General features: G+C 62.7%; 51 protein-coding genes. 27 read left to right on the top strand and 24 right to left on the bottom strand.

What is annotated here, in order from left to right; all coding sequences use genetic code 11:
* Positions 1-268 precede the first annotated feature (268 nt).
* Together AB0O52_RS20680 and AB0O52_RS20675 are read right to left on the bottom strand one after the other, a co-directional pair.
* The gene (locus tag AB0O52_RS20680) at positions 269-1,081 is read right to left on the bottom strand and encodes an IS3 family transposase (protein ID WP_364541713.1); all 813 of its coding nucleotides are present in this window, start codon (positions 1,079-1,081) and stop codon (positions 269-271) included.
* Positions 1,082-1,119: 38 nt separating this feature from the next.
* Positions 1,120-1,395: a helix-turn-helix domain-containing protein gene (locus tag AB0O52_RS20675; RefSeq protein WP_364541710.1), complete on the bottom strand. Its 276-nt coding sequence runs from the start codon at positions 1,393-1,395 to the stop codon at positions 1,120-1,122.
* A 725-nt stretch (positions 1,396-2,120) separates the two neighbouring features.
* Here AB0O52_RS20675 and AB0O52_RS20670 point away from each other — a divergent pair.
* Positions 2,121-3,464 carry a ParB N-terminal domain-containing protein gene (locus AB0O52_RS20670; RefSeq protein WP_364541707.1) on the top strand — a complete coding sequence of 448 codons (1,344 nt, stop codon included), beginning with the start codon at positions 2,121-2,123 and terminating at the stop codon, positions 3,462-3,464.
* A 466-nt stretch (positions 3,465-3,930) separates the two neighbouring features.
* On the opposite strand, the gene AB0O52_RS20665 is transcribed toward AB0O52_RS20670, so the two are convergent.
* The 3 genes from AB0O52_RS20665 to AB0O52_RS20655 all read right to left on the bottom strand — a co-directional run bounded on the left by AB0O52_RS20665 (position 3,931) and on the right by AB0O52_RS20655 (position 8,742).
* Positions 3,931-5,073 (bottom strand): GGDEF domain-containing protein, encoded by a 1,143-nt coding sequence (locus tag AB0O52_RS20665; RefSeq protein WP_364541704.1) that lies wholly within the window; start codon positions 5,071-5,073, stop codon positions 3,931-3,933.
* Between the two features lie 146 nt (positions 5,074-5,219).
* A complete protein-coding gene (locus AB0O52_RS20660) occupies positions 5,220-7,214 on the bottom strand; it encodes a glycosyltransferase (RefSeq protein ID WP_364541701.1) in 1,995 nt (664 codons plus the stop codon).
* 529 nt (positions 7,215-7,743) lie between these two features.
* The gene (locus AB0O52_RS20655; RefSeq protein WP_364541725.1) at positions 7,744-8,742 is read right to left on the bottom strand and encodes an ATP-dependent DNA ligase; all 999 of its coding nucleotides are present in this window, start codon (positions 8,740-8,742) and stop codon (positions 7,744-7,746) included.
* A 357-nt stretch (positions 8,743-9,099) separates the two neighbouring features.
* Between AB0O52_RS20655 and AB0O52_RS20650 the strand changes: the two genes are divergently transcribed.
* The 6 genes from AB0O52_RS20650 to AB0O52_RS20625 all read left to right on the top strand — a co-directional run bounded on the left by AB0O52_RS20650 (position 9,100) and on the right by AB0O52_RS20625 (position 12,715).
* Positions 9,100-9,366, top strand: a complete 267-nt coding sequence (locus AB0O52_RS20650; protein WP_364541699.1) for a glutaredoxin family protein — start codon at positions 9,100-9,102, stop codon at positions 9,364-9,366.
* Between the two features lie 221 nt (positions 9,367-9,587).
* Positions 9,588-10,121, top strand: a complete 534-nt coding sequence (locus AB0O52_RS20645; protein WP_364541722.1) for a single-stranded DNA-binding protein — start codon at positions 9,588-9,590, stop codon at positions 10,119-10,121.
* Between the two features lie 78 nt (positions 10,122-10,199).
* Positions 10,200-10,805: a DNA-binding protein gene (locus AB0O52_RS20640; RefSeq protein ID WP_364541696.1), complete on the top strand. Its 606-nt coding sequence runs from the start codon at positions 10,200-10,202 to the stop codon at positions 10,803-10,805.
* Positions 10,802-11,059 carry a hypothetical protein gene (locus AB0O52_RS20635; RefSeq protein WP_364541693.1) on the top strand — a complete coding sequence of 86 codons (258 nt, stop codon included), beginning with the start codon at positions 10,802-10,804 and terminating at the stop codon, positions 11,057-11,059. Before AB0O52_RS20640 ends, AB0O52_RS20635 begins: the two co-directional genes overlap by 4 nt.
* 130 nt (positions 11,060-11,189) lie before the next feature.
* On the top strand, positions 11,190-11,678 hold the full coding sequence (locus AB0O52_RS20630; RefSeq protein WP_364541690.1) for a hypothetical protein: 489 nt from the start codon (positions 11,190-11,192) through the stop codon (positions 11,676-11,678).
* 14 nt (positions 11,679-11,692) lie between these two features.
* A complete protein-coding gene (locus AB0O52_RS20625; RefSeq protein WP_364541688.1) occupies positions 11,693-12,715 on the top strand; it encodes a zeta toxin family protein in 1,023 nt (340 codons plus the stop codon).
* Between the two features lie 958 nt (positions 12,716-13,673).
* On the opposite strand, the gene AB0O52_RS20620 is transcribed toward AB0O52_RS20625, so the two are convergent.
* The 4 genes from AB0O52_RS20620 to AB0O52_RS20605 all read right to left on the bottom strand — a co-directional run bounded on the left by AB0O52_RS20620 (position 13,674) and on the right by AB0O52_RS20605 (position 16,403).
* Positions 13,674-14,294: a hypothetical protein gene (locus AB0O52_RS20620; protein ID WP_364541685.1), complete on the bottom strand. Its 621-nt coding sequence runs from the start codon at positions 14,292-14,294 to the stop codon at positions 13,674-13,676.
* A 213-nt stretch (positions 14,295-14,507) separates the two neighbouring features.
* Positions 14,508-15,398 (bottom strand): hypothetical protein, encoded by an 891-nt coding sequence (locus tag AB0O52_RS20615; protein ID WP_364541682.1) that lies wholly within the window; start codon positions 15,396-15,398, stop codon positions 14,508-14,510.
* Positions 15,399-15,436: 38 nt separating this feature from the next.
* A complete protein-coding gene (locus tag AB0O52_RS20610) occupies positions 15,437-15,964 on the bottom strand; it encodes an AAA family ATPase (protein WP_364541679.1) in 528 nt (175 codons plus the stop codon).
* 70 nt (positions 15,965-16,034) lie between these two features.
* Positions 16,035-16,403: a hypothetical protein gene (locus AB0O52_RS20605; RefSeq protein ID WP_364541676.1), complete on the bottom strand. Its 369-nt coding sequence runs from the start codon at positions 16,401-16,403 to the stop codon at positions 16,035-16,037.
* Positions 16,404-18,307: 1,904 nt separating this feature from the next.
* Here AB0O52_RS20605 and AB0O52_RS20600 point away from each other — a divergent pair.
* A complete protein-coding gene (locus AB0O52_RS20600; protein WP_364541673.1) occupies positions 18,308-18,931 on the top strand; it encodes a recombinase family protein in 624 nt (207 codons plus the stop codon).
* A gap of 141 nt (positions 18,932-19,072) precedes the next feature.
* Here AB0O52_RS20600 and AB0O52_RS20595 read toward each other — a convergent pair whose 3' ends face one another.
* On the bottom strand, positions 19,073-21,838 hold the full coding sequence (locus AB0O52_RS20595; protein ID WP_364541670.1) for an AAA family ATPase: 2,766 nt from the start codon (positions 21,836-21,838) through the stop codon (positions 19,073-19,075).
* 380 nt (positions 21,839-22,218) lie between these two features.
* Positions 22,219-22,509, bottom strand: a complete 291-nt coding sequence (locus AB0O52_RS20590; protein WP_364541667.1) for a hypothetical protein — start codon at positions 22,507-22,509, stop codon at positions 22,219-22,221.
* Between the two features lie 247 nt (positions 22,510-22,756).
* Here AB0O52_RS20590 and mobC point away from each other — a divergent pair, with 247 nt between their 5' ends.
* From mobC to AB0O52_RS20545, 9 genes are all read left to right on the top strand, one after another.
* On the top strand, positions 22,757-23,149 hold the full coding sequence (mobC, locus tag AB0O52_RS20585; RefSeq protein WP_364541664.1) for a plasmid mobilization relaxosome protein MobC: 393 nt from the start codon (positions 22,757-22,759) through the stop codon (positions 23,147-23,149).
* A complete protein-coding gene (locus tag AB0O52_RS20580) occupies positions 23,149-24,708 on the top strand; it encodes a relaxase/mobilization nuclease domain-containing protein (protein WP_364541661.1) in 1,560 nt (519 codons plus the stop codon). Before mobC ends, AB0O52_RS20580 begins: the two co-directional genes overlap by 1 nt.
* 17 nt (positions 24,709-24,725) lie before the next feature.
* Positions 24,726-25,514, top strand: a complete 789-nt coding sequence (locus AB0O52_RS20575; RefSeq protein ID WP_364541659.1) for a hypothetical protein — start codon at positions 24,726-24,728, stop codon at positions 25,512-25,514.
* A gap of 167 nt (positions 25,515-25,681) precedes the next feature.
* A complete protein-coding gene (locus AB0O52_RS20570; RefSeq protein ID WP_364541657.1) occupies positions 25,682-28,756 on the top strand; it encodes a BPTD_3080 family restriction endonuclease in 3,075 nt (1,024 codons plus the stop codon).
* Positions 28,746-31,451 (top strand): site-specific DNA-methyltransferase, encoded by a 2,706-nt coding sequence (locus AB0O52_RS20565; protein WP_364541655.1) that lies wholly within the window; start codon positions 28,746-28,748, stop codon positions 31,449-31,451. Before AB0O52_RS20570 ends, AB0O52_RS20565 begins: the two co-directional genes overlap by 11 nt.
* Positions 31,452-31,497: 46 nt before the next feature.
* The gene (locus AB0O52_RS20560; protein ID WP_364541652.1) at positions 31,498-32,439 is read left to right on the top strand and encodes a hypothetical protein; all 942 of its coding nucleotides are present in this window, start codon (positions 31,498-31,500) and stop codon (positions 32,437-32,439) included.
* Positions 32,436-35,243 (top strand): ATP-dependent DNA helicase, encoded by a 2,808-nt coding sequence (locus AB0O52_RS20555; protein ID WP_364541649.1) that lies wholly within the window; start codon positions 32,436-32,438, stop codon positions 35,241-35,243. Before AB0O52_RS20560 ends, AB0O52_RS20555 begins: the two co-directional genes overlap by 4 nt.
* A 770-nt stretch (positions 35,244-36,013) precedes the next feature.
* Positions 36,014-36,289: a hypothetical protein gene (locus AB0O52_RS20550; protein WP_364541647.1), complete on the top strand. Its 276-nt coding sequence runs from the start codon at positions 36,014-36,016 to the stop codon at positions 36,287-36,289.
* 330 nt (positions 36,290-36,619) lie between these two features.
* Positions 36,620-36,925 (top strand): hypothetical protein, encoded by a 306-nt coding sequence (locus AB0O52_RS20545; RefSeq protein ID WP_364541644.1) that lies wholly within the window; start codon positions 36,620-36,622, stop codon positions 36,923-36,925.
* 97 nt (positions 36,926-37,022) lie between these two features.
* Here the strand turns inward: AB0O52_RS20545 and AB0O52_RS20540 are convergent, their stop codons facing one another.
* The 8 genes from AB0O52_RS20540 to AB0O52_RS20505 all read right to left on the bottom strand — a co-directional run bounded on the left by AB0O52_RS20540 (position 37,023) and on the right by AB0O52_RS20505 (position 45,342).
* Positions 37,023-37,448: a DUF4913 domain-containing protein gene (locus tag AB0O52_RS20540; RefSeq protein ID WP_364541642.1), complete on the bottom strand. Its 426-nt coding sequence runs from the start codon at positions 37,446-37,448 to the stop codon at positions 37,023-37,025.
* Positions 37,441-39,210 carry a TraM recognition domain-containing protein gene (locus AB0O52_RS20535; RefSeq protein ID WP_364541639.1) on the bottom strand — a complete coding sequence of 590 codons (1,770 nt, stop codon included), beginning with the start codon at positions 39,208-39,210 and terminating at the stop codon, positions 37,441-37,443. Before AB0O52_RS20535 ends, AB0O52_RS20540 begins: the two co-directional genes overlap by 8 nt.
* Entirely contained in the window at positions 39,210-40,817 is a 1,608-nt protein-coding gene (locus AB0O52_RS20530) for an ATP/GTP-binding protein (protein ID WP_364541636.1), read from the bottom strand. Before AB0O52_RS20530 ends, AB0O52_RS20535 begins: the two co-directional genes overlap by 1 nt.
* On the bottom strand, positions 40,817-42,328 hold the full coding sequence (locus AB0O52_RS20525) for an SCO6880 family protein (RefSeq protein WP_364541634.1): 1,512 nt from the start codon (positions 42,326-42,328) through the stop codon (positions 40,817-40,819). The genes AB0O52_RS20530 and AB0O52_RS20525 overlap by 1 nt, the downstream gene beginning before the upstream one ends.
* 1 nt (position 42,329) lies before the next feature.
* On the bottom strand, positions 42,330-43,577 hold the full coding sequence (locus AB0O52_RS20520) for a hypothetical protein (protein ID WP_364541631.1): 1,248 nt from the start codon (positions 43,575-43,577) through the stop codon (positions 42,330-42,332).
* Between the two features lie 103 nt (positions 43,578-43,680).
* Complete coding sequence (locus tag AB0O52_RS20515) at positions 43,681-44,409, bottom strand: hypothetical protein (RefSeq protein WP_364541629.1); 729 nt, start codon at positions 44,407-44,409, stop codon at positions 43,681-43,683.
* 13 nt (positions 44,410-44,422) lie between these two features.
* On the bottom strand, positions 44,423-44,710 hold the full coding sequence (locus AB0O52_RS20510; protein WP_364541627.1) for a hypothetical protein: 288 nt from the start codon (positions 44,708-44,710) through the stop codon (positions 44,423-44,425).
* Between the two features lie 14 nt (positions 44,711-44,724).
* Positions 44,725-45,342: a DUF6668 family protein gene (locus AB0O52_RS20505; RefSeq protein ID WP_364541624.1), complete on the bottom strand. Its 618-nt coding sequence runs from the start codon at positions 45,340-45,342 to the stop codon at positions 44,725-44,727.
* Positions 45,343-45,438: 96 nt separating this feature from the next.
* Between AB0O52_RS20505 and AB0O52_RS20500 the strand changes: the two genes are divergently transcribed.
* From AB0O52_RS20500 to AB0O52_RS20475, 6 genes are all read left to right on the top strand, one after another.
* Positions 45,439-45,744 carry a helix-turn-helix domain-containing protein gene (locus AB0O52_RS20500; protein ID WP_364541621.1) on the top strand — a complete coding sequence of 102 codons (306 nt, stop codon included), beginning with the start codon at positions 45,439-45,441 and terminating at the stop codon, positions 45,742-45,744.
* A 27-nt stretch (positions 45,745-45,771) separates the two neighbouring features.
* Positions 45,772-46,839 (top strand): CHAP domain-containing protein, encoded by a 1,068-nt coding sequence (locus AB0O52_RS20495; RefSeq protein WP_364541618.1) that lies wholly within the window; start codon positions 45,772-45,774, stop codon positions 46,837-46,839.
* An 11-nt stretch (positions 46,840-46,850) separates the two neighbouring features.
* A complete protein-coding gene (locus AB0O52_RS20490; RefSeq protein ID WP_364541615.1) occupies positions 46,851-47,378 on the top strand; it encodes a hypothetical protein in 528 nt (175 codons plus the stop codon).
* A gap of 6 nt (positions 47,379-47,384) precedes the next feature.
* Positions 47,385-48,788 (top strand): chromosome partitioning protein ParA, encoded by a 1,404-nt coding sequence (locus AB0O52_RS20485; RefSeq protein ID WP_364541612.1) that lies wholly within the window; start codon positions 47,385-47,387, stop codon positions 48,786-48,788.
* Between the two features lie 528 nt (positions 48,789-49,316).
* On the top strand, positions 49,317-50,402 hold the full coding sequence (locus tag AB0O52_RS20480; protein WP_364541610.1) for a hypothetical protein: 1,086 nt from the start codon (positions 49,317-49,319) through the stop codon (positions 50,400-50,402).
* Between the two features lie 71 nt (positions 50,403-50,473).
* On the top strand, positions 50,474-50,737 hold the full coding sequence (locus tag AB0O52_RS20475) for a hypothetical protein (RefSeq protein WP_364541607.1): 264 nt from the start codon (positions 50,474-50,476) through the stop codon (positions 50,735-50,737).
* Here the strand turns inward: AB0O52_RS20475 and AB0O52_RS20470 are convergent.
* Both AB0O52_RS20470 and AB0O52_RS20465 read right to left on the bottom strand, forming a co-directional pair.
* Positions 50,734-50,883 (bottom strand): hypothetical protein, encoded by a 150-nt coding sequence (locus AB0O52_RS20470; RefSeq protein WP_364541604.1) that lies wholly within the window; start codon positions 50,881-50,883, stop codon positions 50,734-50,736. The genes AB0O52_RS20475 and AB0O52_RS20470 overlap by 4 nt on opposite strands.
* A 344-nt stretch (positions 50,884-51,227) precedes the next feature.
* Positions 51,228-52,223 (bottom strand): hypothetical protein, encoded by a 996-nt coding sequence (locus tag AB0O52_RS20465; RefSeq protein ID WP_364541602.1) that lies wholly within the window; start codon positions 52,221-52,223, stop codon positions 51,228-51,230.
* A 261-nt stretch (positions 52,224-52,484) separates the two neighbouring features.
* Here AB0O52_RS20465 and AB0O52_RS20460 point away from each other — a divergent pair, with 261 nt between their 5' ends.
* Both AB0O52_RS20460 and AB0O52_RS20455 read left to right on the top strand, forming a co-directional pair.
* A complete protein-coding gene (locus tag AB0O52_RS20460; protein WP_364541600.1) occupies positions 52,485-52,916 on the top strand; it encodes a S24 family peptidase in 432 nt (143 codons plus the stop codon).
* Positions 52,909-54,207, top strand: a complete 1,299-nt coding sequence (locus tag AB0O52_RS20455; RefSeq protein ID WP_364541597.1) for a Y-family DNA polymerase — start codon at positions 52,909-52,911, stop codon at positions 54,205-54,207. The genes AB0O52_RS20460 and AB0O52_RS20455 overlap by 8 nt, the downstream gene beginning before the upstream one ends.
* A 3-nt stretch (positions 54,208-54,210) precedes the next feature.
* On the opposite strand, the gene AB0O52_RS20450 is transcribed toward AB0O52_RS20455, so the two are convergent.
* Complete coding sequence (locus AB0O52_RS20450) at positions 54,211-54,915, bottom strand: SOS response-associated peptidase family protein (RefSeq protein ID WP_364541595.1); 705 nt, start codon at positions 54,913-54,915, stop codon at positions 54,211-54,213.
* A gap of 352 nt (positions 54,916-55,267) precedes the next feature.
* Here AB0O52_RS20450 and AB0O52_RS20445 point away from each other — a divergent pair, with 352 nt between their 5' ends.
* On the top strand, positions 55,268-56,182 hold the full coding sequence (locus tag AB0O52_RS20445; protein WP_364541592.1) for a ParA family protein: 915 nt from the start codon (positions 55,268-55,270) through the stop codon (positions 56,180-56,182).
* Positions 56,179-56,547: a hypothetical protein gene (locus tag AB0O52_RS20440; protein ID WP_364541590.1), complete on the top strand. Its 369-nt coding sequence runs from the start codon at positions 56,179-56,181 to the stop codon at positions 56,545-56,547. The genes AB0O52_RS20445 and AB0O52_RS20440 overlap by 4 nt, the downstream gene beginning before the upstream one ends.
* Before the next feature lie 98 nt (positions 56,548-56,645).
* On the opposite strand, the gene AB0O52_RS20435 is transcribed toward AB0O52_RS20440, so the two are convergent.
* Both AB0O52_RS20435 and AB0O52_RS20430 read right to left on the bottom strand, forming a co-directional pair.
* Positions 56,646-56,930, bottom strand: coding sequence for a hypothetical protein (locus tag AB0O52_RS20435; RefSeq protein ID WP_364541587.1), 285 nt, complete (start codon positions 56,928-56,930; stop codon positions 56,646-56,648).
* 109 nt (positions 56,931-57,039) lie between these two features.
* Positions 57,040-57,234 (bottom strand): hypothetical protein, encoded by a 195-nt coding sequence (locus tag AB0O52_RS20430; protein ID WP_364541584.1) that lies wholly within the window; start codon positions 57,232-57,234, stop codon positions 57,040-57,042.
* Positions 57,235-57,671: the final 437 nt, after the last annotated feature.

The raw sequence follows: 57,671 nt of genomic DNA, 5'->3' as shown, positions 1-57,671 counted from the left end.
CTGATCGACAGCAGAGATCCAAAGAGCACCAGCATCAGGCCGGGCAATACAGCTGCTTGGTCTCTGAATATGACGACCAACCCGCAGATCAGGGCAACCAAGCCCAAGACCAGTTGGGCAATGACGTAGTTTCTACTCATTGAGTCATTCCTATTGCTCGCTGTCTCCCGAGGCTAAACCGGGACGCCCGGACTGGACAAGAACCTTGATTGAACCCAGGGGAATACACCTTTGCTCCCGGAGTCGTATGCCAATTCGTTCGAGGCTCCTATGCCGCAAGAGCCTGAGTACGGTACTGCACCGGGCTCAAACCCTTTAGCCTTGTGGAAATTCTTTCGGTGTTGTACCAGCGGATGTACTCGTGCAGCGCCGACGCCAGTGCGTCGGTGTTGAGGAACCGGACACGGTGGAAGAGCTCTTCCTTGAGGTGTCCGAAGTAGTTCTCCATGACGGCGTTGTCGTAGCAGTTTGCTTTGCGTGACATCGATTGGACCGCGCCGGCGTCCGCCAAGAGTGTACGCCAGGAGTTGTGCTGATACCGGAATCCCTGGTCGGAGTGCACGAGCGGTTTCTGCCCTTCCTCCAGCGTGGCTAAAGCGCCGCGCAGGGAAGCATTCGCCAGCTCCAGATTGGGCGACGTTCCAATTGCGTAGGAGATGATCTGCCGGTCAAAAAGATCCATGATCGGTGAGAGGTAGAGCTTCCGGTCACCGACGCTGAACTCGGTCACGTCCGTGACCCACTTCTGATTTGGTGCATCCGCTTCGAACTGGCGTTTCAGCAGGTTCGGGGCCACGATGCCCTGCTCGCCCTGGTAGGGGTTGTACCGCTTCCTGCTTCGGACCTTGCAGACCAGCCGCAGGGAACGCATCAGCTTCAGCACGGTCTTCTTGGCGACCGTCCACCCTTGCTTGAGCAGTTCGATATGGATCCGGCGATGCCCGTACCGGCCGTGGTTCTTCTTGAAAATCTCTGTAATAGCGGCCTTCAGGGACGCCCGAGGATCGGGGCCCTGGAGGCGGGACTGGTGGTAGAAGAACGTGGACCGGGCTAACCCGGCCACGTCCAGGAGAACTTCCAACCGGTGTTCAGCCTTGAGAGCGATGACAGCGCGGACCTTTAGCGCTGTTCCTCGTCCCTCAAGGCGTTTACTTTTCCCAGGAACGCCACCTCTGCGCGAAGGCGTTCGTTCTCACGGCGCAGTCGCTCCACCTCGGACTCAGGTTTCCTTGCTGTCCCGGGATTCGTCTTTGGACGGCCTTTCGGCTTGGGGCGCAGCCCGTCCTCGCCTTCGGTCCGGTACTGACGCGCCCACTTCTCAAGCAACAGTGGAGAAGACAGCCCAAGCTCTTTCGCCAGGCCTACTTTGGGCTCACCCGCGCGGTATCGCTGCACAGCATCAAGTTTGAACTCAAACGAGAACACCGGTCGTGTTGGCTTCGCCACCAGCGTCGTACCTCCGCGTGTCCGCCATCGACCATACAAACGTTTGATGGCACCTCTACCTACTCCGAGTCGGGTCGCTACCGCCCAAGCACCCCAACCCGTTTCAAACAACGCTACCGCGGCCTCGCGCTGCTCCTCGGACAACGAACTTCTTCCACGCATACAACTGCTCCCCTAAAGTCAGAACTGATTTCTCAGTCCAGCTTTAGGGGAGCAGTTCACCTCAGCGCCGGCTCTTTCGCCTTAACCGCCGCCCGCCCGAGACCGCGGGAACCTGAGGAAAGAACATGCTCGCAGGGCTCGCACCCCTTCGGGGCGTCCGCTTCGCGGCCGGCTGTTGGGTCCAGGGCGTGTCGTCGCAGAGCTCCGAACCCCCTGCCCCCTGTTTGTCTACGACGTTTTCTGGTTGCTGTCCTTCGGATTCTAGGCGTCCGCTCCACCCTGTCTAGCCCCTCCTTCGTCGGGGCCTGCGGCGCAGGAATTTCCCTGCGGCGCTCCTTCGTCGCTGATTTCCTCCGGGATATTCCCGCGCCTTGCCCTGGGGGTAGACAGGGCTCCGTCGGCCGCCGAGCAAGCAAGCTTGCCAGCAACCAAAAAACAACGGGGGAGAGGGGACGCTGGCCGGTCACCTAAGCCGCCCCACCCGCCACATCCTCGGAAAAGGACACACAACCATGAACACCACACCCGTGCTGGAAATGCTGGACCCCGCCACTCTCACCGTGGACACCAATGTCCGCAAGGAAGCAGGCCTGACCAAGGAATTTGTGGCCAGCCTCAAAGAACACGGCGTGCTCGTCCCCGTCGTCGCCCATCGGACCGAGGACGGAAACGTGCACGTGCTGATGGGACAGCGCCGCACGCTCGGAGCGATCGAAGCAGGACGGAACCGGATCCCCGTGCACATCGTGGACAACCCCGAAGAAGCGGACCGGCTGGCAACACAGGTCGTGGAAAACGACCATCGGAGCGCACTCACGGACGCCGACCGCGCCGAAGCGTTCCACCAGATGTCGCTGCTCGGCGTCAGCGCCAGCGTCATCGCCCGCAAAATGGGAGCCAAGAAGGCCGTCGTGGACACCGCACTGAAAGTGAAGTCCAACCCGACCGCAGCCCAGGCACTCGAACAAGGGCTGACGCTGGAACAGTCAGCCGTGATCGAGGAATTCGCGGACGCACCGGAGGCCGTGGCCACGCTGGAACGGCTCGCCATGGAGAACCCCGGCGGCTTTGCCCACCAAGCCCAGCGCCTCCGCGACGGGCGCCGCAACGCCGCCCTGATCGCCGAAGCGAGAGCCGAGGCTCAAGCCAAGGGCCTGACCGTTCTGGAGGAAGACCCGGGTTACTACGACTACAAGGGAGCCGCCGCCGCAATTTCCAAACTGACCACCGCCGAAGGCGTGCCGCTCACGGAGCCGGACGCGGACGCCGTTTACCTCGGCACCGGCTACAGCGGCCTGTACACGAGGTTCGCGGTGGCGGACTGGAAGGCCCGGGGTTTGCGCAAGGAAGGCAAGGCCCCTGCCGGAGGCATGACCGAGGAGGAGAAGGCCGCGCGCCGGGAGGTTATCGAGAACAACAAGGCCATGGACTCGGCCCAGGTGGTACGCCGGGACTTCGTCAAAGCCCTGCTGTCCCGCAAGGCACTTCCCAAGAACGCCCACAGGTTCATCGCCCACACCATCGCCCACTCCAACTACATCCTGGGCAAGGCCTTGAACAAGACCGCCCTGACAGCGGAACTGCTGGGCACCGGCGATGGCTACGGCGAGTTCAAGGCCTACGTGGACAAGCCCTCCACCAAACCCGAAACGGTCACCCTCGCCACCATGATCACCGCCTACGAAGGGAACATCGACCGCACCAGCTGGCGGAACCGCCACAGCGATACTCGTTACTACCTCACCGAACTCATGGCATGGGGATACGAACCCAGCGACGTGGAGAAAATCATCCTCACCGACCCCGACACCCCCATCGGGGAAACCACCGAGGCCGACGAACCCGACGCGGCCTAACCCCCTTTGCCGGGCGGAACCCCCGCCCGGCAAAGCCCCGCCCACTCACCACGAACATGCGCAGGGAACCTGAAAATGCCGGGGCGGTCCGCCGCGCCGGGGGAACCAGGGCAGCCACTCACCAGCGGCGGACCGCCATCAACGCCACACACCTCGGCCATGCCGGGAGCCGCGCCACCAGGAACACCGTCGGTCCCGGAACGTTGCGGCAGGCATCGGCATGACAATGGATTCAGCCTGGCTGAACCCATGGATTTCCTTTTTCCGAGGGAAAACAGAATGAGCCGGCGCACCCGCGCCGGCTCATTCGCCTTCTACGACCCGGACAGTTGACCGGGGAACTGCACAGCTGCAGGATCCAGCTCGGGACGGACTCCTGGTGGAGTCCGTTATTCCTAGCCGTAGATATTCTTCTTAGAACTCCCGTGCGGCCGGGTGATCCGCGGCAAATGAGTCCTGCTCCAAGCTATGTGTAGGAGGCCCCGATGATTGAACGGTTCCGACCGAGGCTTTTGGCCATATACAAGGCGATGTCCGCGGCGGCGATGAGTTGCTCCAGATCCGCTGCATCTTCCTCGATGGGGATAATGCCGTAACTGACCGTGGGCATCGTGAAACCAGCCCCCGCGCCTGCGGCTTCAAAGCGGTCACTGATGTCCGCGGCGATCGCCTGTGCCTTCAGGGCACTGACCCCGGGCAGGAGCAGAACGAATTCCTCGCCTCCCATCCGTCCGGCGAGGTCCCCGGAGCGGACTGCTGCCCTGCACGCTCCGGCGAAGGCTTTCAAGGCTGTGTCCCCTGCCGCGTGCCCGTGGTTGTCGTTGATGGATTTGAAGTGGTCAAGGTCCGCCAGGACCAGGGCGCCGTGGTTGCCGTCCACTCGGAGCCTGTCGCCGGCCGCGTCAAGGAATCCGGCACGGTTGAGGAGCCCGGTGAGCCCGTCCTGGGCGGCGGCGGTCCTGAGGATTTTGGTCTGGTTTTCGCTGCTGAGCGCGAACATGCTGAACGATGCGACGGACAGGAAGGCCATGCCCATCAAGGTTGTCGGCGCCGAGCCGACATAGGTGTTGTACCAGGATCCTCGGGGTCCGTCGATGATGAATGCAAGGAGCCGGCAGAGGTAGAAGGAGGAGACGGCCGCGGCGGCGATCGCGGTGGACTTTCGGAGCCTTGAGACCTCCGAACCTCCTAATGCCAGTTCCCTGGCAGCGAGGCCGAGCATCAGGGACATCATGACCAGGAACACCAGGTCGCCGGCGAAGGGGTTGGTGGCCGGGCTGTCCATGGCGGCGGCCAGTGCCGAGAATGCCGGCCCTCCCGCCAGCATCCAGCCAGTAGCCGGGACTGCTCTCAGGGAGCGGGCGCTGGCCCAGATCGCGGCCGCCCCGCCCACCAGCAAAGCATTCCCCAGAGGGTTGGCCAGCCACCGGTAGGGGGTCTCCTCGAGCAGGAACGTTGCAGACCCGGCCAGGAACAGGGCCAACGAGACGCACCACCAGGCGCTGTAGGGGGACCGGGTGCTTCGGAAGTCCGCGAAGTAGAACAAGACGGCGAGGGTCAGCGCCACCACCGCGAACGCCACCCGGAGACTTTCAGTGTCAAGATTCATTGCCACGTACCCGGTCCGCCTAAATCTGGGTTCAGATGAGTGATCATCGCACACGCTTCGGTCGGATCCGGTGACAGCAACGCCCGCACCCGGGATGCAGAGTTCTCTTGGAATCCGTTTGATCCTCTGGCCGGGTCATGGATGGCTCAGCGGATCCGGAGGGACGCAACGGCGGGGACTCCCGCGGGGAAGTGCGGCAAGGCGCCGGCGGGGGTGTGGAAGAGCCAGAGCGAGAGGGCCCGGTAGGCCTCCCAGTCCTGTTCCGCTGCTTTCAGGGAGGCTGTCTGGGAGCCGTCCGGTCCGTCGGTCACCCGGATGATCTGTAGTGCCACCGGTTCCTGCCCGGGCAGTTCGAGCCGGACCGTGCCCGAGCCCGGCAGCACCCCCCGGGGGAACCGGACGGCGGCTCCGCCTACGGAGATGTCCAGCAGTTCCCCGGTGGAGCCGGCGATGCTGGCCGTGGCGCTGACGGCGATGCGGTGGGCGTTGCGCCGGGAGGTGGCGTATTCCGCGGCGCGGATCCGCCGTGTCCCCAGCAGAAGCACGACCGCGGCGAGCACCAGCCAGGAACCCGCGGCCACCGTTGATCCCGGGGTCGATGCCCAGGGCACCCAGCCCATGACCCCGGCGGCGGCGTAGAGAACGACCGCCGCCACGCCGATCATCATTGCGTTCAGGACACCGGGGGTCCTGCCCCTGCGCCGGAGTTCGGCGGCACCTTTTGGGGTGACTTCGAATTCCAGGACATTGCGGGAGAGCAGCCACCACAGGCACGCCAGCCCGACCGGGACGCGGAAGATCCGCAAGGCGAAGGCGGTCGGCCAGTGGATTTCCCGGCGCATCAGACGTCGGGAGCCCCACAGGCGGAGCGTAAACATCACAACGAACACGGCGGTGAAGACCACTGGTCCGGCGGTGGAGGTCTGAGCACCGGAACACATCACCACGACGGGAATGAGGAATGCGATGAGGGTGCCGATGCCTTCGAGCCACCACAGCGTGCCGTTGAGGTATTCGTGGTAGTTCCGCCAGGACATCCAGCTCTTGGCTGCCCACAGCCGTTCGTGGACCAGGATCTGCATGGCCCCCATGCCCCAGCGCCGGCGCTGGAGCAGGTACTGGTCAGGTGTCGCCGGTGCCAGGCCGACAGCCAGGGTCTGGTGGTGGTAGACGGTTCTCCAGCCGATGCGGATCAGTTTCAAGGTGGTGTGCATGTCCTCGGTGATCGTTTCCGTGGCCACACCCCCTACCTCCAGCAGTGCCTTGACCCGCAGCAGCGACGTTGAGCCGCACCAGAACGGCCCGGCGCCGGGGACATTGCGGGAGGGCATGAGGACATTGAAGAACATCCCCTGCTCGCCGGTGATGCCGTCGTCATCGAACGCCCCGCTGTTGTAGAAGGACTGGGGGCCCTGGACCAGTGCCACCTTCTCGTCGTTGAACCAGCCCAGGGTGGCGGTGAGGAAGGTCGGCAGGGGAACGTGGTCGCAGTCCAGCACGGCGATGATGTCGATGCCCTCGGCCCCGGCCGCTTTCTCCTCGGCCATCAACTGCAGGGCGTGGTTCATGTTGCCGGCCTTGGCGTGGTCATGGACCTCGCGTCTGACGTAGCGGGCGCCGAAGGCTTCGCACATCCGGGCGACCCATTCGCGGTCCCCGTCGTCCAGCACCCAGGTCTCGTGGGCCGGTTCCAGGGCGCAGGCCGCCGCGATCGTCGGGGACAGGACCTCGACGGGTTCGTTGTAGGTGGGGATCAGGACAGCCACCCTCATCCCATGAGGGGGCTCGGTGACCGGGGCCGGCGGGTGGCTGTCGATGTTCCACAACGCCAGAACCTTCAGGACCAGTCCCGGCAGCGGAAGTGCCTCGAAGGTGACCAGGATCCAGGCCATGACCAGGTTCGGCCCGCCTGCCGGCAGGGTGAACATCATCCGCCAGAGCAGATACAGGATCAGAACAGCCACGGACATGACCCCGCCCAGGTGGGCCATCCGGCGGGAAAACGGTTCTTCGGGCCCCGGTGAACCAAGCCGGGCCGCCCAGCCGGCAATACCGGCCCTGGCCAGGACTTTGGCATCGGTCAATGCTGCCCGGCGTCCGCGTGCTGCTCCAACCGGCGGGCGCTGTAGATCGACTGGCATGTGATCCCCCTCAGCTAGACCCGATGCCCGATTCGAGGGAAGCATACCAGCGCCCACGGCCAGCCGAGTGGTCAACCTAAGAAGCGTCATTTTCCCGGATCGCTTTCATCTGATGGACGCGGCCCCGACAAGTGGCCATGTCTCCAACAGGTCCCCGGAACCATCTTGACCCGTTCGCGGCTGCCGACGGGCCGGATTCCACCTAAGTGGGAAAGTACTTTGCAGGTCCTTGGCAAATCCCGCGCAAATCCTGCGTTTTACTTACCTGCGCCAGCCACAACTCACTCCGGAGGGTGCCGGGGGCGGTGGCGCGCCGAGTTCGGACATTTATCGGAAGCAGTTCATCGTGGAACAATTACGCTGCGATCTCTGGCTTCGCCTTGAGTTTCGTGGTGATCGCTCGACTCTGGCTCGCCCACACTCGTTGTTGCATGCAATACAACATTGAGACAGGGCGCAAGCCTTCCCTTGTGGTGTCTGACATCAATCTCTTATCGTCATTTCCGAGTCCCTTGAATTTCAGGGGATATCAAAGGGCGATGAAAACCTCATCCGGATTCAACTCGGGACGGACCCTCACCAGGCGCACCGGGTGCCGGAACGCACGCCCGGACCAGGCGACGTCGGCCGAAACCTCCACGACCAACGGCTCCACGAGAGTCAGGCGCACCGTGCCGCTTTCCTTGTTGAACCTGTCCACCATCCTCTCGCTGATTTCGTCCGGCCACGGATGGTCTCCCCGCGGCGGGTGCAGATACCGCGCCAGATCCTGGCCCGCCCGGGCCGACAAGGGAGTGGAGCGGCCGACAATCCGCAGCCTGCCGCGCATCGGTAGGCCCACGACCACCGTCTCCGGTCGGGCCATCGGTCCGATGACCGCAGCACACACCACATCAACGACGTTCCGGGCCTTGACCTTCAACCAGATCCTCCGGGGCTCATAGGCTTGTTGCCCGCCCTTGACCACGAGCCCTTCCACCCCCGTGGCCGTCATCTCCTTGAACCAGGTCTCCGCCACCGCGCGGTCCCTGGTCACCGGTGACAGATTCAACGGGGCCACCCAATGCCTGGCCAGCTCCTCCAGCAGCGCGCGCCGGTCCGTGAACGGCAGCCCGCGGGTATCGTGCCCGGCCACGGCCAGGACATCAAAGGCCACGAATGAGGCTGGCCGCTCGCGTACGAGCGCAGGCAGCGCCGCCCTGGCCGTCACCAGGCGCAGCTGAAGCGCATCGAAATCCAGCCGGCCCTCGGACCACATGACCAGCTCGCCATCGACAACGCAACCAGGTGGGATCTGCTCACCCGCGGCCGCCAAGACGTCCGGGAAGTACCTGCTCAAGTCCTTGTTTTGCCGCGAGAACAACGACACGCCATCCGCGCCGACCAGACAAACCGCGCGGAAGCCGTCCCATTTCATCTCATACACCGAGCCGCCGGGCAGCGCATTCTCGTGCGGGATCGACTCCACGGCTTTCGCCAGGGCGAGAGCCACAGGAGGACGCAGCGCAGCCGGCACACCCTCAAACATTGTGGGCACAGCGTAGTCCCAGCCCGGCACCGCCGGTAGCGGCGTTCCGCCGCAGGAAAAGCATGGCCGTGGACGAGGTGAATCGAAGGACAACTGTGTGGGGGCAGAACGTCACCGACGGTGCGGGCCGGCATTTACCGAAGGCTCTATTCCGAGGACCAGGCATGTTGCGGCTATTCGCCGGGAGCTGACGGGCCCACCAGCGCTGGGCTCACCAATTATCTTCTACAAAAACAGTCAAAAAGCCCGTGAAATAAGGACAAAAGGCCTTGTTTTTCATATGAAAAAAGATAGACTTGACGTAGAAAGTCAGCCAGACGAACGCAACTAGAACCGATACGAAACCCAGGACTGAAAATGACTTCAACCCCAGCCGAGTACACCGTCTACACCAAGCCGGCCTGCAGCCAGTGCGATGAGACGAAGGCCTACTTCGACCGCAAAGGCATCACCTACCAAGCGGTGGACATTACCGAAGTGCCTGCAGCGCTGGAATACATCACCCAGGAACTCGGCTACTCCCAGGCGCCCGTCATTGTGAACAACGCCGATGACGAAGACCACTGGGCCGGCCTGCGCCGGGACAAGCTGGTCCAGGCAGCCATGCACCACAAGGCGGCCTGATGAACACCCCGCAGGAGCGGTTCGCCCTCACGCCCCGCCGGTTCGACCCGGACCGGGACTGGTTCGGGCTCGAAGCCAACCCTTCCAGGACCATCAACGTCCCCCTCATCGACCCCTACCTGGTGGAACCGGACCCCGCGGCGCCCTGGTACGACACCGAGCAAGACAGCCCTGAAACCGAAGCCACCACGCTCAACCACACCCTAAGGAAGGTCCACATCATGGCCGGCGAAACAACCATTACAGTGATCGGAAATCTAACCAGTGACCCCGAGCTCCGTTTCACGCCCTCGGGATCTGCCGTGGCGAACTTCACCGTCGCCTCCACGCCGCGCACCTTCGACCGGCAGACCAACGAGTGGAAGGACGGGGAGACCCTGTTCCTCCGGGCCTCGGTCTGGCGTGAAGCGGCCGAGAACGTCGCAGAATCCCTCACCAAGGGCACGCGCGTCATCGTCTCCGGCCGCCTGAAGTCCCGGTCGTACGAGACCAAGGAAGGCGAGAAGCACACCGTTATTGAGCTCGAGGTCGAGGAGATCGGCCCCAGCCTCCGCTACGCCAACGCCAAAATCAACCACACCCAACGCGGTGCCGGACCCGGCGGTTCCGGGGGCAACGGTTTCGGCGGCCAGGGCGACACCACCCAGCCTGGCGGCACAGGCGGGTCCCTCCCGCAGGATGACCCGTGGGCCACGCAGTCCACCAGCAACGCCGGCGGCTGGGGCAACGGCCCCGACACCGAACCACCGTTCTAAACTTCAACATCAGTAGTGGGAGTAGTATCGTTACTACTCCTACTACTATCCATGATCAATAATCGAAGAGGTGCTTTGATGACGTCGAGTGTGAAGGACCGCGTCTATGCCGCGGCCGAGCAGATCAGTGCCGAGCGCCGGCCTACGGTGTCCACGGTCCGCGCGGCCGCCGGTGTGAGCAACGCCGATGCCACCCGGTACCTGAAGGAATGGACCGAGGAAAAACAGGCCGCCGGCGGGCAGGTCGCCGCCACCCCCGCGGCCCTGCTGGAACAGGCAGCCCGCCTCGCTGGAGCCTGCTGGGCCGAAGCATCCGCCCTGGCCGCTGAACGCCACGCCGCCGTGGAAGCCCTCTGGGCGCAGGAACGGAAAGACAAGGACCAGGAAATCGCCGAACTCGTCGCCGACCTCGACCAAGCTGCCGTCGACAAGGACGCTGCCGCGGCTGCTCACGCCGAGGAGATCACCCGGCTGGAGGCTCAGCGGGGCGCGCTGGAGCGCCAGCTTGCCGTGATCGGCAAGCAGTTGGAGGAGTCCCGGGAGGCCGAGCGGGCCGCTGCCAAGGAGGCCGCGGACGCGGCACGCAGATTGGCCACGGCCGAGGTCCGTGCCGCGACCCTTGAACAGGTCCATAACGCCCTGCTGCAGCGCGTGTCGCCGGAGGCAAAGGGCGCGGGGGAGTGAGCAAGGCCAAACCCGAGAGCTTCAGCCCGTATTTCGCGACCGCGGATGCCGGCCAGGTCCGGGCGGCCTTCGCGGCCGCCGGCCACCTCGAGGGATATGCGTCTATCTCGGAGCTGATCGAGGCCGCTACGCTCAAGGAAGTCCGCCGGATGCAACGTCGGCACAACAACGGCAAGCCCTGGGAACCGCTGCCGCCAGGAAGCGCCCGCACAGGGCGCCGCTCCAAAGAGGAAGAAGCCCACAGCCGGCAGTAAAGCGGGTAGGTATGGACTTGCCCGCCTGGGCTCACGATCACGGGTGTGGGGTGGCGTCGGGCATGGACGAATTAGGTCTAAAAGGAACTCATCCGAAGCTGATAAGCTTACTAATATAGGAGGTTCGGAGATGACGATTACCAGCCCCGACCACGCCATCGATCTGGCACGCCGCGCATTGGCCCGTGAGGACCTGGGCCGTCTGGACTATTTGCGTGCCTTGCGCGAAGCGGTGCAGCAAGGACTGCCGCAGCGCGACATCGCCCGTGCCCTGCACATCACCCAGTCCGCCATCAGCCAGGCGCTGACGAAGGCTGAATCCAGAGGCGTGCAGGCGATCCCGGAAGGGTTCAGCGGGGCCAGCCCCTACGAAATCGCGGAGCGCTACGCCGCCGGCGACATCGACCGCGGCGAGATGATCCGCCAGCTGTCCGCGTGGCCCTATGTGAAAGCCCCCGACAACACCGAACAGCTGGCCATGGAGTGGAAGGCGGTCCTTCCCCCCAACCCTCCCGGAACCTTCGAAGAAGTGGGGGAGGCCTTCGACAAAGGCCTGATCGACGGCGACGCCTACGACATCATCCTGGACGCGGCCGAAGACGCTCCGGACGTGCCGTGACTACTCTGTAGAGCGTGACTACTGACGATCAGGCCGCAACGCACCGCGCCCATCTGGAACGCCTGTGCGCTGATGGCGGACCGCTGACGGCCCACTCCCGGCACGCGACCACCGAGAATCCGGAATGGTTCAACGTCAAACGGCAGCAGCCACGGCAGGAACGACGCAGCCTGCACAACGAGATCCTTGCAGCCTTCGTCGCAGCGCACCCGGAAGTGCTCAGGAACCGCAAGGCCATCGTCCTTGCCGGCCCCCCGGGGGCGGGGAAGTCCACCGCGCAGGATGCGCTCATCGCCCAGACACGGACGGGCCCGGAGCACTGGTTGTCCATCAACCCCGATGACTTCAAAGACGAGCTGCTGGTGCAGGCCCTTGCCGACGGCAGCTATGACAGCTACCTGGTTCCGGATGAGGTGCGCGAGCTGGAAGCAGCCGGGGAGAAGTTCTACCCGCGCGAGTTGGCGGCCCTGGTCCACAATGAATCCTCCATCCTGGCCAAGAAAGCGATCCGGGACGCCCTTGACCGGGGGGACAACATCATCATCGACGGCACGCTCTCAGGGGAGAAGAACGCCCGTGCGCAGCTGGACGCTTTGCAGGCAGCCGGCTACGACGTAAAGGTCGCCGACGTCGAGACCACCCGGGCAGTCAGCGAGGCCCGCACCCTCGGACGTTGGGAACGCGGCTACCTTGAAGCCGAGAACGGCGAGGCCACCGGCCGTGACGCCGAGCTGGGAGGCCGTTGGGTGCCACCGTCCTTCCCGGCCTCGCTCTTCACCAGCGCCGATGCCCCAGAGTCCATCTGCGCGGCCAACGCCGCCGCCGTGGCAGCCGACTATGGATGCGTCAGCGAATACGTCGTGTACCGCGTAGTCGACAAGGATGCCAGCCCGAAGCTTGAGACCACGAAGGGGCGCACCAAGCCTGACGGGCCGCTCCTAGACGGAGAGACCCTGGCCGCCGTCCGAGCCGCTTCAACAACCCGTTCGCCGCAACATAGAGGCCGGCCCCAGGCCGGCGACGACTTCGGACGGTAGCGCTGAACGCCCATCCGAACGCGTCGAGGTAGATACCCGCAGGGGACCGGCCGGAGGACCTCCCGCGCTGACGGGTCCGCAGCGGACTGAGATGTGCACCTCCGGATTCCCGCAGTGCAGGTATTTTCCCGGGATGTGCGGGGCAGCGGCGGATAGTGAGTACTGGGTCGAACCCGGCGTCAGGGGCGTAGCCCAGCTGGAACCCGTACATGTCGATGACCTTGGCCAGTGGCAGTCGGCGAGCCGTAAACTCTCCACCGAAGTCGAGCGTTGTGTACTCGGCGCTGAGGCCGGCGATCTCGTCGTAGTGCCTGCCGTGGAACTCGCCCAGCAGGATGAGGGAACGGTCGCTGACCGTATTGAAGGCGGTCCTTTCTCCCCTTGTATCGGCCATCTTCCCGAAGCCCCGCCGGAAGTACGTGTCGAAAGAGGGAAGGCACCCCCAGACACCGAGCATCACTTTGCCCACGAGGGTCACGTGGGAGACGCCATCTGGCACAAGTGCCTTCCGCAGGGCCCAATATGCGCCGATGATCTCCGCACGGGCACGCGGATTAAGGTAGCTCTCGGCGTCAATCTCACACATGATCGGGTTGAGGTCCTCAATCACCTGGACCGCTTTGGCGTAGTGGTACATATTCGTTTCGGCGAACAGGTACGTCGATCCGCGCAGCATCCCCCAGCTGGCGAGGTAGTAACCAAGCTGGAGGCAGCTCCTCTCCACATCCTGCGTCGGCTCGGGGTGGTCCCGAAAGTAGTTGTAGCAGTAATCCCAGCTGCGCGAGCGACTGGTCTTGCTCGGCTGTTCCCCGCCGGACACATGGAGGAAGTCCCTGACAACGCCGGTGATGTTCCCTGGCTCGAGTGTGCGCATTGGATCAGCGTACGACACGCCCGCGACAGGGGTTGGTGCCCGTTAGCCGATCCCGATACGTGCGCGTCCCGCGCCGGAAAACAATCAACCACCCTGCGTCTCTGCTGGCCCGACAATCCAGTAATCGACGATCACGCGCACTCCGAAGGCCGTCCCTGCCATCAGTGAGCCGTGGATGGCCGGCCCCAGCGGTTCCAGTGCCGATGAGAGAGTTGCCTTGGCACCGGCTCGAATCTCCTCCTGGGTGGCTCGGTTGAGAGCAGCTTTGATAGAGGTGCCGTACTTGATCACGCCGTCGAGGTCCGGGGGTGAATCCATCGGGTGTGTGACCAGGACGAGTGCGAAGACCGGGGCCTGGTGTTCACCGAGGAGTGCGACGGCCTTCGCTATATCGGCTTTGACCTTGTCGCCGTACACACGGACGTTGGCGCGGTGCGGGGTGGCTACGTCGAACGAGTACAGGGCTTTGGCTTCAACCAGTGCAATCGCTTTTGCCGTCTGGTCGAGGAGTGCCAGATCGGTGCGCTTCCATTCGCGAGCGACCACCAAGTCGGGCAGCCGCGTAGACAGGCTCCAGGCAAGGCGATCGCGCAGCGGCAGTTCTACCTTCGAGGTCAACGCCAAGTAGGCAAGTTCCCCCGGGGCGAACGACGATGCTGCGGTCTCCAGGACTTGTGCCAGATACACAGCAGTGATCTCAACCATGACGTCATGGTTACATCAGCTTTCGCTCTTCCGGCAAACCCGATCATCCCTGACCTCACCGGCAACCACGGTCAACCGCCCGCGTGTCGCTTCCCGGAGTCATCTGCAAGATAACCGAAGTCCGCTTCACAATGTTGCTTCGTATCCCAAGCGCGTCCGATGAGGGATCCTTTACCGGGCACCCAAACCCACCTGCACATTCCGGCGCTGTCATCATCGCATGATCCAGTCCACGGGATAGCCGAGTTCCTCGAGAGTTAGGAGCAGCGGTTCCGGAGGGGACGCATAGACATAGATCTCATAGCTTTCCCCGCGGATGTGGATTCGTGTGGAAAATAGTCCGCGTGTTGTGAACACCTCGAATACCCGCTCCCTGCGGAAGTGCCATGGGCCGAAAATGAGTCCAAGACCGAACCGAAACCTAAAATGGAGCTCCTCTGAGGTCGCGCTGAGTTCTACGAGCGGTATCGTGGCTCGGATTGTCCGGTACTCGATGCCGACATTAATTCGATAAGGCTCCATCGGCCTTCGGCTCCCCGGTCGGCTAGGCGTGTTCGCCAAAAGTACTGCCTCGTGCTCCTGCCCGCCACCTCCTGCCGAGTGTTGTGACCTCTTGCCCAGAGCCACCAGGATCATCCAGAGAGCCAACGCGGCAGCGCCGACGAGTATGAGGGCGCCGCTCACCTCGGCCATGGCAGACGCCGGCTCGTGGCGTCTCCACGCGAACCAGGAGACGCCCATGAAGCCAAGCCAATAAATTAGGAACGAAAAACCCAAGAGCGGCATGGCTGGTGCGGCTTCACTCAATCCCTTGAGGTCGTTACGCCTGAAGAGACTCAGAATCTTCCCGTAGTCGGGGGCGGGACCGGTCAGGGAGTTCACCGCGAAGATGAGACCGAGGATGACTGAAGCCCCGAGCCCGAAAGCCAGCAGCCCGAGGCGCCCTGACGGCGGAGCCATCGCGGATAGGACCGCGGAGGCGCTGCTGGATAGCACATCTGTGATGATCACACCCAGGATGGTCAGATTAGCCGCGGCGCAGACGCCGACGGCGACCCGCCCGATCACCGGAGTTGCCCCGACCTCTGACTCTGTGTCCCCCATGGCTGAAAGTGTAGGCCTCTGCACCGGTAGAGGATCGGCTAACGGGCGGAGTCTCCTACTGCTCCACTCAAGGTCAGGATCTCGTCGACAACGTGCGCGAGCGGAGCGGTGGCGTCGATGGCGATGCCACCGCGCGGAATGTCCGCCTTCGTGCGATGCAACCGGAGTATGAGGTCCCGTTCCGCTTGCCGGCCCTGTCCTCCCCACTCGTCGTCCTGCCGGTCGCCGAGCCGGCGAGTCAAGGTTTCGGTGTCGACCTCGAGCACGAAGACGCCATTGAAGAGGGCGATAAACTCGGTGAAGTTTCGTGATCCCCCACAGAAGAACGTCACCGCCTCGCGCTGATCTGCGACGAGCGCCTTCACTTTGTCGACCCGCCAAAGGTGGTGATCGTGAACGGCAAGACCAGTGACGTACTCCATCGGTGCCCCGGTCTCCGGATCACCCTGGTACGCGAGTTCGCGATCGCCGTGAACGGCGTGGTAACCGCGCCTTGCCAACTCCTCGCACACAGAGGTCTTCCCGGTTCCGGAACCTCCTTCAATGAGGAAGTTTCTCTTGCCCATAGTGAATGGTAGTCAGACACTGCACCACGCGAGCGTTCGGGGATCCTCAACCGGTGGCATATCTCGACTATCAGGAACAGATCTTAAGAAAGCCCGTGGCACCGGGCCGAGCACGGAAGGTGACGATGTGGCCATTGTCATCCCGAAATACAGCCTCTGAGCCGGCCACCGTCACGGTGCCGGCCTGATAAGGGTTCCCCCATCCTGGAGGGGGATTGCCCTGGCCGTCGTTCAAAGGTGTTTCGGCAGTGAAGAACGTGTCGTCTACCCGCAATTCCTCAATCCCGCAGTGCGTGTAAAGCATCATTGGCATGCCGGAGGCAGTATGGGGCGGCGTTTCCGGGGAAGCTTCGGCCATCGGCGTGGCAGGACCTGCGCACGCACACAGAACGGCCAGTAGCGTAACGGCTAATGATGAGAGTCTGATTTTTCCGGCCATTCGACCGCACCCCAATTCCCGATCAGGCTCAAAGAGTATGCCCTGGGAGAGAGCGCCACAATATTAGGGCTGGTCACGGTTTCCTTACGGCGTCGGGGATGGGTCCTCTTTTGGCATATGCGTTGGGGGTGACGGATTCCGGCCCCTGACCTTGCCCGTAAGCCGGTCGATCTTCGGGCGCCCCAGCACCCTAAAGACTGTCGGTGCGGAGGCTGGAGCTTCCATGACCGTATACCCTGCTCCATTAAGTGCCCGGTGGAGGTGCCCCAACTGCAACACCCCGGTCTCTCACAACCCATGTGTTTCGAGACATAGACGTTTCGAGACACCAAGTCCCGATTTCGGGTCGCGTAGGAGGGGTGGTCAACACAGCATCCGCCCCAGTCGGCCGGGCCCTCGTGTACGCCTTGCGGATCCACTGCAAAACTCCCGAACCGGCGGTGGCAGCCGCTCCCCAATGGATGACCATGACGTCAGCGATCCATGCCCGCCCCGGATGCACGTGCTCCACCTTGGCGCGCGACGGTTCATGGGCCATCTGCGTCGCGTCGATCCGCCCACTGTTTCGGTACGCCACCAACTGCACAGAAGCCCATTTCAGATGCCATACTTAGCGTCAATATACCGCCCTAACCCGAGCGCCCCATCAACCACACATTCGTCTTGATTTGAGTGCTAGAGGAACAGCTGACGGGTCTAATTCTCGAAGAACTCGCTTATCGCTGCTATTGATGACGTCCGTTCTCCTGCTGCGAGCAGCTGCAGAACTGCCCAAAGCAAGGAGCCTTCATCTTTGAAAGTATGCCCTGACAAGAACCCCGAGGACACTCATACTCGCGCCGCCGGCCAAAAGACCCAGCGTTTGGTATCGACTCGGTATTGGAGGGATGCCATCATCTAGCTATGGCGGTCTCTGGTGGCAAACTTCGGGAATTAGTGCGCATACACACCGTATTGTCGTTGGCGATAGTGGCGCTTACTCATCTGATGCTCCTCGATGATGATGATGATGATGATGATGATGCTCCAGGGATAGAACGCAGTTTCGGCAGGCGACCGAACAAGCCGCCGCGGACTGCGCCCTTATATGAGCAGGAGTACTTCAGCACCATCGCCCAGATGCGGGATGCGTACAGCAAGAGCGGGCATACCCGGCTTCTACGCTTCCGAGCTTTTGCCATCTCAGCACTCGCCCTTTCATCTGCTGTACCAGTAGTCGTTGCAGCGGGATCTCCTGGGTGGATCGTTGCCGCTATAAGCGCCGGAGCGGCTATCACCCAAGGCTCCCAACTAGTGCTGCGAGACCACGCATTAGGAGTAAATTCGCATGCAATGGCAGCCGCGTTGAGTCGCGCCCTGCGCATCTACACGGTTGAGGCCAGCGTGGAGACGGGATCCAAGTCAAGGCAGGCCTTTAATACCTTGGTGGCCCGCGTCGAAGGGCTACAAGAGGATGAGGGTGCGAACTTGATTCAAATTATGAGAGAAAGCCACACAACCGTTTCACCACACCAAGGATCCGAATCCGTACCTTCACAAACAAAGAAACCACCGGTGCGAAGTACCCCTAAGCCGATCCTACGCACGCCAAAGCAGCGAGCGGCCGACACAACCGCGTTTGGCTCTCCCAACTATGGCCGCACATCGTGGGAGCCAGATTCCGCAGCTGGCTCCTACACGACTGGGCATGACGACGACGACCATTAAATACCAGGCTCGTGATAGGCCAGCAGCATCACACGCGCGCATCCGCGTCTCGTAACTCTAGGGTTGCAAGACTGGCGATCGAGACACTCCAAAGCCTTTGACACTTCAAGGAATGGAGTGTCTTGTTACTATGTCCCGTAAGTGAGGGATGTCGTTGTGATACCCAACCACCGTTGCAGGACACTTTGGAGGCCGGAATGGGCAAGCTGATCGGATACGCCCGAGTATCGACCCGGTCCCAGGACGCCGACCGGCAGATCTTCGACCTGCTCGCGGCCGGAGTACGCCGGGATGACCTGTATATCGACCATGGGGTCAGCGGAGCCAGAGCGTTGAGGCCTGCATTCAATACCGCACTTGATGCCCTGCACGAGGGTGACACCCTGGTAATCACCACGCTGGACCGGCTGGGGCGTTCCACCGCCAACATGCTGGAGCTGGCCGCGGTGCTGCGAGAGCGGAGGATCGGTCTTCGCGTGCTAAACCTCGGAGGCGGGGACGTGGACACCAGCACCCCGGTGGGCGGGATGGTCTTCACCGTAATGGCAGCCCTGGCGCAGATGGAACTGGAGATCAAGCGGGAACGGATCACCGATTCGGTGTCCAAGCGCCGGGCTGCGGGCAGGGATCTGGGTGGGCGCCGGGAACGATTCACCGACAGCCAGATCGAAAACGCCCGCCGTCTGATCGACGCCGGCCAGCCAGCTACCCACGTTGCCCGTGACCTCGGCATGTCCCGTGCAACTTTGTACCGGCGCATGGACGAATTAGACGCCCGGCAATGGGTCACCTCCCAAAGGACCTACGTGGAAGCGACTTGATGACGCGCGATCCGGCCGCCCATAACCTAGTGGCGCACTCCATCGATCCCGAACTACGGAGACGCCAGAACGGTGCCCGCGTCCGTGGCAGGTTGGTGCACGCGACTTCGCACGAAATTATGGTGTGGCGACGTATAGGCGTCAGCGTTTGGTCAGCGATCTGTAGAAACGCCAGTCGCCATTGCCGTTGGTGTCGTACTGAAAACATCTACGCATGGCGTCGATGGCGTTTAGAACACCGAGTAGGGCCGCTGGAGAGAAAGATGACGCTCCAGAAGTGCCGTAGTGGCTCACCCAGTTGGCAACGATTGAAGGCGCGTGGTGGGTTCGGAGATCGGCGATCTGCTCGGGTGTGAGGATGATTTGGTTAGCGGCTTCGTGAATTTTCACCGCGTAGACAATGGCGTCAATACAACTACTCACCATCTTCTGATGGTCATTTACGGCAAGGTCCAATGGTACGGGCACCTGCACCTTCTTGATGATCTGCTGAAGAACGAATTCCAGGTACTGGCGAATAAGACCTGATCCCTCCTGGAGCTGGCCGGCGAGCAGGAAGCGCTCTGCTTCGGACCTCAGCCGGTCAGGGTTTTGCCCGTGGGTAGTTACGGGGGTCAAGGGCGGCCATCCCTGAAGTTTTTGATGGTTCCATCCTGGCTCTGCATCGAGTCGATCAAAATATTTTTCGAGCGCAACATCGTGGCTAAACATGATGAACTGAAGGCCGTCGGGGCGCGCCGGATACTGGAACCTTGTCCGAATCTGCTCCATGAGATGGTACTGGTGGCCCGAGTCGAAGCTAGAGGTCGCATCATCTAGCACAATGAAGCGGGGAGTCTTAGTGTGGCTAGCCGCTGCCGACAAGAAGACTGAGATTGCCAGTGCGTTCCTATAGCTCTCCGAAAGCAATGCGCGAGCAGAAACATTCTGTTTTCCGTGGAATCTAGCCAGTTCGACGGTCATGTGTTCGTCTGTTCCTGGGCGTGTCAGTTCAGGAACGATGTCACCTGCTGACATGACCTCCGCGAACATCTGCTGATACTCGGCTCGCAGACGTAGCAGGGTCCTGTTTGAGAGTTCGGACTCTGCTGAGGAAAAGATCGAATGCGCCTGACCGATGAATGCTTTCCAGCGTTCATACCGCGAAAGGGTCGCTGTAGCGAGATCAAGTTCCTTGGTCGCTGCAAAATAGTCATCCAATGCCCGCTGTGCAGAATGGGCAGCGGAAATCTGAGCAGTCAGTGAAACCAACGAGGGAGGGATCTTCTGTTCCAGATCGGCTATGGATCTGTTTACTTCACTCGTTTTGGAAACGAGCCGAGTCTCCAAAACGGACAATCGATCCTGAGCTTCTTTCAGAATTTCTTGGGTTAGAGTTCCAGCTATGGCAGCAGCACGGAAGGGTGCTGCTTGTTTCTGATCCCCCTCAACGCCAAGGAGGGGCAATCCCTCAAGCAGCGCTAATCGCTTCAGGAAGATGCTTCCGAGGACCTTCTCCCGAAGGGCCTCGGTTCCTTCAGCCACTGTTCTGAAGCTAGCGAGAGATGCTTCCACGGTCTGATCTATTGGATCTTCGAGGGAGCTATTACATAGAGGGCAGACGTGTGTATCCCACGTAGCTTCAGTCCGCAGGAAGTAATCAGCGGCGGCGTTCAGCCGGTGCATGTGCTCGCCCTGAGTGGTGCTGATGAGGGCCTCGTGCGCCTCCAACGCGGTAAATAGGGCTTGGCAGTCCTGCTCTACTGAGCCTTGTGATTCGACGTCGGCCAAGAGGGCGCGCTGGTCGATCAGCGTTTCCAAGTGCTTACGCTCAGGGCCTCCTTCTGCTTTCAAGACTTCTTCTCGCAACAGCGTGAAATCGACTTCGGCTAGCTCCTTGCAAGCCAGCGTTTGACGCAGAAGTGGAACCCCTCGAAGTGAGTTGACGATATCGGCGCCCCATTCCTGCGCTTTCGAAACGTCGGTTATCTCTCTTCCCGTGACTTCGGTGTAGGACCGGCTGAACCTATCAAGCGAACTTTGTACGCCTTGCTGATGCTGGCGTTTGCGTGCCTCCAACTCAGGGACGGCGAAGTCGTTGCGGAACGTCTGCGTGTTCTCCACCGTCTTTAGCATTCGTCTGAAGTTTGCATAGTCCGAAAGTCCAAGAAGCGATGAGAACGAGCGACCCCGGTTCAAGGCGGTATCTTCAATGAATCGGGTGAAAGTCGAGTAGTCGAGAAGAGTAAAGTCCTGACTCAGTGACTTCAGTAGCCCCTCGGGGTCAGGATGATTCGTGGGACTAGTCACCTTCCGCTGGCCGAGGGCAGTTCGTTTGACCTCCACTTCAACGTTTGGTGTGCCATCGTCGGAGGACAGAGTGAGCTTGATGGTAGCCTCACCGGCAGAGTGGAATAAGTTCGCCAGGTAGCCGTCTGAGTTCTCGTTTGCCTGCATGTTCGCGAGCCTTGGAACGCTGCCCTGGATGGCATACTGCAGGGCCTCGTACACGGAACTCTTGCCCGTTCCGTTCTGAGCGAAAACTGAGTTCACTGAGTCAGGCGCAAATTTAAGAACTAGCGGAGCTCCCTCATTCCTGATCCCACGAAAGCCTTCCACGGACAACTGCGAGAGGAAGAACCTTGTAGTGGAGGCTGGAACCGTAGATGGGAGGACTCCGGGGGTTCCCGACGCCATCTCCTCGACCTCCTCGGGAGCCGGAGTTTCAGGTCTATTCAAGGCGTCTTTTATCAAGCCATTGAATATTGGCCTTATGGTCTTCCGGTTCTCCTCCGAAGCAGCAGCTTCAAGGAGAGCTAGATTCGCCTTGAATATTTTCGCCATCGAAGCGTCACTTGATTCGAGGTGCTTCAGATATGGTGCGAGATCAGACGACAGCCCAGCTCCATTGAAGATTACGTCTGTCACGATGTTCCTCGTTCCCCCTGATGCTGGCGTGGCCGCACCGATCTTTTAACAATCCGTCTGACGATACTACGGCCTGTTGGCCCGTCGATAGATGGCTCGCCAGTGTCCTAAGGAAAGGGTTTCTCGGTGTCCATCAAAGAGAGCAAATACTGGGCCGGAGCAAGCGGCTCCCGATCCCATTCTCGCTGCACCTTATAAGGAGGCTGCGCACATCCGCCGGTTGGTTTGGGTGATGTTCCCATGCGTGGTGACCTGGCGGTTGTGTGCAGGCGGTCAGTTGGTTCCTGTCGTCCATCATGTGTGCAGGAAAAGCCCGGAGGAATAGCTTTTGCTGTGCACATGTGGGCGAGAGGCTACCCGTGGTGCGCCGTGCCTTCGCGCTACTCCGATGCCTCCGGGGTCGGAGTGCTTCGACGCGCTGCGCGCTTGCGTACGCGCACCTTCTTCTCCGGCTCGCTGAGGCCGGCCGAGCGCAGCTCGTCGGCCGTCCAGCCCGCCGTGAGTGCCGCCTGGTAACGGCGTGCGTCTTCGTCTTCGGCTGCGCTCAGGGCGTCTCTTGCGTCGGCCACTTTTTGCCTCGACTTGACCAGCTCACGCACGGATTCCATCCGGTTGCTAAGCCGCTGCTGCAGCTCGTTTTCAATCTTCTCTGCATCAATGTGGGTAGCCATGGCACTCAGTCTAAAGGAGGAGCCTTTTAAGCCCAAGGGCTTCCGAAGATCCCCATCAACGTCGTAACGGTACATTTACCGTCACGACGTTTAATTTTTCACACTTTCTCATCAGACGGAGCAAGCTATACACTTATGTGCCATAAGTGGACTTGATCCTCGACTTCGTGCCGAGGATGCGTCACACTTGACGTGTGATCCCGGAGGTTCCGGGGCGCTGCGCTGGGCATGGGAAAGGCGGTACGGCATGGCGGAGGAACAGGGTTCCAGCCGTCGTTTCGGCCGCCGCCGTCGTGCCAACATCGACGGGCCGACCCAGTACGTGCGCGTCTCCATGTCGGAACAGGAGCGCGCGCGTCTGTTCATGTTGGAAGAGCGGACCGGTCGCAGTGCTTCGGAGATCCTTGTCAGCGGTGCGCTGTACTCGGAGAGCTCTGAGTCGCTTGCGGAGCGGCGCGCTCTGGCTTCGGAGCTGATGGCGGTTCGCCGTTACCTTGCCGCGCTGTCCAACAACGTGAACCAGCTTGCGAGGCATGCGAATGCAACCGACTTGTTCCCGGAGGAAGCGCGGGTTTCGCTGAACCGTGTTCGTGCCATTGCCGAGCGGGTCAACGAGACCATTGATGGGTTGTCCGGCTGATGATTCCGAACATCACCAAGGGCGATCGTATGGCCGGTCTGCTGGTGTACCTGGCCGGGCCTGGACGGTCCAACGAGCACACCGACCCGCACCTGGTGACCGGCTCAGCGCCGATCATGGCGTGGCACAACGACGACCAGCTGAACCGCGACGCCGCCCTGTCGATTGCGCACCAGCTCGACCAATCGAAGAACGTTCTCGGGGTGGACGTCAAGGGCGGACACGTATGGCATTGCTCCCTAAGCTTGCGCGCGGAGGAAGGCGACCTTACCGACGAGAAGTGGGCCGAGATCGCCAATGAGTTTATGGACGAAATGGGGTTCACTGAAGCCAGCGGAAAGGCCCCCGTGTCATGGGTAGCGATCCGTCACGGACACAGTACAGCCGGCAATGACCACATCCACATTGCGGCTTCCATGGTGCGCGAGGACGGCACCAAATGGAGCAGCCACCTGGACTACAAGCGTGCCCAGGACGCGGCCCGGGCGCTTGAGAAGAAGCACGGCTTGGAAGAGCTGTCCCCCGTCTACGCAATGCGTGGACTGCGCCCTGGTGAGCGCGAAGCGGCCGAGCGCCGAGGCATGGACGAACCGGAACGACGTTCACTCGCCCGCAAGGTCCGCGCGTGCGCCGCTGCCGCCCAGGACGAAGCCGAGTTTGTACGTCGCTTCCGTCGCACAGGTGCCATGATCAAACCGCGTTACGCCGCCGGCCGTGATGACGTCGTGGTGGGCTACTCTGTTGCCGAACGCCCGCTCAAGGGAAGCCGGCCCGTGTGGTTCGGCGGCGGGCACCTGGCCAAGGACTTGACCCTGCCTCGACTACGCGGAGCGTGGGCCGACAGTCCCGAGCTGGCAGGGGCAGCCGTAGCCGAGTGGGGAGCAGCCGCACGTGGCCGGCGGCCCGTCAACATCGGCCGTGAGGCGCACGAACCAGATCCGCAGATGTGGGAGCAATACAGCAATGAGGTTGCTCGGCTGCGCGAAACCTTGCGCGCCGTCCCGATGGACGACCACGCGACCTGGGCGCACGTCGCCAGGGAGGCATCAGGCGCGTTCGCAGCCTGGTCAACTGCCACGGAAACGACGCCAGGGCCGTTGGCAGCCGCAGCCGACGAGTTGTCCAAGACGGCGCAGCTGCGCCGCTACCCGGCCCGGCCGGTCCGCAGCGTCGGGCCGTCTGCCCGGGGCGCGTCCCTTGTCCTCATGGCGGCCACCATGGGAGGCACCGGAACGGCAGCCCAAGCGATCATGCTTCGCCAGCTGCTGAACGTTGCCAAGGCCGTCCACGACATGCACAAAGCGTCAAACGACCTGCGCAGGGCACGCCAGATCAGTGACCTGGTGAAGTACCAGCTGAGCCAGGTGGCCGCCGCGCTGCCGAGCGCTCCCGCGTCAGTCCCGGCTGTAGACAGCGAAGCGGCCGAAGCCCTGCGCACGAGCACGGCCGGCCAGACTCCGGGACGCTCCGTCGGCTCGGTGCTGCCGCCGAAGTACGGGCAGGCACGGACCCACGCAACCACCCGAGGCGAGACCACTCGCCCGGACATTGAGAGATAACACCAGGAGGGGGAACCATGAGTGAATCTGACGGCATCGAAGAGGCTATCGAGGGCATGTCACGCGTCGGGCTGACTGTCGCCGGCAGGCTCGGTGAGCAGGTGGCCAGGGCACGCGAACAGGCCCTACGCCGCGCACAGGCGGCCGAGGAACAGCAGGCCCGGGAGCTGCAGGCCCGGTTCGACGCAGAGAGGGCGGCGGCCCGCGCACAACTCGTCCCGGTGATGGACAACCGGTGGTGGGACACGGCCAGCGGCCGCGACGTCGAGAGGGCGCACGAGGCGGCCACGGCGTGGAAGGACCACGACCCGGCGGCGCTCAACGCGGCCGAGGAGATCCGTGACCAGGTCCAACGCCGCTACGGCCTGGACCTGGGCAACCTGGGTGCCGACGATGCGTCAGTGGCTGCTGCCCTGACGAAAGCCGACCGGGACCGCGAGCAGGCAGAGCAGGAGCGTCGCGCCGGCCGTGAAGAGAACGCCCAAGCTGCGCAGCTGCTGGCTGAGGCCGACCGGGAAGACCAGGACCGCGAACAGGACGTGACCGAAGAGAACCAGCGTCCCGAGGCGTTGCGGGAAGAGGCCGGCATCAAGTACGACTCCGCCGAGCGTCGACACGAGCTGGCCTCCAGTCTGGAAGGCGTTGCCGACCGCGAGGCCGTACAAGCACGCCTTAGCGCCGACCAAGACCAGGGCACCCCGCCCGGCGCGGCCGTGGCAAAGTCTCCAGGGCGCAGTCCGAAGGCACGCAAAACGCGCGGAACAAACGGCCAGACGAAACTCCTGCAGAAGGGCATGAACCGGTAGGTCTCCGAGAACAGCGAAGGGCCCGGCGCTGAATTTCACCCCTTGGTGCACACGAAAACCCGCAAAGTTCGGTGCCCAAGTAATCGAGACTCGTACCAGAGAATTACACGCAACATCTAGTGGGGAATTAGTCTGTACGACATGGGGCACACCAAAGCAGCATCGCAGTGACGGCGGCAATCAACAATCCGATTCTCAACTCGCCGTACGAGCAGCCCGATCGGCACTACGTCGTCGGACCCCAGGGTCCAACCGGGGAGGTCCGGGATGGAAGGCGCCCCAGCGAGTCTTTCATCCCAATTGCCGCAACAAACAAGGGCAAGCGGGCAAAAGATGGATCCGTCCAGGAGGGATTTGACTTCGATCTCACCCGTGAGCGCCGCGAGAAGAACAACCTCATCAACGACATCCGCCGCGACGTTGAGAAGTGGCGCCGAGACGGCCAATACGCCGGCGTCACCCCGATCTCCCGCAAACTGCTCCAGCACTGGGCGGACTCGAGTCGCGAGAACCGCGTGATCTTCGCTCAGAGGGAGGCTGCCGAGACGGCCATCTTCCTCACCGAAGTCGCTGGAAGGACCCACGGCTATGCCGACTGGCGCAAGCGGCTCGAGCCAGAGAACGAAGCGCACAACAAGGGCTTGCCGCGGGCCGCCCTCAAGATGGCCACTGGCTCGGGTAAGACCGTAGTCATGGCTATGCTCATCGCCTGGCAGACACTCAACAAGCAGTACGCCCCTCGAGATACGCGCTTCACCAATCGCTTCCTCATCATCGCGCCCGGGATCACCATCCGCGACCGTCTGAGGGTCCTCCTACCCGAGGACTCCGAGAACTACTACGACCTTCGCGATCTACTGCCGACCGACCTCAAGGGCGGCCTAGACAGCGCCCGCATCGCCATCACGAACTACCACTCTTTCCTGCTCAAGGACGCGAAGGAGATCAAGGGCGTCGCGAAAAACACTCGTCTGCTGCTCAAGGGCGATCGCAAGGAAGACCCGTTCAAGGAGACCCAGCAGGCGATGGTCAGCCGGGTACTGCGGGACCTCGGTGCCGACAAACAGCAGATCATGGTGCTCAACGACGAGGCACACCACTGCTATCTGTCACGGCCGATTCAAGCCGGGGAAAGGCTGGACAAAGAGCAGAAAGAGGAGAACGACCAGGCGGGAGTCTGGTTTTCCGGACTCCAGGCGATCACCAAACATGTCGGCATCAAGCAGATCTGGGATCTATCGGCGACCCCTTTCTATCTCTCCGGAAGCGGCTACAACGAGGGCTACATCTTTCCCTGGACCGTGAGCGATTTCTCGCTAATGGACGCTATCGAGGCTGGCATCGTTAAGGTGCCCCGCACCCCGGTCGACGACGACGCCGATGAGGAACTCGTCACGTACCTGCGGTTGTGGGACTACGTAGGTCAGCAGCTGCCGAAGCGCTCGGCGAAGGACACTGTAAATAATTGGCTCCCGCCCAAGGAGCTCGAGGGCGCCCTGCGTAGCCTTTACCGCAGTTACGAGAAAGCGTACGGGCACTGGGAGAAGGTCCTTAAGCCGCACGGCGAGACCCCACCGGTGTTCATCGTCGTCTGCCCCAACACCGTGGTCAGCAAGCTCGTCTACGACTGGATCGCTGGAGAAGCGATTGTCGAGGACGACGAGGTCACGGTCATCGCCCATAAGGCCGGCAACCTTCAGCTGTTCAGCAACGTCATCGATGGCCGGCCTGTCGCCCGCCCGTCAACCATTTTGATCGATTCCGCACAGCTTGAATCCGGCGAGGCGCTCAAGGACGACTTCAAGAAGGCCGCCGGGCTCGAGATCGCCAAGTTCAAGGCCGAGTACCGCCAGCGCAACCCAGGTGCGGACGTCGAGAAACTCACGGACGAAGACCTCCTTCGAGAGGTCATGAACACCGTCGGGAAGAAGGGCAAGCTTGGTGCCGACGTTCGCTGCGTCGTCAGCGTGTCGATGCTCACAGAGGGCTGGGACGCCAACACAGTCACCCACATCCTCGGAGTCCGGGCATTTGGCAGCCAGCTGCTGTGCGAGCAGGTTGTTGGCCGCGGTCTCCGAAGACGAAACTACGCCACCAACGACGAGGGGTATTTCGAGCCGGAGTACGCGAACGTCTACGGCATCCCGTTCCAATTCATCTCCAGCGACAAGCCCGTCGTCGACCCGACTCCGCCCAAGCCCTCGATCGAGGTCCGCGCAATGGAAGGTCGAGAGCATATGCGCATCACCTTCCCGAAGCTCGACGGTTACCGGGTCGAGCTCCCCGACCATGACATCTGGCTCAACCTCGAAAACGCGCCGGTCTTCGAGATCGGCCCGAACACGGTCCCCACCTGGGTTGAAATGGGTGGCGTTGTCGGCAAACGAGAGCTCGAGGAGGGCGACCCGACCAAATATCGGCCTCAGCAGGTTGCGTTCGCACTTGCGAAGCGGATACTCGATGAGCAGTTCACAACTGCCGGCGACAAGCGACCATGGCTCTTCCCGAAGCTGGTCAAAATATGCCAGGACTGGATCGAACAGCGCGTCGTACTCAAAGGTGGCTACAGCCTCGGATACCTCATGACCATCACAGAGGCGCGAGTGCTTGCTGCCGAGCAGGTCTGGAATGCGATCACTCGCCATGTGGGCAACCGCCGCGAGCGGCTGCGCCCGATGATCAACCGCTTCGACCCGGGCGGTTCAACGGGCGGCGTCGAATTCATCACTCGCAAGCGGGTGGTCACCACTGAGAAGTCTGAGGTCTCACACGTCACCCTCGACGGCAAAGACGGCAACACCTGGGAGCAGCTACTGGCTAGCGAGCTCGAGCTGAACAAGAATGTGCACGCCTACGCGAAGAACGACCACCTAGGCTTCACCATCCCATACGTCCACAAGGGCCGCAGCCACTCCTACATTCCAGACTTCCTCGTACGCCTGAGCAAGCACGACGAATCCGATATCGAACGGACCCTGATCATCGAGGTCTCTGGCAGCCAGAAGAGCCCCGGACCGACGCAGCAGAAGGCGACGACGGCCCGTGACTCGTGGTGTGCCGCGGTCAACAACCACGGCGGATTTGGGCGCTGGGGCTACATCGAAATGACCGACCCCAACAGCTTCAAGGTCCGCATCGTTGACGCGATCCGAGCCTTATACGAGGATTCTCCGATCATCGGCGACCCCGATCTTCTTGACTTCACCGAGACTGGCAGCGATAGGAGCGCCCGTGGCGCGTAACACCCACAATGTACCGACCCCGGTCGACTCGATCACCCATGACGAGAAGCGGACGAACATACCGACCGCAGACGCGATCGACTTCCTCGACAGCCCCGTCCTGGAGGAGGCCCGTCAGGTCCGCTACGCCCGCGACGAGTCACTTGACCCTCAGCTTGTCTGGCGTGGCAAGTACCCGCCGGCCGACGACCTCGACTGTTACGACGACGACCTTGTCGCCGACGCACCGCCGATCTACATCCAGGAGAAGATCGACCCGCGGGTCCTGATCGAAAACCTTCGCCGCACCGCGTCGCGTCCGGAGGATGAGCCCGAACTCACACTCTTTGACGCCTTCGATGGGCTCGACGACCTCCAGCAGATCGAGTTCTACCAGCACGACGCCAACTGGTCGAACCGGATGATTCTGGGCGATAGCCTCCAGGTGATGGCCTCCCTCGCTGAGCGGGAGAAGCTCCGCGGCAAGGTCCAGATGGTCTATATCGACCCGCCCTACGGCATCAAGTTCGGCTCGAACTGGCAGGTCTCTGCGCGAAATCGTGACGTCAAAGACGGCAAGATGAACAGTGCCGCAAGAGAGGTCGAGCAGATCAAGGCCTTCCGCGATACCTGGGAGTTGGGCATCCACTCCTACCTGTCGTATCTGCGCGACCGCCTGCTTGCTTCGCGCGATCTGCTCACTGAGTCCGGCTCATGCTTTGTCCAGATCGGTGAGGACAACGTGCACTTGGTTCGGAGTCTGATGGACGAGGTGTTCGGATCTAGCAACTTCATGTCTCAGATCTCGTTTGCCTCGACCAGCGGCTTCGCGCAGGCCACTGGGCTCGGCAACGCCGGCGACTACCTGCTCTGGTATGCGAACAATCGAGATGTGGTCAAGACGAGAAGGCTCTGGTTCCACGCTCCCGATCGCCAGGGCTACACCTGGCTTAGGTTCTCAGATGGTTCATACAGGGGAATGACCGCCAAGGAGAGGAGCGGACTCGAACCAATTCCGACGGATGCAAGGATCTACAAGCCAGGCGACATCACCTCGCAGGGAGCCGCTAGCAAGCCCCAGCCTTTTGAGTTCGAAGGGAAGGTTTATCACCCGAGTCGGAACGCTCACTGGAAGGCCAACTACCCCGATGGCATGTCCCGTTTGGCTGCTGCGGGACGCATCCATGTTGCGAAGAACTCCATTCAGTACGTGCGCTATGCCGAGGATTTTGGATGGCAATCCTTCACTAATCAGTGGACCGATACCGCGACAGGGAGCTTCACGGACGACAAGCTCTACGTAGTTCAGACCGGTTACAAAGTGATCGAACGCTGCATCCATCTGACAACGGATCCGGGCGACGTTGTTCTCGACCCGACCTGCGGTTCTGGGACCACGGCGGCGATGGCGGAGCAATGGGGTCGTCGCTGGATCACCGTCGACACATCCCGAGTCGCGCTGGCGCTGGCGCGACAGCGGGTGATGGGGGCCCGTTACCCATGGTATTTACTGGCAGACTCGGCTGCGGGCGCCGCGAAGGAACAGGAACTTTCAGCGCATCCGATTCCGCGGCAGTCTTACTCCGGCGACGTTCGCGCTGGTTTCGTCTATGAACGTGTCCAGCGGATTACGCTCGGCTCCATCGCAAACAACCCCGACATCGTGGAGGGCATGTCGGCTGGGGCGATCGATGCGGCGATCAAGCGCCACGCGGACTTCGAACTCCTTTATGACAGGCCATTCGAGGACACGAAGAAGGTTCGGGTGGCGGGGCCGTTCACGGTCGAGTCGCTAAGTCCGCACCGTGCGCTCTCTTTCAAGGACTGGGGGGAGCCCACCTCCGAGACCGAGGCTGCCAAGGATGCCGACTCTCCGAACTTCGAGCAGTCGATACTGGAGAACCTCGCCAAGGCTGGAATCCAGAATGGCACGAAGGCGGAACGGATCAAGTTCGCGGCGTTCGAGACCTATGCCGGCTCCTACATTCAGGCCATCGGCGAGCAGATCCCGAGCGGCGATCACGCAAAGCCGCCGCGCGTCGGCATCGCCGTGGGCCCGCAATACGGCACCGTGAGTGCGACATACGTGAAGAGCGCGGCCAAGGAAGCGATCCAGGCCGACGATGTTGATCTGCTCTGTATCCTCGGGTTCGCATTCGACCCCAACGTCACAAACGTCACCGAGACGGATGGAGTGACGGTCGAGGCTACCGATGAGGGATTTGCCCAGGTGGAGGGGGCTCGTCAGCTCGGCAAACTGCCGGTGTTGATGGTTCGGATGAACGCTGACTTGCTTATGGGCGAGGAGCTCAAGAAGACCGGGGCTGGCAACCTCTTCACAGTTTTCGGCGAACCTGACATCGACATCAAAGAGACCGAAGACGGCTACATGGTCGACTTGAAGGGCGTCGACATCTACGATCCCACGACCGGCGAGATCCGCAGCAACGACACCAGCAAGATCGCGCTGTGGATGATCGATACCGACTACAACGGCGAGTCGTTCTTCGTCCGACACTGCTACTTCACCGGCGGGAACGACCCCTACAAGCGGCTCAAGACCGCCCTGAAGGCCGACATCGACGAGGACGCCTGGGAGTCGATGTACCAAACGGTCTCACGGCCATTCCCTGCACCGGCGGACGGCAACAAGATCGCTGTCAAGGTCGTCAACGACTACGGCGACGAAGTCATGAAGGTCTTCGACCTTGGGTAATGCGCTGGATTCCGAGCCCGTGAGGATCGCATCGAGGTTGGGGCCCATGCCGCGCTCAGACACCAAGTTCATGAGACGCGTGCGCTCACACCAAGCCTGGTACCGCCTGCTGGTTCTCGAGTTGGAGCAGTTCGGATTCCTCGCAGGATCAGGAGCACAGTGTGGTTCGGTGTTAGCTGACGCAGACGCGGATCGCGGGTTGAACTTCATCAGCGCGTCCGCCCTCATGTCGTATGAGGAGCGCCGAACCTCTGGGTGGGGCGTCGACCCGATCCGCTGCACCAAGTATTTGACGTCGAGCCAGACCCTGACGTTCAACATGATCTCGGACGCCGTGCAGCAGCCCGAACGCGCGGCTCTGCTGTTCGGACAGCTCCTAGGCAGGTCGGACTTGGTCAGGCTTGAGTCTGCAGACTTCGAGTTCACGGGCTTTCAGACGCCGTACTGGCTCGGCGACCGTACGTTCGTCGACATGCTTCTCCGCTTCCGGCGGCAGGATGGCGGGCTCCAAGTGGTTGCAGTCGAAACGAAACTGGCCGATCGGTTCTCAACACGTCGAACCGACGCGATGGGCGGTCTCACCTATCAGCGTTTAAGTGATGGCTTGAGAATCTGGCGCGACTTGGCAGCCAGCCTCGAGAGCAATCTGACTCGACAATTGACTCGCTGTCACGCCTTGGCGCAGTCAGTTCAGTTGCTGGACGGGGGTGCCGCCGACGAGCCAGCATCCTTGCTGGTGCTGCTGCATCCCAACGACATAAACGGAAGGTCGCAGGCCGAGACGTATTTTGCCGGGCTCGTTGAGGGCGAAGGAGCGGTGGTGACTTGGGATGCGTACCTATCGGTCGCCGAAGCAACGGGCGCGTTGCCTTGCAGCCTCACAGACGCTTTGGGCGTGCGCTACGTCGATCTTTCCCTCAGTGAGGATGCGTGGGTCGCCGTCGAGCGTCGCGGCCGACGGGGAGACGTTCTGGCGGTGACAGCATGACTACTTATACTCGCGCCCAAATTGAAGCGATTGCCTGCCTCAACGACCCCCTGCAGATTATCGCGTGCGCCGGGTCGGGGAAGACTCAGGTGATCTCGCAGCGTGTCGCCGCGATCCTCAAGCAGCCGGGCGTCCACCCGCGTAACGTCGTCGCGTTCACTTTCACTGAGAAGGCCGCTGCCGAGCTTAAGGAGCGCATCTACAGTGTTCTCGAGACCGAGGGTGTCAGCACCCAGGGAATTGCCGAGATGTACATCGGGACGATGCACGGCTACACCTTGGACCTGTTGCAGCGGCTCGTGCCGGAGACGTTCAAGTTCTCCGCACTCACCGACATCACCGGCCGCCTCTTCATTGACCGGAACAGCCGACGGTCTGGGCTGACCGAGTGCCCGACATCTTCTGCGGGCACGCCCAGGCTGAGGCGCTTCCTGCATTCCAAGCTCTACATGCAGGTGACCAGCATCCTTCGCGAAGACACCGTGGACGAGGAGCTGGTGCCGGACGGCGTGCTCAAGGCGCACTGGGACTACATGGGTCTGCTATACGAGCACCGGTACTTCGACTTCACAGAGATGATCAACCTGGCGGTACAGCTCCTTGAAGGCGACCCCGCCGAGGACGCCGAGGCTGCGCTCGTACAGCGGCACATTCGTGACGACATCCGCTACGTCGTCGTTGACGAGTATCAGGACGTCAACCCGCTACAAGAGCGTCTCATCCGCGGGCTTGTCCAATTCAGCGCTAACCTCTGCGTGGTCGGCGACGACGACCAGACCATTTACCAATGGCGAGGCAGCGAGGTCAACAACATCGTGACCTTCGAGGATCGTTACCCCGGCGTCCGTCAGGTCACGTTGGATGACAACTTCCGATCCAGCAAGGGCATCGTCGAGGTCGGTCGCTCGATTGCCGAGCTGATTCCACCCGGGGCTCGGCTACCTAAAGCGATGGCGGCGTCTGGACACCAGACGTTTGAGCGTGGCGACCTGCTTGCCTTGGACTTCGTCGACCCTGACGCGGAAGCGGCATGGATCTGTGACCGCATTCAGGCTATGCGCGGCGTCGCATTCACAGATGACCCCACCGGCATACGCCGGGGGCTGTCATGGTCCGACTTTGCCGTGCTCTTTCGGTCGGTCGCGCGCGATGCGGGACCACTCGTCGACGAGATGAGACGCCGGGACATTCCCTACGTGATCAAGGGGTTGAACCGCCTCTTCGACAGCCCAGAGATTCAGGCGATCGTCGGCATCTTCCGCTACATCGTCGCAGAGATCGACGGATTAATGCTGCACACACTGTTTGACGACGCCTCTCTCGTGCCGGACGGCGGCAACTGGGCAGCAGCTATGGAAGTGCTGGACAAGGGGCGAGACTTTGACCGCGGCGAGAGATGGGGAGTTTACAATATCCAGCGCCTCTACCTCGAGTTCCTTGAGGCACTGACGCTCCGTGAAGATACGATTCCCGGGGACCCTGCCCGTGCCGAACTCGTCTTCTATCAGCTCGGGAAATTCAGTCAGGCGATCTCGGACTTCGAGGCGATTTACTTCAACACTGACCCTCCCCAGAAGTACAGAGCATTCACAGATTGGCTCGCGTTTCAGGCGCCCGACTACTACGCTGACGCTGATGCTGACGTCGGCTACGCCGCACCTGACGCAGTAGTGATTTCTACGGTCCACCAGGCCAAGGGCATGCAGTGGCCGGCCGTCTTCGTCCCGTGCCTTCGTAACAACCGGTTCCCTGCGAAACGGCAAGGGGGCCTTGGGCTTTTCCACGTCATCCCTGACAGTGCCATCGCTAGTCCCGATCGATACCGGGGGACGATTGAAGACGAAACTCGACTGTTCTATGTGGCTGTGACGCGCGCCCAGAAATACCTCTTCGCGTCTTACTCACCCGTACCGGGCAATCGTCTGTACGGCCGGCGATCAGCGTTTTTCGACCACTGTGCCCGTCAGGCTTGGTTCCTGACCCGGGACCCCGGAGCGCCCGCTTCGTCGCTCGCACCCCATGCGAAACGAGAAGTCCCGAACGTCACTCTTTCCTTCTCCGAGCTCAAGTACCTCTTTGAGTGCCCCTACCAGTTCAAGCTCCGCTTCCTCTACGGCTTCAACCCGCCATTGCACGAGGCGCTCGGCTACGGGAAGGGCCTGCACGACGCACTCGCGGAGGCACACAAACGCGCTCTGGACGGTGAGGTGCTGCCAGCCGCAGCGGCCGAGGAACTTGTTGACCGCCACTTGCATGCGCCGTACGCATACCCCGAATTGAAGAGCGCCTTGCGCTCTGCCGCTATCAAGGCAGTTGGCCGCTACCTGGACGACCACGCAGCCGACCTCGAACGCACTGTGCACAGTGAGAAGCAGATCCAGGTTCACGTAGCGCCTGGGGTCACAGTCGATGGCCGCATCGACCTGGTGCGCCGGCTGGACACCGACGAGCTGGCCATCGTCGACTTCAAGTCCACCGCGCGTGCACAAGACGAGGATGTGACTCGAGACCAACTCCACGTATATGCGGTCGGTTATCAGGAACTCACTGGTGAACGCGCAGACCTCATCGAGGTTCTCAACCTCGATGAGGACGGCAAGACAATTCGTGAGAAGGTGGAGGATCCTTTGCTAACGGCCGTACGCGGAAGGATCAAGGACGCTGGCGCCTCATTGCGAAATAATGACCTTCCCCGACTGCCTGTGTGGAGCGAGCAGTGCGGGAAATGCGACCTTGCTGAACTATGCCGCGAGATTCCGGAGAGTGCCAAAACCGCGCGCAGGGCCGGTACAGAGGCTAGTTGAACCGGCGCCCACCCTCAGAACAGCCCTTCCGGGCGGTTGCTCGCACCGTAGCGGCGCGAGCTTGGAGCGGTGGCCGTCGTCCGGGCTGCATCCCTTGAACGATCTGTCCGCCGGAGTGTAGGACGGACATGTGATGGTTCTGCGTCGTTGCACGTCTCGCCTACGCCAGGGACGAGTACGACCTTCGAACACCGCGATCGACCTACATGAGCTGGCTGGTAATGAGGTGGCCAAGTTCGGGAACTCCGAAGAAAACAAATAGGCCTTCGCCTGCTAGCCCTATCCCCTCTGGAAAAAGTCAGTTGGAATCGTCTCCAACGTCTATGTCTGGAAGTCTCAGGTCCAGGGCACATAACTCGTCGAGTAGACCTAGCACTTCCCCCAGCGTTCTGGGACGTCGAGCGGTGAGGATATCCGCAGAGCACCTGAGTACCAGCTCGCTGACATCCGTCGCAGTGCAGTCGGTGCACCTGCCGATAACAGGCTTTTCGCAATTCACGCACCGGGCCATGACAACCTCCTCTGGGGGCTGGCCAACTTCGTCGAGGGCTGGCACCTTCCAGACTACGACTTGACAATCGAGTAATTCAAGCATTGCGGTATTGCGCGTATTGCGATACTTTTTCTGGAGTACTAAATCTGCATCTCCTCTCGTCGCGCAGGCCGGGAACTGCGCACGATATGGCGGTTTACGTTGAGTGAGACGAGATGTAGGCGATAGTTGCGTTGCAGTTCCCATAGAGAATCGTGGAAGAAGAAGGTGGTTAGAAATGGCCAAGGAAGAAACTGAGAAAACCGATGGCACCGCCGAGGAATCCGCAGAAGATCTAGTGATGACTTCGTTTAGGATCACCAAGAATCAAGCGCGCGCGCTGGAGCTTGTCTCGGAGTTGACTGGTCGCACCAAGGCAGCCATTGTGCGGGACTCTCTGAATGCAACGTTCAAGGAGCTAACCAGGCCAGAGGCTGTAGACATAATGGCGAATGCACATCGTGAACGGCTTGAGCGGCAGCAAGAAGAACTGCGCAGGACTGTCATGACTTAGTAGTTGGGTTCAGCTAACAACTAGGTGCAGAAGCCCTGGAGCGCTTGGCGGTAGCCAAGTCTTCCAGGGCTTTTTTGTGCCTAAGAGATGAATCGTGGATCTTCGCGAAGTTCGGACATCAGTCAAGCGATAGTTGATTGTGCAAGGTTCGCGTATTGCGCGAATACGCGAAAGCTGCCATTATCGATGTACGGAAGGTCCGTGTTGTATCTAGAACAAAATGAGGACAAGATGTTCACCCTTCACCCCAAACGAGCTGGAGTTGCTGTTTCAGATGTGCGGCGACCGCATCATCGGCGGTCGTTCCAGCGACGCCTGTCGGCAATCTTGGTGGCTTTAGCCATCATGATCGGTGCGACCCTGGGTGCTGCTGCACCATCCCAAGCAGCAACCACCTACTGCGGCAACGGAGCTTGCACCCTGTATTTGAACTGGAACGAGACCAACTCTCTCGCTAATTGGAGGCCGCCCCAGCTGAACATTCCGGACCCACGGCTTTACGCCGCTTACGTAGCCCTCGCTGCAGCACACGTGTTCATCGCCAAGGGCTGGGTTTGGCGCGGCGACTGCGTTGGCTTCACGATCAACATCCGGCCATGGGCTACGCAGGGCATGTTTGGATGGCGATGCCGGTAGAGATGGGTAAGGCCTCGACAGAACTGAGGGACCGGCAAATATTGCCGGTCCCTCAGTTCTGTCGAGGCCTCTACTCGCGTTGTTGATGGGGGACGCGTCAGAACAGCCCAACCGGTGGTTCGTCACACGGCAGCGGCCCGAGCTTGGAGCGATGGCCGTCGTCGGGGCTGCAGCCCTTGAACGGGCCGTCTGTCGAGAGCAGGACGGACATGTGGTGGTCTGCGTGGTCGCGCCACCAGACGCTCATGCCGGTGGTTCCGTCGAGGCGCAGGAACTCCCAGGCGCGCCAGAGCGCTTCCAGACGGCTGATTGCCTCGGCGTGCTTCCACCATTGCGGGCACCAGGTCACACCGCCGCCGACGTTGGTCTGTCGGCGGTAGGTGGTGGCCAGTTTCTCGTTGACGAACTCGGCGACGTTCGGGTAGAACAGCTCGGGCGCGTTCTCGTCGTCTTTTGTCGGCTCCATGGCGTCGGCTCCGGTGGCGTCCAGTTCGTCGTCCCACTCCCCCAGGCCTTCAGTCATCGGAGGCTCCTGCAGCGGTCCACCGGCTGCCGGCGGCGGCTGGCGGCCGGTTGGCCGGGTCATGGGAGGCGATGGAGGCCCGGACTGCGTCGGCGTGGGGACCGCTCATCCAGGGCACCGTCTCCAACAACGCCGCGGGGGCACCGGAGGCGAACATGATTGCGCGGCCGCGAGGGAAGGCGGCGAGGTCCGAGACGTCGAGGGTGCGTTCCTTGCGGTCGTCGTCGTGGCTGTAGGAGGTGCCCTGTTTGGAGCGGCTTTTGGTCATGTTGGAGTAGCGGTATTCCCCCACCAGCTGCGCGAGTTCGTTGAGGAACTCGGCTTCGGCCACGCCGCCGCCGTAGACCTTGATGTTGGCCGCGGACCAGAGCTTGCGCATCCCGTCACGGCCCCAGACCTCCACGCCCTGGGACCAGGACTGGAGGATGGTCATCAGGACGATGCCCCGGGAACCGTAATGGCTGTAGAGGTTCGGTAGCTCGCGCCAGCGGCAGACGTTGGCCGCTTCGTCCAGGATGCCGATCATGGGCGTGGCCAGCCGGCCGCCGGGTGAATGAACGGCGAGTTCTTCGGCGGCTTCGACCGTGGCCACGGTCAGTGCCGTGACCAGCGGGCCGGCAGTGCCCTTGCCCTCCTTCGAGAGGCTGTACAGCGTCCCCACGGACCGGACGAACGCGGCCGGATCGAACTGTGGCCGCTCGTCCTTCGCGCCCTGGGGAGTTACCCACCGGGCCACCTGGCGGTTCGTGAGGCAGGACGCCATTTGCAGGGCAGTGCCGTAGACGCCGCCGCGTTGCTTCTCGGGAGCGTTGATGATGCCGCCCACTGCGTTGGAGGTCTGGATGAAGCCGTGGACCTTGAGAATGTCCACTGCCTCGTCGTCCGCCGGCCGGGTCAGCCAGGTGTGGACCTGCGTGATCGGCCGCCCGTCGAGGGCGGCCGCGAGCAGGAGACCGGCAAGGAGATCCTGCCCGGCAGGATCGAAGTAGGCATCCGTCTTGGCGTCGGGGCCACGTGAGCCGGCGGCGAAGTGGTCAGCCAGGCGTGCGGCCCGCGCTTCGTCCGTGACGTAGGACAGGGGGTTCCACCACCAGGTGGGTTCCTCGAGCGCGACCGCCTGCGGATCGAAGACCCACACCGGCCCATCGGCGGCGCGGACGTCGCGCGTGCCGTCGACGATGTCCCGCTTGTTCGAGGTCACCAGGGCAGCGCCCGGGGCGGCGAGGATCGCCGGGATTGCCCGGGACGTCGTCTTGCCGGTTCGTGGCCCCCAGATGTCGATGTGCATGTCTTCCCAGGAGCCGTAGACCATCTGCCCGCCCAGGACCGTCTTGCCGACCGGGACACCGGGTGAGCCTTTCACGCCCAGGCGCTCGGCCGTCGCCGTCGCCCCGCGCAGGCTCAGCGCCCGCAGATCCCGGCCCTTGGCCATGTGCTGGGCGGCGACGTCCACACGGGAGCGCTTGGAGCGGCGGTGCAGCACGGCGCGCACCACCAGGACGGCGAGGCCCACGATCACGACGCCGAAGCCGATCAGTACCCAGGTGGCGGCCGCCGGCCAGGTGACCTTGTGCGTGAACAGGCCGATCACCAGCTCGAACGGGTTGGCCGGCAGCTGCTGTCCGTCGCCGGCGATCATCGACCCCAGATGAACGGCCCCGGTCACGGAGCCGACCCCCATCACCACGGCGGCGATGAAGATCCAGAGCAGGATCGTCTCGCCGTCGAGCCGGGATCGCTTGCCGCTGTTTGGTGCACCCATCAGCTTTCCCCTTCGTCGTGCCAGCGCTTGTTCGTGTCGTGCAGGGATTCCTCTACGCTCGTCAGTTTGAGCGCGACCGGGACACCCGGGCGGCCGCCGACCTTGAAGAGGAACTTGCCCAGGCCCGGGCGGACGCGCTTGCGGGATCCGCCGACGTCGGTCCACGATCCTGGATCAGCCCAGGAGATGAGACGGGCCTGTTCGGCGCGCGAGAGCGTGACGGCCTTGTTCAGCTTCTCCATCTCGCCGCTGGGCAGCGCCCCGCAGACGACCATCCCGGAGCGCTCCACGAAGCCGCGGGCCTTCATCCGCTCGGACTCTGTGGGCAGGGCCTCCAGGTCACTCATGGTGTGTGTGATCATGGCCTGTCCAACGCCCTCGGTGCGGTTGAGGCGCGTGAGCGAGTCAACGCGGTCCACCATGCCTTCCCCGGAGCGCAGCGCCCGCCACAGTTCGTCCATGACGACGAAGTAGTTGCGGCGTGGCTCCAGGCCGGCGTCGGCGAGAGTGTGGGCGACCTGGACGGTGGCGAACCCAGTGGACCAGCAGGCCAGCAGTGAGGCGGCCTGAATGTCCCGCTGCGTGTCGGAGATCCCCGAGAGGTCGAAGACGACCGGCTTGGTGAGGTCCATGGGCTGATCGGTGGGCTTGGAGAACATGTCTGAGAAGCGGCCCGAACCGTCGAGCGAGTAGAGCGACTGGCGCAGCTGGTCCGTGGCGTCCAGGTAGCGGCTCATGTCTCCGCGGTCCAGGGCAATCGCCCGCAGCTCGTCGGGCGCGTCCTTGATGACCTCGATCAGATCCCCGATCAGGGGCACCCGGTCCAGGCGCTCGTCCAGGATGTGCAGGGCCCGGTCGATCAGCGATTCCTCGTGCGCGCTGGGCTTGGCGTTGCGCACAATGGTGATCAGCGCCGTGATCATATTCAGGCGCCGGTTGTGCGAGTCCGCCATGAGCTGTTCGGCCAGCTTCTCCGCCTTCGTCGCTGTGGCGAGCAGCTGCGAGGCGGCCTCCTGGTCCACATTCTGATTGGTACCGGTCCGGTTCGCTTTGGCCCGGTGTTCTTCGGCCGAGGCGAGCAGCCGGACAGCCGCGCCCGTGGCTTCGCCCGGGTCCAGGACGTTCAGGTGGCCACGGCCCGGTCCTAGGCTGATGACCTGTCCTCCCAGGGCCTGGATGAGGTCAACGTAGTCGGGCTTCAAATCTCCCAGGATCAACGGGTTGATCCCCCGTCCGGCGAGGCCCAGGACGATGTGCCGGACGAGGGTGGACTTGCCGTAGTGCGGCAGCCCGAGGACGAACATCGAGGGGTTGTTGATCATGCCGTGCATGAACCAGCTGATCGGATCTCCCCCGAAGGGCGCACCAGTGTCTGTGTGAACGCCGATCGGCACGCCCACTATGGGGGTGCCGGACCCGCCCACGAAGGGCCACAGGCCGCAGACTTGGACGGAGGTTCCGCGCCACTCGTCGGCGGCCGTGACATAGACGGCTTCTCCCTGGCCGCGCCCGCGCCAGCCCCGAAGGCCTGGCCGGCGGACGACGGCGGCCGGCAACGTAGGGGTGCTTGCGGGGGTGCGCTTGTGCTTGATCAAGTTGGCGAACATCACATGGCCTCACGGATCTCTTCAGGCACCTTCAAGTGCTTGGGCAGGACCAACCCGAGGGGCAGGGAGGCGGCAAAAGCCGAATCCTGGGAGCCGTAGGCGCGCCGCAGCAGCAGGCGGGCGGACGGGCCGAGGTTGCCCTCTACGACGGCTACAGCGTCATCGAGGGCGCGGGAGGAAAGCACGGTGGCCGTGACGACCATGCCGAAGTTGACCAAGCCGGCCCCTTTGGCTTCTTCCGCTGCCGTGGCCTGGGCTGCGCGGGCGTCCACGAGGGCGCGCGCTGTGGGCCGGTTGGTCGAGGATGCCCGGGTGAGGGCGTTGGTCTGGTCTGATTCCACAATGGAAGCTGCGCGGCCCGATTCGATGGGCCGGTACAGCAGGGTAACGCGTTTGCGGTCGATCTCCCCGTGTGGGGCCACGAGGCGTGCGAGCACTGAGGCGAGGACGTGGCCGCGGGGTGCTCCGGTCATCGTCCAGGACACCGAGTGCCCGGAATCGTGGCGGTAGGTGTCCCAGGCGGCTTGATGCGCTGACGGACCGACGTCGCCCCAGCTCAGCTCGACAGGGGTGCCCTGGTAGTGGGCTTCGTCGATGAGGCGTGCGGCGGCGGGGTCGTAGGCGACGCGCACGACTTCGCACAGCTCCTGGGCGTTCAGCGGCGCACAGGCGCCGGCGCCGGTGGATTCCAGGCGTTCTGTCAGCCCGGGGAGGCGGGAGGCCAGATCGCGGGCGATCTCTTCGGCGGTGCGGCGCTTGCCGCCTGCCCTGGCGGCGGCGCTGAACGTCAGTGCGACCCAGGCGCGGATCGTTGCCGACCCCTGCGGGTACGTCTGAAGGGCCTCCCGCAGCATTGCCTTGGCAATGGCCGGGGCATCCTCGTGGATGTTCGACTCGACTTCCCTGCGCAGACGCGACCCGGAGTCCGGCGCGGTCTCGACCGTGACGGATGCTGCCACCACGGCCGGCTCATTGCCCAAGGACGCCAGCCAGCCGCCCCAGTTCGCCACCCAGGCATCGACCTGCTCGGGATCAACCAGAGACGCGCCGTCAGGCTGCGTGCCGAAAACGACCGTGTAGTGAGCTGTGGACGGAAGATGGATCAGCGCGAACGGCCGGCCATAGGAGTCCGCGAACTCGTAGAGTTTCGAACCGGCCGAGATCCCGGGCAGCTGGTACTCACCCCAAGGGGTCAGCCCCAGCGGGCCGGAACGGTAGATGTTCGCGCGTTTGCGCCGCGCCGAGCGGAAAGCCAGCCGCGCGAAGACCCGTTCGCCCAAGGACTTGTTGTGCTTGTCCGTCACCGAGACGACGGCCAGCGCCAACCCGAGAATGAGCAGAGCGACCAGGCCGGCGATCCAACCGCCAACGAAAAAACAGACCACCGTGACGATCAGGCCAATAAACAGGCCCGCCGTCGCAAGACCGCCCAGAGTGCCGATGCCCGCCTTGCGCGGCCGCCGCCAGTTGCCGTAGGTCGGTTCCCGATACGTGTTCTCGATAGCAGCCATGTCAGGCACCCCCCGTTGATTCTTCGCTCATGTTCCTGGCGGCCCCGGCTGCCGCCTGCCCGGCCTCAACGCCCTTCTGCGCAGCAAGGACGCCGACGCCCACCGGACCGGCAGCCGCCGCTGCCCCGCCTGCAGCCGCGCCGCCGCCAGCTGCGGCTCCGCCGCCTCCGGCCGTGGCCGCTGCTCCGGTTCCTGCTTGTGCACCTGTCGCGGCAGGCGCAGTTGCTGCGGATCCCTGGCCGGCCGTCTTACCGGACGTACCGGACGTTCCGGCGCTGCCCGGGCTCCCGGTCCCCGAAGGCCCCTGAGATCCAGGCGAATGATTCGATGTGCTGCCCGGCGTCGTGCTGGCGGATCCTCCGCCGCCCCTGCCGGCGCTGCCCATGCTGACAGCGCCTGAAGCCAGGCCGCCGACAGTACCCGCAGCCAGTCCTCCGCCACCGGCGGCGACCGCCCCGACCATGGGCGTCACGAACCGCATGAGTGCCGGCATCGCGAACAAGGCAATGACCATCAACGCCAGCCCAGTCACCGTCGTCAGCAGTGCAGAACCGAAGTCCTTGCCGTCGCCACCGTTACCGAAGATCTTCGTGCCCGTGAGCCGGAAGGCCGTCGCGTAGATAATGGCGGCAGCCGGCTTGTAAAGGATGAACGCGATCAGCCAGGCCGTGCACTTCTGGAACCAGCCCTTGCCCGCCTCAGTGTTCGTGAACGCGGCGGCCGTGGGGAAGATCCCCGTCAGCACCACCAGCAGGCCGCCGCGGACGATCATGAGCACGATCTGGACAATGGAAGCGAGAATCGCAATCAGCCCCAAAAGGATGATCATGATCGCCCCGACCGGGCTGGTGGCCGAGAGCTGAAGCATGGCCGTGATGTTGTCGTTAAACGATGTCCCGTTCGTGGAGTTGTTGATGATCCACGCAGAAAACTGATCAGCAGCAACAGTCAGGAGTCCGACTGCGGCAACGCCGGCCCCGGAAACAACGACGAGGGTCGCCAACGACCGTCCCAGATCCCGTAGCGGCGCGCCCCTGCGCTCGATAATCATCTTGGCCGCGCCCACAAGCACGGACAGCACAGCAAGAGCGGCCGTCCAGAAGTAGAGACTGTTCTGCAGAAACAGCACCGGATCACTCGCAGTACTCCCGCCAGGAGCAGTCGTCAGGTTCGGAGTGCCCACATTCACCCAGAACGTTCCGAGCGTCTTGACGACGTTTCCCACGGCATCGGCAATGGCGTTAGCCATCTCCTTGACGGCATCGCTTGCCCGGTCGCTTACAAAGTCCCCGGCTTGGCACCCGAAATTCCACCAGTCACAGGGCTTGCCGTTCTGATCGATGGGTTGCAAATCAGACACCCGCCCACGGAATGAACCCGTTCAGGTCAGCCAGCTGCTTTCCCTCGGGCTGACCTGAGGCAGGAGGCACTGCCTTCCAGTCGCCCCCGGTCCACTGAAGAACTACAGGCAACGAGCCGAAGGTTCCGTTTGAGACCTTGAAGCCGTATTCGATCACGGCGCGATCACCGCTGTAGTCCGTGAGCTTGAACCCGGCAAGCTGGAACGACGGGCTGCCAGAGCTGCTTGCTGAGGTAGACGACTTCAGCATCTTGTCGCGCTCCGGGCCGTCAACAGTCAGGTACTGGAGTACCAGGTCGTTCCGGCCCGAGCTGGCGAGAATCACCACGTTCGCCCCGGCATACAAGGCTCCGGTCGGAGAGTGTGCGAAGCAGGAGCGGAGACCATTTGCCTGCGTCTTTCCGGGCCCGTATTGCTGGGGTGACGTAGGGGTGGCGATCTTTCCGACGAGCTCCCACTTGGTGTCGGCCGGAGCGGTGGCCGGTTTGGACTGGTCGCCGGCCGGCAGGCCGCACACGCTGGCAGCCTCCGTGGCCGAGGGCTGCGTGCTGCTGGTGCTCGCTGCGGCAGTGCTTGGTTCGGGCGCCGTGGTTCCGTTGCCTTTTGGCACGAGGGCGAGGATGATGCCAAGCGCGACGATGATCGCCACGACAACGGCCGAGATGATGAACTTAGGTTTGGTCAGCGGATTCTGGTCTTCGTTCACGGTCGGTTCTGTCATGGCTCGCCCCTCCTTAGACCAAGGCACCGACGATGCCGCCAGCGGAGGCCGCGAGAATGCAGCCGCCCAGGACCCAGGCAAGGCGACCGGCATGCTCGCCGCCCTCACCGCGACGGTTGTTGATCATCATCGTTCCAGCGGTGATCAGGATGCCTGCGACGGCCAGACCGAAGACGATCCAGGCGACCCACTTGAGGATTGTGAGAAGACCTTGGGAGCCGGGAGGCGCTGTGCCGGTTCCCGGGTTCGGGATCTCGGTAATGACGAAGCTGGACCATTCCATGGCCTTGGAGAACAGCATTGGTTTTCCTCTTTCTAGTTGGTCGGGAGTGAGGCTGTGGTGGATGCTGCGATACGCACCTGGTCAAGCACGGCGCGGGCTTCCTTTGGAAGTTCCTCGGGTGGCACGTCGTGGCCAAAGCGCCACGACTCAATCCAGGGGATGTGCCACAGGAGGGGCACTCCCCCGCCGACGACTTGCGCGAATTCGCGGATCTCCCTCGGGAGCCGACCAGGAGCGTCAGCCAGGACTACTAGGCCGGCGATGCGAATTCCTGGAACCGTGCCCGAGGCCCATTCCGTGGCGGCCAGCTGCGCGGCGCGCAGGCCCGACACGTTGGACCGGGCAACGAGGACGACAGTGGATCCAGAGGCGGTAAGCGGCCAATGATGCTCAGCTGCCCTCGTGCGCTTGTCCAAGCGTGCGAGCGACGTTTCGCCCGCGCCTCCGTGGACGCCGAGCCACCAGTAGTCCGGGGTGATCCCCGAGACGTTCCATCGAGGGAGCCGGTCGGCGTGGTCGGGCTGCGGGACGCTGAGCTGAGGCCTGGTGGCCCCGGTGGGTGCCAAGATGGGCGGCTCTTCGACGGCGGAAGTCGTGTCCTCCACGGCTGCAGCGCCGAAGGTCACCCACCTGTTTCTTGAGATCGACATTTAACATCCCCCTGTTATGTCCGCAATGATCGTATCCATAGCCACCGTCTCCGAAGGGCACCGAATGTATTCGATCATACGCAATAATACGCAATCATGCTGTATTATCTTCACATGTGGTGGGGAGACGCGCTGATGGACCGAAAGTACGTCGACGCTCTGTTTAGCGGATTTCCCGAGCGATTGACAGTCACACAGCTCTCTGAGGCACTGAACCAGTCAAAGCAGACGACCTACAAGTGGCTCCAGGCCGGCATCATCCCGGCCTACCAGCTGGACAAGACGTGGCTGATCTCACGCGATGAAGTCGCGGATTGGGTCTGGGAGAACCGGAACTCACTTCGTGCGGGGCGCACTCCCGAGCCACACGAAGAGCCTGAGCTGACTGACGAGCCGGGCTAAGCCCGACAAATGTGAGGGGGACACATTTTGCAGCCAATCAAGGGCGCACCATTGCTGGTGGCGGGGGCATTGGCCGCCCCTGTCGTTTTGGTGCTCTCGATCATCCTTTTCGGTGGCGGCTCCCAAAGCGCCGCCGACATTTGCGCGCCTTCCGGCGGCAGCGTCAGCGTTGACGCCTCCAAGCTTCCCAAGGTGCCCGTGGCCGGCTACCAGAGCGAGCAGCTGAAGAACGCCGCCCTGGTCATCAACGCCGGGAAGGCCCTGGGCCTGTCCGCCAGAGGCCAGACCATCGGCGTCATGACGGCCATGGGTGAGTCCGGCCTGCGCGTGTTGGACCACGGCGATGGCCCGGGCCCTGACTCCCGAGGCCTGTTCCAGCAGCGCGACAACGGCGCGTGGGGGTCCTACCCCGACCGTATGAACCCCACCATCTCCGCCACGAACTTCTTCAAGGCCTTGCAGAAGGTCAGCGGCTGGGAACAGCTCGAACCCACCATGGCCGCGCACAGGGTCCAACGCAATGCCGACCCCTACCACTACCAGACCTACTGGCCGGCAGCTGTGGAAGTCGTGGCCGCCCTTGGCGACGTCAAGACCACAGACGCCGGCGAGACAAGCTCCTGCGGAATCCCCGGCGAATCCGGCAAGGGCGATGACCTGCCGTGGCGCACGGCCACGATCTACCAGCCCTCTCCCCTGGGCATGTACAACCGCGAATGCGTCGACTTCGCTCTATGGCGCGTCAACCAGCAACTGGGCAGCAACGGCGCCCCCTACAAGGAGCTCAACAGCACCTTCCGCCCTGACGGCGGCGTGCTCGGCTCAGCCCTCACCTGGAAGGACGGCTGGGACGCCAAGGGGTGGCCTACCGGAAAGACACCGCGCGTCGGCGCAGTGGTCTGGTACTCGCCAGGCACGGGCGGCGCCGATGGCACCTACGGCCACGTCGGAATCGTCAAGACCGTCAACGGCGACGGCAGTTATCTGGAAGAGGGCTACAACGGCAACCCCGCCCCGAACGACCACACCTACTACACGCGCACGGTCCAGAACGGCACCCCAAGTGCCTTCCTGTACCTGCCTGGCAGCCAGTAACCGGAGGAATCATGAAACGCACCCTGACAGCCCTTGCCGTCGTGCTCGCGTGCACGGCCTGCGCGCCCATGGCAAACACGGGAGGAGGCCCGGAAAACCAGCAGATATCTACTTCCCCTGCGGTATTTGCGCCGCCCTCGCTCAGCGCAGGCGGCAAGTCCCAGGCCCCCGGCGGCACCGCCCCTGCCACCTTGGGCATCGCCTGGGACGAGCCGAGCAAGAAAGCAGCACTGGACACAGCCACCAAGGCCATGACGCTGTACGCAAGGCCCACGGTTTCAGACAAAGTGTGGATCCAGGAACTGGGCCAGCTCCTGACCGCCCAAGCCGTTGCCGACTATCAGTACGTTGACCCGGCCAACATCCCGGTCAAGAAGATCACCGGGCCAGGCCAGCTGAAGATCGATGAAAGCAACGGCTTCGGCTGCCATGTAGTGTTCCCCACCGATGCCGGCGACTACGACGTGCAGCTGCTCCGCAGCGCGGCCGACAAGCCCTGGCAGGTCAACCGCTTCACACCTCCGAACGGCACCAAGTAAGGACAGATGATGGAAACCCAAGCACTCGACTTCCCCAAGATCGACGCCGTTCTGCGCGCCAACGGAACCGGCGAGGTCACGATCAACGGCACCTCCCACGCGATCCAGGCCGACGACGAGGCCGCCGTACTCCGCGAGGCGCTGAGCCTCATCACCGACACCGCCGCCCAGCTCGGCCGGCCCGTCAAGGTCAGAACCACTGACCCTGACGGCCAGGGCCTCATCGTGGTCTCCCCCGATGGCATTGTCAGCGAAGCCACCCAGGCCAAACCTAGCCCCCGCCGCCAGAAGAACCCAGAGCCGGCCGCGTCCGCCCCGCCGCCCGTCCAGGCTCCCGCCGAGCCGTCGGCCGAGAAAGCTGATGCACCGGCAGCACCTGTCACGTTCGGAGCTGCCGTGTCCCGCGTTCAGGAATCCGCGCCAGCGGCTGAGGAAGTCGTCCTGGAGCCTGTCACGCGCCGAAGCCTCAAGGAGACTTCGTTCCTGGTCAGCGCGCCTGTGCTGGAGCCGGCTACGCGCGGCTGGCGCGGCGTTCTCACCCGCTTAGGCTTCCGGATGGAACCGTCCCCTGAGGAGCTGGCTGAGCGCGAGGACATTCGCACGGTGAGCCAGCACTGGCCCGGGCCCCGCACCGTGGCCGTCGTCAACCGCAAGGGCGGGGCGAACAAGACGCCCACTGTCGTCATGCTCAGCGCGATTCTGGCCCGCTACAGCGGCGCGGCAACCGTCGCCTGGGACAACAATGAGAGCCAGGGGACACTCGGTTGGCGGACCGAGCAGGGCAGCCATGACAACAGCGTCCTTGACCTTATCGATTCCTCCCAGACGCTGCTCTCACCCAGCACGAACGCAGCCGAGATCGCCCGATTCGTTCATCACCAGACCTCGGACAAGTTCGACGTCCTGCGCTCGGACGAGAACGACGAGGGCGACCACGAAGTGACCGCCGAGGAAGTGGACATTGCCCACCAGGTGCTCACCCGCTACTACCGGCTGATCGTCATGGATTCCGGCAACACGGCACGCTCCGCGAACTGGCGGCAGATGATCACCCACACCAACCAGCTCGTGGTTCCCGTGACCGCCATTGAGGACCGCGCCGAGGCCGCGCGCCTGACGCTCCAGACGCTCGAGTCCCGAGGCGGACACGACGCTGCGCTGGCCCGCAACGCCGTCGTGATCGTCTCCGAATCCACCGACGCCAAGCGCAGCATGAGCGGCGACGCGCTCAAGCGCGCCAAGGACGAGGCCCGCAGGATCGCGGACGGATTCGCCCCGCACGTGCGCGCCGTCGTACGCATCCCCTACGACCCCGCCCTGGTCAACGGCCCCATCCGCTATGACGCCCTCCAGCCGGCCACCCGGCGCGCCTGGCTGGCCGCCGCGGCCGCCGTCGCCAAAGGATTTTAGATGTGGTCGGAAACGACACACCGCGTCGTATGCCAAACCCTCGGCGTTTCAGAAACTAACGTGAGGGTTATGGCATTTCAGAAACGCGCACGCGGAGGGCGACCTTCCAAAGGGGACCGTCACGTTCTGACTACCCGGCTCCCCGTTGCAGACGCAGAAAAATTGTTCGCCGTCGCAGATCACCAAGGGCAGTCGGCTAGTGAGTTTATCGCTCATGCCGTTGCTGAAAAGCTCGCTGCCATTGATATCGCGACCGTTACTGGTCAGGGGGAACTGCCTATCGGCCGCATCGCCTCTTAAACGAAGAAGGCCCGCCTAGCGGCGGGCCTTCGTATCAAGTTATTCAAGCTCTACACCGCGTCTCCGGCAAGTTTCCCGGCGTAGGGCTCCCACAGTCACACCCTCTTTTCGGAAAGGTACTGCATGGGCTCTAGTGTACATGCGTGCGCTTTAAACGACAGTGAATCGCGGACTCATCCGCGGCTGCGTCGTGTCAACCGCGCCCGAGAGACGTCCTCGGATGTAGTTTTGTCAGCCGTTCCTAAAGGCAGCGTGCGGGCCGCACACGGCAGGCAGACCATGGCAGCCCTGCTGCGGCACGAGAAGTTCGCCGTGCGCAACCGCAACGGCCAGGCCACCATCGTGGCCGTACTGCGCGCCCTGATCGAGCGCGCCGACTACGAGAGCATGACGTCCCGCCCAGGCTGGCAAGCACTCATCGAGGCCACAGGAACGTCCAGAACAACCGTGGCGCGCGTCCTGCGCCTTCTGGCCGCCTGGGGCATTATCGGCCGAGTAGCGTCCGGCCGGCAGGCCAAGTACGCCGCCGCCGGCCCGGACGGCGAACGCATTAACGAAGCGGCCGTCTACGTCCTCTGCACGCCGTCGCCGCTGGCGCTTGTGAACAAAGTTGGCACCCCTCCCGCCCTAGGCGGTTCTCACCTAAAAGAAAGAAAGTTAACCCATACACGCGCGCAAGGAAAAAACTCTCAACACGACGTGGCTCCGCCACGACTCATTCCCGCAGGCGCCGCAAGCGGCGCACCTACCGCCCAAGTGCCCTGGCGTCCGGAACTGCTGTGGCCAGCTCACCGGACGCCAAAACGCCGGGACCAGCGTGTAGCCGCCGCGTCCGAGATCCGCTACCGGAGCTTTCCCCTGCGTTGCATGACGCCCAAAGACGTCGCCAGCTCGTGCCGCGACTTCTTCCTAGCCGGCTGGACCGTCGCTGACATTCTGCACGCCCTCGACTGGCAGCCCGACGGCACCTTGTGGCCCCACAGCGGCGCACCCGACACCAAAGAGGCCTGGAGGATGCGCGGCTGGCTCAAACACCGCCTCAACGCCTGGCGCACTGAGGGCGGCGAGCCATTGCGATCCCGCGGCCAGCAGGAGGCTACACGCGCTTCCGCCCGCCGTCGCGAGCAGGAGACCGAGCGCCAGCGAACGCTGGAACGCCAGGCCGAGCGCGCGGCCCGACTTGACGCCGGCGACTCCCCCGCCAAGGTCACCGCAATTGCGCAGATCCGAGCCATCTTCGACGCCACCAATCGAAAGAGAGTGGCGCGCCATTACCCGGAAGCACGGCTGGTGCACCCGGGAACGGGAGTATAGGGACTGTAGGCAGCCGTTGCCCCCGCGTGTTCCAGGTGAGGATTTCGGCCAACCAGGGTCACCATGACTTTATGAGCGAAAACCCAGAAGAGTCCATATTCTCAACGAACCCCAAATTCCCGGGGTATGCAAAGCCCCTCAACGAACGCGAATGGCAGGTTTACCGCAATAGCGGAGTGCAAGTTGGCCTCATCATTGCCACGGATACCCCGGGGGTATTTGACGTTTCCCCGCTGGTTCCCCGCTGGCCCAACACCGAACCGGACCTTTTTGAATCAGGGGATTTTGAAGAAGCGCTGACCTATTGCCTCAAGCATTTCAGGCCGGCCACCTAGTAATGATCCGTCCAGATCACTACCGCCCTGCCGCCCTCGGGAATTTGCTTGCGGGCCTCAGCCAGAGCCTGTTCGTAAGTATCGGCGACGCCAATGATTTTGGTTCTCGTGCCGTCGCTGGCGTCCACGGTCAAGGTCACTTCCACTCAAGCATCCTACTCACCCGAACGAATCGCTTGGGGTAGGTAGCCTCTCGCCCACATATGTACAGCAAGAGCAATTTCCTTTGGCTTTTCTTGCACACATGATAGACGACGGGAACCAGCTGACCGCTTGCACACAACCGCCAGGTCACCACGTGCTGGCACCTCACCCAACACAACCGGCGGATGTGCACATCCTCCTATTCTGGTCAGAAAGAAGCGGCCGGCTGCTGGACAAGCACGGGCTCGCGCGTCGCAGAGAGGGGCTCCAGCCGGGAATGCAGTCAAATTCGAGATCTACTCAGACGACGCCTGCCACGTCAACGCTGTGTGGGGTCGCCGCAAAGTTACAACAGGTCAGGTGCAATGGCTGGAAGACCCTCAGAGAGAGCACGCCTTGCCATCTTGGACTTCGCCGCCAGTGTTCCCCGAGCGAAGTCGTAAGCGAATAGGGCGGCGCCGGCGCGGTCCGCGAACTCCACCGAGGCATCCGTGTACCCGGTCCGGGCGAAGAATAAGGGAACCTTCCCTTCGACGTGTGCCACGCCCACGACGGCGCGAACCATCGCAGGCGGGATCACCGACGCATGGTGTTTCACCTCTGCCATGAAATTCAGGCTCACGACGTCCGCCCCGCCGTCCCGGGTCGCCGCCGACACCACACACCCGCTCTCGCCGAGGAACTCCATCCACTGCTTCGCGAGGAACTCCGCTTGCCGATCCGTACACGAAGCCATAGGCTCCGGACGAGCGCTGCGAGGAGTCCACTTCACCCTTTCTCTGGGGTAGGTGTCCACATCGGGGGCGGGAATCGAGGACACTGGCCGGTGATACTCCGCGTGCGCGATCTCGAACCGCGCGTTCACCGTCTGACATAGCACCGCGTACAGCCGGCCGCGCTCGAAACGGTGCGGGTCGTACTCTTCCCACCATCGCTCCACCATCGCCTTGTTACTGCTGGACACGGACTTTGCGACGACGACCCACAGAACGATGAAGCCTGCGAGGATCAGGAACACTCCGGAGCCCGCGTCCCGCAGCGGCTTCACCGACGCCAACAACAGCAGAAACACGAAGTAGCCGAGGAAGAACGTCGCGTGCACCCACGCGGCGCTCGGCTCTGGTGGGGTGCGGCGCTGGGCCGGGGATGGGTAGATCGTCCGAGTCTTCGCGTGCGCCCACTTATGGATGGCGCCGTCCCATTCGCTCCTGTACGCATCGCGGTCAATCATCGTCGCCAGACGCTCGGCGTAATCCTCGGCCTCCCTCTGGAGGTCCTCCAACGCTGTGCCGCGGAGGCCCGTACCGGACCAGTCGATCCGCGTACTCGGTATCGGCGCCACGAGCAGCCCCTCTCCCCTGAATGGCTGCCCACGTGGCCGCCCCTAGGTGATCATAGAACCCGGCGCCGACAGCCACCCAGGGATCGTGCCAGGTTTCGGCGACCCTAAGGGCCGCGCGAATCGCGGTGGCCATCGTGGTGTGACGGTCCGCGAAGAGTTCTCTTTCGTCGTCCTGCACCTGGTGCAACAGGGTGGAGTCCCGAAAATGTCAGAGTAAGCGACTAGACTTTATTCGAATATATTTTCGAATAAAGGTGTGTCATGAGTCTTGCTTTGGACCCTCGCATGATAGATGCGGGGGCGCCTCCGGGGCACGTCCCGGTGGCACCGGTAGCCGTCCCGGCGGGCTACCCCTCTCCGAGCCAGGACTACTTTTCCTCTGAACTCGACCTGAACGAGTACCTGATCAAGGACAAGACCAGCACCTTCATCGTTCGGGTGGCCGGGAATTCCATGGAGCCCGGAGGCATCAGCGACGGCGACGAACTGATCGTGAACCGGGCACTGGAGCCCAAGGACGGCTCCGTGGTGGTGGCGATCCTCGACGGCGAACTGACCATCAAACGGCTGCGGATCACGAGGGCCGGCGTGATCCTGCAGGCCGACAACCCCAAATACCCGCCGATCCGCGTCCCGGAACTCTCGGATCTGCGGATCTGGGGCGTTGCGGTCAGGTGCCTTCACTATGTCTAGGCCGGCGGTGATGCGCCGCATGCAGGAAATCGCCCACATCGACGTCAACTGCTTCTACGCCTCAGCCGAGCGGATCTTCGATCCCTCCCTCGAAGGCAAACCCCTCATCGTCCTCTCGAACAACGACGGCTGCGCCGTGACGCGCTCGGACGAGGCCAAGAAGCTCGGGATCGTGCTGGGCGAGCCGTGGTTCAAACTCTCCCCCAGGGCCAAGGAATGGGGTCTCGTGGCGAGATCCAGCAACTACGAGCTCTACGGATCCATCAGCGCCCGTGTCATGGAGCTCCTGGCCCGGTATTCGGCCTGGCAGGAGGTCTACAGCATTGACGAGTGCTTCCTGGGCGTCAAAGGCTCAGGAGAGGATCTGCTGGCCCTGGGCCGGGCCATGAAAGACGCTTGCAGGACACACGTCGGTGTGCCGGTCTGCGTGGGCATCGCACCCACGAAAACCCTGGCAAAGCTCAGCAACAAGTGGGCCAAACACAACCCCGTCTTCGAGGGGGTGTGCCGGTGGGAATCAGTGCCGGTGGCCGAGCGCGAAGCGCTCATGTCCCGCCTGTCCGTGAGTGAGATCTGGGGTGTGGCCACCAGGCTCACGAAACGTTTGGCGGGGATGGGTATCTACTCGATCCTTGACCTGTCCAGGGCGAATCCGGTGGCGATCCGGGACAAGTTCTCCGTGGTGATGATGCGGACCGTCCTCGAGCTGCAGGGAACTCCCTGCATCCCGATGGAGGAAGAACGGATAGGCCGGGATCAGCTGATCTTCTCCCGGTCCTTCTCCAAACCGATCACCACGCCGGCCGACATGCGCCAGGTCATGAGTGTGTACGCGCAACAGGCCAGCGCCCGCCTGGCCAAACACGAGCTGCAAGCCAAAGTGCTCACCGCGTTCGCCGGCACGTCCTACTACAGCCCCGGCGACACCTCCTACCCGTCCGTGTGCGTGGCGCTGCCGATGCCCACGGCCGACCCGGTGATCCTCACCAAAGCCGCCCATGCCCTCATTCCCAGGATCAACGACGGCGTGAAGTATGTCCGCGCCGGGATCATGGTTACCGATCTAAGGCCCAGCGGGAACCAGAAACCCTTGGAATTGTTCGAAAACGTCCATGAGGAGCGCGGCATAGGCCCCTTGTTGGAACAAGTAGCAGGCAAATACGGCCGAGGCTCCATTGGGCTCGGCCACGCCGGCATCAAGGGCGGCCCGGACTGGACCATGAAACGAGACATGCTCTCCCCCAGATACACCACCCACTGGGACGAACTGCCGATCGTCAGGGCTGCTTGACGGCTAAGCCGTCGCCAGGTCCACAGGTTCGAGCAACCGTGGATCTTCACGCGGGGCTGTGCGCACGTTGTTCAACTCCCGGCTCACCGGGTGGGTGTACAGCTTGGAGGCAATGATGTCCGAACCGGCCCGGACATCCCTTAGTAAGGCGGCACCGTCCTTCGGCGCAAGCGCCTCCGGGTTCAGCCAGGAACCCATCAGCTCCGGATCCAGGAAGAGCGGCATCCTGTTATGGACTTCCCCCGCCGCGTCCTTCCCCTGGACCGTGATGACCGTGTAAGTCTCATCCGGCGACCACAGGCCGGCGGCCAGAAGGAGCGGCGCAGCCGGGTCATGGATGAAGATCGGCACTTTGTACTTCGGCTTGGTCTCGATCCACTCAAAATAACCGCTCATGGGCACGACTAGGCGCATACCTGAACGGTAGAGGTTCTTCCAGACCTCAAAGAAGTGAATTGAACTAAGCCGGGCGTTCTGCATCGGCTTTCCCAGCCGTTCCGGGGCCGGATCAGGAACGCCCCACCGCAGCAACGCGCCCTCTCGCTGCAGCTCCCCACCGTCCACCAGCCGCTCCCGCACTACCGGTGCTGAATTGGTGATCGCCAGGCTGTACGTCGGCTCCCAAGCCAACGCGCCGGCCGGGAAATGAACCCCCAGCGTCCTGGCCAGATCCTCACCGCTTTTTCCAATGGCATAGCGTCCACACATGCTCCCTATTCTGCGGGCAACACCGCAGGGAAGCACGGTGCGCCAAAGCCAGGGCAAAAGAGTGTCCCACCGGAATGGGGGGTACCGGCGGGACTGAACCACCGTACCAGTGCCGCCGACAAGCCCTCACCCCGCTTACCCCCAAGACCGAATCCGCGCGGAATCATTGTTCGCTGGTTTCACTGCATTCACAAGCGAAACCAGCGAAAACAGAAATGTCGTAAACACATTATTTACAAGTTTCACTTGCTTAACTTGATTCACAAGTGAAAAAAGAGAAGACACGGAACCCAGCTTCACAAGCAAATCCAGTGTTGCTGGATACGCTGGAATCACTTTGGAAGGGAATCTGATGAAACACGATCTGGACCGCGGGGCCCTCAGCCGAGTCATCGCGGTAATCAACGGTAAGGGCGGGGTCTTCAAGACCAGCCTGGTGGCCAATGTAGGCGGCCTCCTGGCCGAGGGCGGTTCACGTGTGCTGCTCATAGATCTTGACCCCCAGGGAAACCTCGCCGAGGACCTTGGTTATGCCGACCAAGGCGACGGCGGCAGGAGCCTGGCGGCTTCGCTGTGCTTCGGGGGAACGCCCGACCTGCTTCTGGGCGTTCGCTCCAACCTGGATGTCATCGCCGGAGGGCCCCACCTCGACGATGCTGCCGCCTTCCTCGGAGCCAAGGCCCAGAAGGACCGCGACGCTGCACAGCTAGCCCTGGCCAAACTCCTTGCCGAAGTTGCGGGGGAGTACGACCTGGTGCTGCTCGATTGTCCGCCGGGGAATGAGCCGCTACAGGCGGCAGCTGTGGCTGCCGCCCGGTACGCAGTGGTGCCGTTGAAGACTGATATGTCGAGTCGTAAGGGCGTTGCTGCGGTCGCAGCACGCATGGATAGCGTCGTCGGACTCAATCCGTCGCTGGACCTATTGGGCGTCGTCCTAGTCGGGACTGGTACCAATTCCAAGCAGGTCCACAAAGTCACGCGTGATCACCTCACAGCAGATTTTGGTACAGACGAAGTGCTGTTCCCGATGACCATTCGCCACGCAGAAGCAACGGCCCAGGCCTGCCGGGAGCGTGGATTGCTGGCCCACGAACTCGAGCGGGAACTCAGCAAAGGACCGAAATGGTGGGAGGTTCTGCGCGGGGAAGCGAAGGCCGGGAACGTGGGGCCGAAGTCGGCTTCCAGCGTGGCCGAAGACCTCCACGCCGTCGCCATGGAAGTGACACGACGCATCGCTGTCGCTGAATCTCAGGAGGTCAACGCGTGAGCGCCGAACCGACACCTAGCCGGCCCGCGCTCGGCCTGCCCCCGAGACGCGTCGCCGCACCTGCCGCAGAGGCTCCTCTGGCACGGATGCTCCCCGGACACCGGCCGGACACGCCGAGGAAGGCAGATCCCAAGGACACCGAAACGGCGAATATGACGGTGAGTATCCCCGCCGCGCTCCGTAACAGGGCACGAGCAGCGTACCGGGCGACCAGCTACGCCGAAGGGGATAACACTTGGAGCCATTTCGTGGCTAAAGCGATCGAAGCAGAGACGGCCCGTCGCGAAGCCGATCACAACGAAGGCCAGATGTACCCGTCCTGGGCTGAGAACCTTCCTGGGGGGCGCAGGCTTAAGGACGCCTGATTCGCTGAGCATCTCGACGCCGTCGAGAACAAGTCGACACGGCCTGGAGCGGGCCTGCCCCCTTCAGTGCCCTGTCCAGGTTGCCCTGAGCCATCTTCCTATTCTTTCCGTCGATCCTCATCTGCGAGGTAGTCCCTGATTGCGGCAGCCAGAGCACGCACGACGGCCGGATTTTCTTCCCAGTACGTCCCGTTCCGTATGCAGGCGTGGAATGTGGTCACCCCGGCCCCTTCTGCCGCATGGGCCAATTCGGCCCATGCCTGTTCCAGCTCTGCCAGCTGCTCCGGCGTCTGTTCTCCGTGCTCCGGCCCGATCCGCGCGGCCGCGGGCAGGCTCCGGTCCGCCCTGGCCCGGCTTTTCCGGAAAAAGTGTCGTAAACCCATCGAAGCGTGCCCCCTCTGACCTTGGGAAAAGTCGTGACGGCTTCGTCTTGCCGCAGCGGCAAGACGAAGCCACGTAGTTCACCCGATGCCCCTGCTAGAACAGACGCGCTCACTCGGAACTGTCGATCTTACGGAACCCCGCGCGGAGTACGGCGTCCGCATCGTCGTAGGCGTTCCGGTTGCACTGGCGCGGCTCGGTAACCGGCCTCATCATCCCGGCCCGCCTACGTTGGGCGTTGGTCAGCGCAATCGCCAACTCATCCCGTTCCAGTGCAAATTCTTCATCTTCAGTCAGGTCACTCATCGTTCTTCCTTCACTGCTGCAGCGAGAACCAACCGTGCTTGTTGGTAAAACCGTTTGGTGAATCCGGAGGAGACTTTCGCCTATTATCAAGCACCTGGTTTCCGCTGCGCTGCAACCAGTTATCGGGCGTCCGCTGCGCGGCCGGCTGTGGGGTTCAGGGCGCGCCGTCGCAGAGCTCCGGACCCCTGCACCGGTGTGTCTACGACGTTTTTTGGCTGCTGTCCTTCGGATTCTACGTGTCCGCTCCACCCCGTCTAGCCCCTCCGTTCCTCCGGGGCCTGCGGCCCGAAGAATCGGCTCCGGCGCTCCTGCGTCGCTTATTTCCTGCGCAGATTCCACGGTCCTTGCCCTGGGGGTAGACAGGGCTCCGTCGGCCGCCGAGCAAGCAAGCTTGCCAGCAACCAAAAAACAACGGGGGAGAGGGGACGCTGGCCGGT

Origin of the sequence: Arthrobacter sp. NPDC080073 (genome assembly GCF_040686575.1) — a bacterium.
GTDB lineage: Bacteria > Actinomycetota > Actinomycetes > Actinomycetales > Micrococcaceae > Arthrobacter.
This window is presented reverse-complemented; position numbering and strand designations above follow the sequence as displayed.

Bases quoted from the DNA above. Each gene is read 5' to 3' on its own strand.
- AB0O52_RS20455 (WP_364541597.1), top strand. From the start codon at position 52,909: ATGTCTAGGCCGGCGGTGATGCGCCGCATGCAGGAAATCGCCCACATC.
- AB0O52_RS20650 (WP_364541699.1), top strand. From the start codon at position 9,100: ATGACTTCAACCCCAGCCGAGTACACCGTCTACACCAAGCCGGCCTGC.
- AB0O52_RS20590 (WP_364541667.1), bottom strand. From the start codon at position 22,509: ATGGCTACCCACATTGATGCAGAGAAGATTGAAAACGAGCTGCAGCAG.
- AB0O52_RS20655 (WP_364541725.1), bottom strand. From the start codon at position 8,742: ATGTTTGAGGGTGTGCCGGCTGCGCTGCGTCCTCCTGTGGCTCTCGCC.
- AB0O52_RS20525 (WP_364541634.1), bottom strand. From the start codon at position 42,328: ATGGCTGCTATCGAGAACACGTATCGGGAACCGACCTACGGCAACTGG.
- AB0O52_RS20615 (WP_364541682.1), bottom strand. From the start codon at position 15,398: ATGGGGGACACAGAGTCAGAGGTCGGGGCAACTCCGGTGATCGGGCGG.
- AB0O52_RS20485 (WP_364541612.1), top strand. From the start codon at position 47,385: ATGATGGAAACCCAAGCACTCGACTTCCCCAAGATCGACGCCGTTCTG.
- AB0O52_RS20665 (WP_364541704.1), bottom strand. From the start codon at position 5,073: ATGAATCTTGACACTGAAAGTCTCCGGGTGGCGTTCGCGGTGGTGGCG.
- AB0O52_RS20580 (WP_364541661.1), top strand. From the start codon at position 23,149: ATGATTCCGAACATCACCAAGGGCGATCGTATGGCCGGTCTGCTGGTG.
- AB0O52_RS20600 (WP_364541673.1), top strand. From the start codon at position 18,308: ATGGGCAAGCTGATCGGATACGCCCGAGTATCGACCCGGTCCCAGGAC.
- AB0O52_RS20515 (WP_364541629.1), bottom strand. From the start codon at position 44,409: ATGACAGAACCGACCGTGAACGAAGACCAGAATCCGCTGACCAAACCT.
- AB0O52_RS20605 (WP_364541676.1), bottom strand. From the start codon at position 16,403: ATGGCCGGAAAAATCAGACTCTCATCATTAGCCGTTACGCTACTGGCC.
- AB0O52_RS20505 (WP_364541624.1), bottom strand. From the start codon at position 45,342: ATGTCGATCTCAAGAAACAGGTGGGTGACCTTCGGCGCTGCAGCCGTG.
- AB0O52_RS20575 (WP_364541659.1), top strand. From the start codon at position 24,726: ATGAGTGAATCTGACGGCATCGAAGAGGCTATCGAGGGCATGTCACGC.
- AB0O52_RS20450 (WP_364541595.1), bottom strand. From the start codon at position 54,915: ATGTGTGGACGCTATGCCATTGGAAAAAGCGGTGAGGATCTGGCCAGG.
- AB0O52_RS20560 (WP_364541652.1), top strand. From the start codon at position 31,498: ATGCCGCGCTCAGACACCAAGTTCATGAGACGCGTGCGCTCACACCAA.
- AB0O52_RS20555 (WP_364541649.1), top strand. From the start codon at position 32,436: ATGACTACTTATACTCGCGCCCAAATTGAAGCGATTGCCTGCCTCAAC.
- AB0O52_RS20445 (WP_364541592.1), top strand. From the start codon at position 55,268: ATGAAACACGATCTGGACCGCGGGGCCCTCAGCCGAGTCATCGCGGTA.
- AB0O52_RS20500 (WP_364541621.1), top strand. From the start codon at position 45,439: ATGCTGTATTATCTTCACATGTGGTGGGGAGACGCGCTGATGGACCGA.
- AB0O52_RS20640 (WP_364541696.1), top strand. From the start codon at position 10,200: ATGACGTCGAGTGTGAAGGACCGCGTCTATGCCGCGGCCGAGCAGATC.
- AB0O52_RS20660 (WP_364541701.1), bottom strand. From the start codon at position 7,214: ATGCCAGTCGATCTACAGCGCCCGCCGGTTGGAGCAGCACGCGGACGC.
- AB0O52_RS20550 (WP_364541647.1), top strand. From the start codon at position 36,014: ATGGCCAAGGAAGAAACTGAGAAAACCGATGGCACCGCCGAGGAATCC.
- mobC (WP_364541664.1), top strand. From the start codon at position 22,757: ATGGCGGAGGAACAGGGTTCCAGCCGTCGTTTCGGCCGCCGCCGTCGT.
- AB0O52_RS20630 (WP_364541690.1), top strand. From the start codon at position 11,190: ATGACGATTACCAGCCCCGACCACGCCATCGATCTGGCACGCCGCGCA.
- AB0O52_RS20610 (WP_364541679.1), bottom strand. From the start codon at position 15,964: ATGGGCAAGAGAAACTTCCTCATTGAAGGAGGTTCCGGAACCGGGAAG.
- AB0O52_RS20535 (WP_364541639.1), bottom strand. From the start codon at position 39,210: ATGGGTGCACCAAACAGCGGCAAGCGATCCCGGCTCGACGGCGAGACG.
- AB0O52_RS20670 (WP_364541707.1), top strand. From the start codon at position 2,121: ATGAACACCACACCCGTGCTGGAAATGCTGGACCCCGCCACTCTCACC.
- AB0O52_RS20430 (WP_364541584.1), bottom strand. From the start codon at position 57,234: ATGAGTGACCTGACTGAAGATGAAGAATTTGCACTGGAACGGGATGAG.
- AB0O52_RS20490 (WP_364541615.1), top strand. From the start codon at position 46,851: ATGAAACGCACCCTGACAGCCCTTGCCGTCGTGCTCGCGTGCACGGCC.
- AB0O52_RS20540 (WP_364541642.1), bottom strand. From the start codon at position 37,448: ATGACTGAAGGCCTGGGGGAGTGGGACGACGAACTGGACGCCACCGGA.
- AB0O52_RS20520 (WP_364541631.1), bottom strand. From the start codon at position 43,577: ATGGCTAACGCCATTGCCGATGCCGTGGGAAACGTCGTCAAGACGCTC.
- AB0O52_RS20645 (WP_364541722.1), top strand. From the start codon at position 9,588: ATGGCCGGCGAAACAACCATTACAGTGATCGGAAATCTAACCAGTGAC.
- AB0O52_RS20510 (WP_364541627.1), bottom strand. From the start codon at position 44,710: ATGCTGTTCTCCAAGGCCATGGAATGGTCCAGCTTCGTCATTACCGAG.
- AB0O52_RS20475 (WP_364541607.1), top strand. From the start codon at position 50,474: ATGAGCGAAAACCCAGAAGAGTCCATATTCTCAACGAACCCCAAATTC.
- AB0O52_RS20530 (WP_364541636.1), bottom strand. From the start codon at position 40,817: ATGTTCGCCAACTTGATCAAGCACAAGCGCACCCCCGCAAGCACCCCT.
- AB0O52_RS20435 (WP_364541587.1), bottom strand. From the start codon at position 56,930: ATGGGTTTACGACACTTTTTCCGGAAAAGCCGGGCCAGGGCGGACCGG.
- AB0O52_RS20460 (WP_364541600.1), top strand. From the start codon at position 52,485: ATGAGTCTTGCTTTGGACCCTCGCATGATAGATGCGGGGGCGCCTCCG.
- AB0O52_RS20620 (WP_364541685.1), bottom strand. From the start codon at position 14,294: ATGGTTGAGATCACTGCTGTGTATCTGGCACAAGTCCTGGAGACCGCA.